This is a genomic window from Kocuria sp. CPCC 205231, assembly GCF_040980965.1.
Classification (GTDB): Bacteria; Actinomycetota; Actinomycetes; order Actinomycetales; family Micrococcaceae; genus Kocuria; species Kocuria rosea.
Window position 1 is genome coordinate 1 of sequence record NZ_JAVKPP010000008.1, and the last position, 55,468, is coordinate 55,468.

Here is a 55,468-nt window from a genome sequence, read left to right on the forward strand (position 1 = left end):
TACGAGCCGTGGACCTACGACTACGAGACCCTCACCAACGCCCCCGCCGGCACCGACTTCCCCGTCGCCCGCCCCAAGTCCCTGATCACGGGGAAGGACACCAAGATCGAGTGGTCCGCCAACTGGGACGACAACCTCGGCGGCGTCACCGAGGCCGGCCACCTGGACCCGATCGTGGAGAAGGTGCGCCGCGAGTCCGAGGACAGGATCAAGTTCGAGTTCGAGCAGACGTTCGCGTTCTACCTCCCGCGCATCTGCGAGCACTGCCTGAACCCGTCCTGCATGGCCTCCTGTCCCTCCGGCGCGATCTACAAGCGCACCGAGGACGGGATCGTGCTGGTGGACCAGGACCGCTGCCGCGGCTGGCGGCAGTGCGTCACCGGCTGCCCGTACAAGAAGATCTACTACAACCACAAGTCCGGCAAGGCCGAGAAGTGCACGTTCTGCTATCCCCGGATCGAGGTGGGAATCCCCACGGTCTGCGCGGAGACGTGCGTCGGCCGGCTGCGCTACATCGGCATCTTCCTGTACGACGCGGACCGGGTCACCGAGGCCGCCGCGACCCCGGACGAACAAGACCTCTACGAGGCCCAGCTGGACCTGATGCTCGACCCGCACGACCCGGGGGTGGTCGCCGCGGCCCGCGCCGAGGGCATCCCCGAGGACTGGCTCGACGCCGCGCGCCGGTCCCCCGTCTACACCCTGGCCAAGGAGCTGCGGGTGGCGCTGCCGCTGCACCCGGAGTACCGGACGATGCCGATGGTCTGGTACGTCCCGCCGCTGTCCCCGGTGGTGGACCTGCTCAAGGACCAGGGGCACGACGGCGAGGACGCGGGCAACCTGTTCGGCGCCATCGACTCGCTGCGCATCCCGGTGGAGTACCTCGCCGAGCTGTTCACGGCCGGGGACACGCAGATCGTCACGGACGTGCTGCGCAAGCTCGCGGCCATGCGCTCCTACATGCGGGACATCGCCCTCGGGGACGCCCCGGACGAGTCGATCGCCGAGGGCGTCGGGATGACCGGCTCCGAGATCCAGAAGATGTACCGGCTCATGGCCATCGCCAAGTACGACGAGCGCTACGTCATCCCCTCCGCCCATCTGGAGGACGCCCACAACCTCGAGGAGATCGGCTGCTCCCTCGACGTGGACGGCGGGCCCGGGATGGGCCAGACCGGCGTCTTCGGCGAGGCCTCCGGGCGCCCCACGCCCGTGGCCGTGGAGAACTTCAACGCCCTGCGGGCGCGACAGACCGGCGAGTCCGCCACCTCGGAGCAGCAGATGGCCGGGCGCGTGAACCTGCTCAACTGGGACGGCCGAGGGGCGCCCGCGGGGCTGTTCCCGCCGCGCTCCGAGGACGGGGACCGGCCGTGAGCCTGCTGGAGAGGCTGCTGGGCAAGGCCGGCAGGGGAACTCTCGACCCCGGGCGCTGCACGGACCGGCACCCGCGGCGCAGCGCGGTGGCCCGGCAGGCCGCCGCCGTGCTGCTCGGCTATCCCGACCACGAGCTCCTGGTCATGCTGCCCGTCCTGCGGGAAGCCCTCGAGGAGGTGGGCGCGCCCGTGCCCGAGGACCTCCTCGACTGGCTGCGCGCCCGCCCGCTCGACCGGGTGCAGGCCGACTACGTCCAGGAGTTCGACCTCTCCCGGCGGCACAGCCTGCACCTGACCTACTGGACCGACGGGGACACCCGGCGGCGGGGCGAGGCGCTCGCCGCCTTCAAGGAGGTCTACCGCTCCCACGGCGCGCAGCTGGACGGGGCCGAGCTGCCGGACTTCCTGCCGCTCGTGCTCGAGTTCGCCGCGAAGGTCTCCCCTGAGGACGGCTACGAGCTGCTCCAGCGCTACCGGCCGTCCCTCGAGCTGCTGCGGCTGGCGCTGCGCGACGACGGCCTGCCGTACCACGGCGTCGTCGCCCTCGTGTGCTTCACCCTGCCCGGGGTCTCCCCGGAGGACCGGGACGCCGCCCTGCGGATGGCCGGCTACGGTCCGCCCACGGAGTCCGTGGGCCTCGACCCGTACGACCCCCGGCTGCTGCCCGTCACCGAAAGGAACAGCGCATGACCGCCACCGCCGCGAGCCTGCTCGCGCCCGGGACCTCCCTCCCCCTCGAGGCGGCGGCCCCGGCCGCCGCCTCCGTGGGGGTCGGCGACATCCTGCTCTGGGGCGTGCTGCCCTACGTCGTGCTGGCGGTCGTGATCGGCGGCACCGTCTGGCGGTACCGGTACGACCAGTTCGGGTGGACCACCCGGTCCTCGCAGCTCTACGAGTCCCGCATCCTGCGCATCGCCTCCCCGCTGTTCCACTTCGGCATCCTCGCCGTGCTCGCGGGCCACGTCATGGGTCTGATCATCCCGAAGACCTGGACCGAGGCCGTGGGGGTCACCGAGGGGATGTACCACTTCCTGGCCCTGAGCATCGGGCTCGTGGCCGGCGTGGGCACGCTGCTCGGGATCATCATGCTCATCTGGCGCCGGCGCACCACCGGACCCGTGTTCATGGCGACCACCAAGAACGACAAGTTCATGTACGTCATGCTCGTGGCCGCGCTGCTCACGGGGCTGGGCACCACCCTCATCTCGGTGTTCGACCACTCCGTGCCCGACTACCGCCAGACGGTCTCCCCGTGGTTCCGCTCGATCTGGATCCTGCAGCCGGACGTCGCCGCGATGACGGCCGCCGGGATCTCCTTCAAGGTGCACGCCCTGTGGGCCATGGGGCTCTTCGCCGTCTGGCCGTTCACCCGCCTGGTGCACGCGTTCACCGCCCCCGTGCACTACCTGTTCCGGCCGTACATCGTCTACCGCTCCCGGGACCACCGGTCCACAGGGTCCGTGCCGGTGCGCCGCGGCTGGGACCCCGTCGGGACCCAGGACCGGGACAGGAGCGCCCACCGCAACCGCGCCGGCACCCGCCGCTGACCAGCCCCATCTGCGAGGACCGCCATGTCATCTTCGTCGTCGTCCGCCGCCTCCCCGGGCACCGCGGCCCCGGACCTGCGCTCCGGCCAGCTGCGGAACCTGCTCCTCGCCACGCTGGCGTCCACCGCGGGCTTCTGGGCCTGGACCATCGTGGGCCCGCTGTCCAGGCGCTACGCGGAGCAGATGGAGCTCAGCTCCTCGCAGACCGCGCTGCTCGTGGCGATGCCGATCTTCGTCGGCTCCATCGCCCGGGTGCCCGTCGGCGCCCTGACGGACCGCTTCGGCGGGCGGGTGATGTTCACGGCGATCCTCGCCCTGACCGCCCCGCTGGTGCTGCTCACCGCCCTCGTGGGCCAGCTGGGCAGCTTCGGGCTCCTGCTGGTCGTCGCGTTCTTCCTCGGCATCGCCGGCACGGTCTTCGCCATCGGCATCCCGTTCTGCTCCGCGTGGTACGAGTCCCACCGCAAGGGCTTCGCCACCGGCGTGTTCGGCGCGGGCATGGCCGGCACCGCGGTCTCCGCGTTCGTCACCCCGCGCCTGGTCGCGGGCATCGGGTACCTGGGCGCCCACGCGGTCATCGCCGCGATCGTCGCGGCCATGGCCGTGGTCTGCTGGCTCGGGCTGCGCGAGTCCCCGGTCCGCGCCGGCGCCGTGCCGCAGCCGGTGCTGCCCCGGATCAGGCACGCCTTCACCCTGCGGGTGACCTGGCAGCTGTGCTTCCTCTACGGCGTGGTCTTCGGCGCGTTCGTGGCGTTCTCCAACTACCTGCCCACCTACCTGAACACCGTCTACGGCTTCGACGCCACCGCGGCCGGGACCCGCACCGCCGGCTTCGCCCTCGCCGCGGTGGTCGCCCGCCCGGTCGGCGGGATCCTCGCCGACCGCCTCGGCCCGAAGATCGTCACGATCACCTCGCTCGTCGGCACGGCGGTCCTCGCGATGGTCGTGGCGCTGCAGCCGATCCAGGAGGTGGCCTACGGCGCCACGTTCCTGGCCATGGCGGTGTTCCTCGGCCTGGGCACCGGCGGCGTGTTCGGGTGGGTGGGACGCGCCGCCCCGGCGAAGGACGTGGGCACGATCGGCGGCATCATCGCGGCCGCCGGCGGCCTGGGCGGCTACTTCCCGCCGCTCGTGATGGGCGCCACCTACGACGCCGAGAACAACAGCTACTTCGTGGGGCTGACCCTGCTGGCCGTGTTCGCGGTGGCCGCCCTGGTGCTCACCTTCACCGTGCGCAACGGGGGCAAGGACGACGAGCGGGCCCGGACCTGACCGCCGTCCGGGCGCCGGACGCGCGGCCCGGACCGCAGCCGGCGGTCAGCTCGGGAGCGGGGCGGCCCGGCGGAGGAGCACGTCCCGGCGCAGGCTCACTCGTCGGGGGAGCGCCGCACCCCCGACAGCGGGGTGCGCCACACCTCCGGGTCCGCGACCGGGAACCGGCGGCCGGTCACGAGGGACGGCACGACCCGGACGAAGATGCCCTTGCGCCCCGCCTGCCACGGGAACAGCGGGAGGTCGAGGGTGTCCGTGAGCTCCTGGACCTGCTGGATGCGCTCGGCGCGGCCCTTGACCACCACGCTCCACGCCTTCCCGGCGGGCTCGTCGTACCCGTCGATCTCCACCGCCACGGGGACGTCGGTGAGGGCACCGGCGACCTTCGTCCCCTCGGCCGAGCGGAAGACGAGGGTCCCGTGGTCCACCACGAAGTTGATCGGGAAGATGTCCGGGTGGTCCTCCACCCACACGGCGAGGCGGCCGACGCCCGCGTCCCGGAGCAGGTCCCAGCAGCTGTTGACCGCCAGCTCCTCCACGTGGTTGCCGTGCGTGTCCGTCATCGTGTCCTCCGTCGTCGTCGTCCGGCCCTCGGGCCGTGTCCTGGTCCTGCCCCGGTCGTTCTCCCGGGGCCTGCACGGCCGGTCACTCGAAGTCGGCGAGCCAGAGGTCCGGGCCGAACACCTCGTACTGGATGTCCCGGGGCGGGACACCGCGGGCGACGAGCGCGCTGCGCACGGCCTGCATGAAGGGGAGCGGCCCGCACAGGTAGTACTGCGCGTCGTGCGGCAGCTCCACGGCGCGCAGGTCCATGAACCCCTCGTACTCGTTCTCGGCGCGCTCGCCGGCCGCCCGCGGCTGCTCGAACCAGGCCTTCAGGGAGCCGTCCTCCAGGGCGGCGAGGTCCTCCTCGATCTGCCCGCGCAGCGCGAACGTCTCCGGGGAGGCGTCCGCGTGCAGGAACTGCACGGTGCGCTGGGAGCCGTCCTTCACCAGGTGCGAGAGCATGCCCGCCATCGGCGTGACGCCGATGCCCGCGCTGGCCAGCACCAGCGGCCGGTCCGAGTACTCCAGGACCACGTCGCCGGAGGGCACCGAGAGCACCACCTCGTCCCCCACCTGCACCGTCTCGTGCAGGAGGGTGGACATCTCGCCGGCCGGCGTGCCGTTGCCGCGCACCCGCTTCACCGCGAAGCGCCGGTGCTGTCCGTCGTCGGCGCGGGTCAGGCTGTACTGCCGGGGCTGCAGCACGCCGTCGGGCATCTCCATCCTGAGGGTCACGTACTGGCCGGGCAGGGACCGCTTCACCTCCCGCTCGTCGACGCGCTCCACCACGAAGGTCGTGACGTCCTCGGTCTCCGGGATCTTCTCGACCACCCGCCAGGTCCGCCAGACGGTCTCGGGGGAGAGCCGGACCGCCTCGTAGAGGCCGCGCTCCTGGTTGATGAGCACGTTGGCCATCAGCCAGTAGACCTCGTCCCAGGCCGCGGCGACCTCCGGGGTCACGGCGTCGCCCAGGACGTCCACGATGGCCCACATGAGGTTGTCGTGCACGATCTGGTACTGGTCCGGGTGCAGCCCCAGGGACACGTGCTTGTGCGCGATGCGGGACAGCAGGTGGTCCGGGAGCTCGGTCGGCTTGTTCACCAGGTAGCCGGCGAAGGCGGCCACGGACCCGGCCAGCGCCTGCTGCTGCCGGCCGTCCGCCTGGTTGCCGCGGTTGAACAGCCCGTCCAGCAGCTCGGGGTGCTCGCCGAACATGTGCGCGTAGAAGCGCCGGGCGATCTCCTGGATGTTCTCCCCGACCACGGGCAGCGTGGCCTTGACGACGGGGTACGAGGTGTCTGACAGCACGGTGGCTCCTTCCGAGTGCCGGCGGCGTCGACGGCGCTCTGGTCGCGTTCCGTCAAGCTAGCACCGCGCCCCGGTACGGGACCAGACATGACGCGGCGGTGCGCGGCACGGGGGTGGGCCAGAATGGGAGGGACGCACCATCCGGGAGAGCCGAAGGGGACCGAACCGACATGACCGAGCAGCAGCAGAGCCTCACGCACGTCCGGGCGGACGGGTCCGCGCACATGGTGGACGTCTCCGACAAGGCCGTGACCACCCGCGAGGCCACCGCGACGGCCACGCTGCGCACCCGCCCCGACGTCGTCGAGCAGGTCTTCGCCGCGGACCTCCCCAAGGGGGACGCCCTGCCGGTGGCCCGGGTGGCCGGCATCATGGCGGCCAAGCGGACCCCGGAGCTCGTCCCGCTGTGCCACCCGCTGCCGATCAGCAAGGTGACCGTGGACTTCGAGCGGCTGGCGGACGGCGTGCGGATCACCGCGACGGTGCGCACGCGCGGGGTGACCGGCGTGGAGATGGAGGCGCTGACCGCGGCCTCGGTGGCCGCCCTGACCCTCTACGACATGATCAAGGCCGTGGACAAGCTGGCCGAGATCGACCGGGTCAGGGTGCTCGCGAAGTCCGGCGGCAAGTCCGGGGACTGGGCGCGGACCGACGGGGACGCCGCATGAGGAGCGCCGCCGTCATCGTCGCCTCCACCCGCGCCGCCGCCGGGGTCTACCAGGACCGGAGCGGGCGGATCGCCGCCGACTGGTTCGGCTCCCACGGCTTCGAGGTCGAAGGTCCGTTCGTGGTGGCCGACGGCGAGGACGTGCGCGCCGAGCTGGAGCGGCTGCTCGTGACCCGGGCCCCCGCGGACCGCCCCCGGGTGGTCGTCACCAGCGGCGGGACCGGCCTCGGCCCGGACGACCTCACCCCCGAGATGACCCGGCCCTTCCTCGACCGCGAGCTGCCCGGCATCATGGAGGCACTGTGGGCGGAGGGCCGGAGGACCACCCCCCTGGCGGTGCTCAGCCGCGGGCACGCCGGGGTCAGCGGCGCCACCTTCGTGGTCAACCTCCCCGGCTCCACCGGCGGGGTCTGGGACGGGCTGAAGGTCCTCGAGCCGATCCTCGACCACGTCTGCGACCAGCTCGAGGGCCACCGCGACCGCGGGCACGACGGCCCCCGCCACGACCCCCGACCGCACGAGGAGACCGACCGATGAGCACACCAGGACCGATCCAGGCGGAGACCGCCGTGGTCGGCGCCTTCGTCACCGAGGAGCCCCTGGACCACGCCCGGGCCGTCGAGGCCGTGCAGGACGAGCGCACCGGCGCCGTGGTCTCCTTCAGCGGTGTCATCCGCGACCACGACGGCGGCCGCCCCGTCACCAGCCTCGACTACACCTGCCACCCCGGCGCGGACCGGGCCGTCCAGGACGTGGCCCGCCGGGTCGCCGAGGAGTTCCCCGGGGTGCGGATCTGGGCCGCCCACCGGGTCGGCCACCTGCGCGTGGGGGACTCCGCCCTGGAGGCCGCCGTGGCCGCCGCCCACCGCAAGCTCGCCTTCGCCGCCTGCGACGCGCTCGTGGACCGGATCAAGACCGAGGTGCCCATCTGGAAGGAGCAGCGGTTCGCGGACGGCTCCACCGAGTGGGTCGGACTGGACGCCTGAGCGCCGTGGACCTCTCCCCGCTCGTCGAGCCGGCCGCGGAGCTCACCGACGCCGAGCTGCGCCGCTACGCCCGCCACCTGACCGTCCCCGAGATCGGCGAGGAGGGCCAGCGGCGGCTCAAGAACGCCCGGGTGCTGTGCGTGGGCGCGGGCGGCCTCGGCTCCCCGGCCCTGCTCTACCTCGCCGCCGCGGGCGTCGGGACCCTCGGTGTCGTCGACGACGACGACGTGGACGCCTCCAACCTGCAGCGCCAGGTGATCCACGGCGAGGGGACCCTCGGGGCGCCCAAGACCGCCTCGGCCGCCGCGCGGATCGCCGACCTCAACCCGCTGGTGCGCGTCGTGGAGCACCGCGAGCGGCTCACCGCGGAGAGTGCGGAGGAGGTCCTCGCCGGGTACGACCTCGTCCTGGACGGCACGGACAACTTCGAGACCCGCTACCTCGTCTCCGACGCGTGCGAGCTGGCCGGTGTCCCGCACGTGTGGGGCTCGATCCTGCGCTTCGACGGCCAGTACTCGGTGTTCTGGGGCGCGCACGGGCCCACCTACCGCGACCTCTACCCCGTGCCCCCGGCGCCGGGCACGGTGCCGAACTGCGCCGAGGCCGGGGTGCTCGGCGTGCTGCCGGGACTGCTGGGCACCGCCATGGCGGTCGAGGCCGTCAAGCTGGTCACCGGGATCGGCACCACGATGCTCGGCCGGGTCGCCACCTACGACGCCCTCTCGGCGCGCTGGTGGGAGATCCCGCTGGCGCCGACGCCGGGCCGCGCGCCCGTGACCACCCTGACGGCGGCCGGCGGGGCCGCCCCCGCCTGCCCGGCGCCCGGCCCGCAGCCGGGAGGCGTCCCCACCGTGACGGCCCCCGAGCTCGCGGAGCTGCTGGCGGCCCGGGAGCGCGGCGCCGCGGACTTCGAGCTCGTCGACGTCCGGGAGCCCTACGAGGCCCGGCTCGCGGCGATCCCCGGGGCACGGCTGCTCCCGCTGGACCAGTTCGAGTCCGGGGAGGCCCTCGCCCGGATCGCCCCGGGCCGCCGGGTGCTGCTGCACTGCAAGGCCGGGGCGCGCTCCGAACGGGCCCTGCACCTCCTGCGCGCCGCGGGCCGCACCGACGTCGCGCACCTCGAGGGCGGGGTGCTGGCGTGGATCGAGCAGGTGGACCCGTCCCAGCAGGCCTACTGACCCGGTCCGCCGAGGCCCGCTCGCGGGTCCTCGCCGGAGCGCTGCGGAGGGGGGCGCGAGCGGGCCCGGCGGGCAGGACGTAGGCTGATCGTCTCCCTGCCGCCGACCGATGGACACCGCATGCCCCCGCCGCACCCCCGACCCGCCGCCGGCCCCGGACGCGCCGAGGAGGCCGCGGCGGCCCTGCGCGCCGGCACCCCGGGCGCCCTGGACCAGGCCCTGGGCGTGGCCCGGGCGCTCGGCGAGGAGCTCCCCCTGCCCGGCGCCGGCCGCACCGGACAGCTGTGGCGGCGGCTCGCCGAGCTCGCCCGGCTTGACCTGTCCCTCGCCCGCGTGGTCGAGCCGCACCTGGACGCCCTCGCGATCCTGCACCAGGCGGGACTCGAGGAGCTCGCCGGTCCGCCCGCCGCCTGGGGCGTCTGGGCCGCCGAGGCCCCCGGTCACGAGCTCGTGGCCCGCCACGGGACCGGCGGGTGGGAGCTCACGGGCACCAAGGCGTGGTGCTCGCTCGCCGCGCACCTCGACCGGGCCGTGGTCACCGCGAGCACCGGCGGAGGCCGCCGCCGGGCCTTCGCCGTGGACCTCGCCCACCCCGGGGTCGTCCCCGGGAGCACCGAGGACTGGCGGCCGGCCGGGCTGCGGGACGTGCCGACCGGCGCCGTGCGGTGCACGGCGGTGCCGGCCGTGCCGGTCGGCGAGGACGGGTGGTACCTGGAGCGCCCCGGCTTCGCCTGGGGCGGGATCGGCGTGGCCGCGTGCTGGTACGGCGGCGCGGCCGGGGTGGCCGACGTCCTGTGGGGAGACGCCGTGCGGCGCCGGGCCCCGGACGTGCGGCCGCTGGACCAGGTGGGGCACGCGGCGCTCGGCGTCGTCGACACCCTCCTGCACTCCGCCCGCACGGCCCTGCGCTCGGCGGCGGAGCAGGTCGACGCCGGCCGGGCCGGCGGGGAGCGCGGCGCGGTCCTGGCCCTGCGCACCCGCCGCGTCGTCGCCCGGTCGGCGGAGGCCGTGACCGCGGAGGTCTCGGCCGCCACCGGGCCGGGCCCGCTCACCGGCGCGCCCGAGCACGTCCGCCGGGTGAGCGCCCTGCAGGTGTACGTCCGGCAGGAGCACGCGCAGCGGGACGCCGCGGCACTGGGCCGGGCCCTGCTCGAGGGCGCGGCGGGGGACCGCCCGTGGTGACGTTCGACCACCGGGACCCCGGCACCCCCGAGGCGGTGTGGGCGCGGGCGCCGCGCCTGCACGCCGCGCGCCCGCTCGAGCTCGACGGGATCGACCGCCTCGTGGTCCTCGCCGCCCACCCGGACGACGAGAGCCTCGGCGCGGGCGGCCTGATCTCCCTCGCGGCCCGGGCGGGCGCCCGGGTGCGGGTGGTCGTGGCGACCCTGGGCGAGCAGTCGCACCCGCGCTCGCCGACCCGGACCCCCGCCGACCTCGCCCGGGTGCGCCGGGCCGAGGCCGCCGCCGCCACGGACCGGCTCGCCGACGGCGTGGTCCCCGAGCTCCTGGGGCTGCCCGACGGGGCCCTGGCATCGGCGGGGGAGGCGCTGCGCGCCCCCGTGGCCGAGGCCGCGGCGTGGGCCGCCGCGGGGCGGCGTGGCGTGCTGGCCGCCCCGTGGGGCGACGACGGGCACGTCGACCACGAGGTGCTGGGCCGGGCCGCCCGGGCGGCCGCCTCCGTCCACGGCGTCGAGTGTCTCGAGTACCCCGTCTGGCTGTGGCACTGGGGCGGGCCCGAGGACCTGCCCCCGCACGGGATCCGGGTCCTCGCCCTGGACGCCCCCGCGTGCGCGGCCAAGGAGCAGGCCCTGGCCGCGCACGCCTCGCAGGTCCTGCCGCTGTCCCCGGCCCCGGGCGACGAGGCCCTCCTGGGCCCCCACGTGCTGGCCCGGTTCCGCCGCCCGGCCGAGCACTTCTTCGTGCTCCCGCCCGCAGGGCAGGCCCCGGACGCCGCCGCCGTGTTCGACGACGTCCACCGCGGCGCCGAGGACCCCTGGGACGTCGACTCATCCTGGTACGAGCGGCGCAAGCGCGCCGTGACCCTCGCCGCGCTGCCGCGCCCCCGGTACCGCCGGGTCCTGGAGGCGGGGTGCTCCCTCGGCGCCCTCACCGCCGAGCTCGCGGACCGGGCGGAGTCCGTGCTGGCCGTGGACGCGAGCGGGGTGGCGGTCGAGCGCGCCCGGCAGCGGCTGGCGGAGCTCCCCGGCGTGCAGGTGGAGCAGCGCAGGCTGCCCGGGCAGTGGCCGCCCGGGCGGTTCGACCTCGTGGTGGTCTCCGAGACCGGCTACTTCCTCGACGCCGCGCAGCTGGGCGGGCTCCTCGACCGCGTGGCCGGGTCCCTCGAGCCGGACGGCCACCTCCTGCTGTGCCACTGGCGCCACCCGATCGAGGGCTGGCCCCTCGACGGGGCCGACGTGCACGCCGCCGTGCACGCGGACGCCCGCTTCGGGCCCCTGCTGCGCCACACGGAGCGCGACTTCCTGCTGGAGGTCTTCGAGCCCGTGGGGCCGCGGACCGCCGGCGCGGGCACGTGCTGACCGGGGTGGAGCGGGTGGTCGTGGTGGTGCCGGTCCGGAACGAGGAGCGGCTGCTCGGCCGGTGCCTGGCCACGGTGCAGCACGCCGCCGCCCGGGCGCGGGCGGCCCGGCCCCCGGTGCGGGTGGACGTCGTCGTGGCCCTGGACCGCTGCACCGACGGCAGCGCCCGGATCGCGGCGGCGGCGGGGGTGGACGTCGTCGCCGGGTCCTGGGGCACCGCGGGGGCGGCCCGGGCCGCCGCGGTGGCCGCCGCGGGAGCCGCCGGGGCGCGCACCTGGATCGTGTCGACCGACGCCGACAGCGCGGTGCCCGCGCACTGGCTCACCGGCCACCTGGACGCCGCCGGGCGCGGGGCGGAGCTGCTCCTGGGCACCGTGGAGCCCGACCCCGGGGACCTGGCCGCGGGTCTCCTGGCGCGCTGGCACGCCCGGCACCGGCTGGAGGAGGGGCACCCCCACGTGCACGCGGCGAACCTGGGCGTGCGCGCCGACGTGTACGCCGCGTGCGGCGGCTTCCCGCCCCTGCCGCACGGCGAGGACGTCGTGCTGGCGGAGGCGGCGCGGGCGCGCGGGCACCGGGTGCTCGCCACGGACCGGGTGCGGGTGCTGACCTCGGGCCGGAGCACCGGCCGGGTCGACCGGGGCTTCGCCGGCTATCTGCGGGCGCTGGCGGGGGAGCCGCAGGGCCTCGGCGCGGGGCCGGGCTGAGCGCACGGGCCCGGGGCCCGGCTACGCGGGGAGCGGACAGCCCTGGCCAGGGACCGGCCCCGTCTGCCTACGGTGGGGCCGTACCGTTGCCGACGAGAGGAACCACCCGTGTCCGAGAACAGCCTGTCCGCCAGCCGCGTCATCGACGCCCCCGCCGACGCCATCTTCGACGTCCTCAGCCTGCCCTCGCGCCACCGGCAGATCGACGGCTCCGGCACGGTCGTCTCCGGCGACGACCAGCGCATCCAGAAGGTCGGCCAGGTGTTCGTGATGAACATGAACGGCGAGCACATGGGCGGCGACTACGTCATGGAGAACACCGTCTCCGGCTACGACGAGAACAAGCTCCTCGCCTGGAAGCCCAAGCCGCAGGGCGCCGAGCTGGAGGGCTGGGAGTGGATCTGGGAGCTCGAGCCCCAGGGCCCCGGCGCCACGCTGGTCACCGAGACCTACTCGTGGGAGCACGCGACCCCGGAGGCCAAGAAGGCCGTGTCCTTCCCGCTCTTCGAGGAGGGCGCCCTGGAGCACTCCCTCGAGCGGCTCGCGGCGGCCGTCTCCGAGAAGTGAGCACCTGAGCCGCCGAGACGGGACGGAGCCCGGTCACCCGTGGTGACCGGGCTCCGCCGTGCCCGCGGTCACCGCCGGCGGGCGGCGCGGACGGAGGCCGCCGCGGGATCGACCCACAGGATCTCCCACTGGTGGCCGTCGGGGTCCCGGAAGCAGCGCGAGCGCAGGAAGCCGTAGTCCTGGGCGTCGCCCTCGGTCCCGCCGGCGCGGACGGCGCGGTCGACGATGACGTCGATCTCGTCCGGGGAGTCGACGCTGAGCGCGTTGACCACGGAGGCGTCGGCCGGGGTGCCGGGGGTCCCGGGCCCCACCAGGCGCAGGTGGCGGTCCTCGCTCAGGACCATGACGTGCTCGTCCTCGCGGATCTCGACGGTCCCGGCGCCGGTGCCCTCGAACGCCGGGTGCAGCCGCCAGCCGAGACAGGAGTAGAACCGTTTCGATCGCTCCAGGTCCGAGACGGGAAGGGTGATGAAGTCTGTCGGTGCCATGGTGCTCCCCTTCGTGGTGCGGCGGGACCCGCCCTCAGCATGGCCCCGGACCGGCGGGGCCGCAACGGTGTGACGGGATCCTCGCCCGCATGTCAGGACGGCATCGGAACGGCATCGGAACCGCATCGGTGCGGAGCCGGAATGGGTGCGGGCGCCCCGGGGTTGGAACGGGCATGCGAGTCATCGGAGTCGAGACGTTCGGAGGGCCCGAGGTCCTCGCCGTCCACGAGGTGCCGGACCCCCACCCCGGCCCCCGAGAGGTCCGGATCCGGGTCAGGGCGGCCGCCGTCAGCCCCACGGACACCCTGCTGCGCGCGGGCGGTCAGCCCGTGGAGCACCTGCGGCCGCCGTACGTGCCGGGGATGGACGCGGCCGGGGTCGTCGACGAGGTGGGGGAGGGCAGCGCCTGGCGCGTGGGGGAGGCTGTCATGGCCATCGCCCTGCCGCGCGGGGAGCACGGGGGCGCCTACGCGGAGCTCCTGGTCGCCCCCGACGACTCGATCGCCCGCCTCCCGGCGGACACGGACTTCGCCACGGCCGCCACGCTGCCCATGAACGGGCTCACGGCCCTGCAGGTCCTCGAGGTGCTGGACCTCCAGCCCGAGCAGACCCTGGCCGTCACCGGGGCCGCCGGGACCCTCGGCAACTACGTGGTGGAGCTCGCCAAGCACGAGGGCCTCACCGTGATCGCGGACGCCGCGGAGCAGGATCTGGAGCTCGTCGACAGCCTCGGCGCCGACCACGTGGTGGCGCGCGGGGACGACGTCGCCGAGCGGGTCCGGGAGTTCTTCCCCGACGGGGTCGACGCCCTCGTGGACGCCGCCGTGCTGAACGAGAAGGCGGCCCCTGCCGTCCGGGACGGCGGAGGGTTCGCGACCGTGCGGCACTGGACGGGGGACCCGGGTCGGGGGATCACCGTGCACCGGATCAGCGTGCCCCAGGAGTACCACTCGGGCGCGAAGCTGGACCGGCTGCGCCGGTACGTGGAGGAGGGGGTGCTCTCCCTGCGCGTGGCCGCCGTCCTGCCCGCCGCGGACGCCGCCGAGGCGCACCGCCGGCTCGAGGCCGGGGGCGTGCGGGGGCGGCTCGTCCTCGAGTTCTGACCCGCCCCGGTCCCGGAAGCGGTCCTAGAAGTGCGAGCGGTACTGGTGGTCGATGCCGGCCTGGTCCACCTTCCGGTGGAAGCGCATCCCGGCCAGGCCGCCGAGGACCGCCGCGAGCAGCGGGATCAGGACGGCGACCACCAGGGCGATGATGCCGCCCGTGGTCAGGGCGCCCTCGCCGATGGGGATGCGGGGGAAGCTGTTGAGCTCGCGCAGCACGTTGAACTGCTCGCCCGCCACCGCGCCCAGGACCGCCAGGACGATCGCGATGAGGACCGCCCACACCCACACGGCGACCCCCTGCTTGGCGCCGTCGAACCGGGCCATCCGCCCGGCCACGTAGCCCCCGGCGAAGTAGGCGACGAAGAGGACCAGGGCCAGGGCGATGCCGCTGACGAGGCCCACGGTGCCGGCGTCCTGCGCCACCTGCTCCGCGATCTCGCCCGGGTCCGAGCTGGTCGCCACCCCCACGCCCGCGCCGATCGCACCGAGCAGGGCGGTGAGCAGCACGGCGATGCCCGTGGCGGTCATCCAGCCGAAGAACGCGGAGCCGAACTTCACGCCCCCGAACTCCCGCTTCTCCGCGGCGACCACCTCCTGCCGCCGCCCCCGCGGGGTGGAGGCGCCCGGCCGGTCCTTCCCGGGCTCCCGGGGATCCTCCGGGACGGTCGATCCTGACGGGTCCTGGTGTGCCATGACGCTCTCCTCGTCTCCGACCATCAGCTTGCTCAAGAGCTTCCTCTCCTCGGTCGCGGTCCGCAACGGCTCCGGCCGGGGGGTGTGCGCCGCGTCACCGCCGGGAATAGGCTGGTGCCCCCGGGCCGTCCCGCACGGCGGTCCGCGCTCTGCACGGAGGGAAGGCGACGACCATGGAGCACGCTCCCGACTTCGAACCCCGCACGGCCGTGGTGACCGGCTCCGATTCCGGCATCGGGCGTGCGACCGCCGTGGCGCTCGCGGCGGCCGGCATGGACGTGGGGATCACCTGGCACCGGGACGAGGAGGGCGCCGAGCGGACGGCGGAGGAGGTCCGGTCCTACGACCGCCGGGCCGTGGTGGCGCGGCTGGACACCACGGAGCTGGAGCGCTGCGGCGCCGTCGTCGACGGCCTCGTGGAGGGCCTGGGCGGCCTGGACGTGTTCGTGCACAACTCGGGCACGGGGGCGAACGTCCCGTTCCTGGAGACGTCCCTGGGCACGTGGCGCAAGGTGCTCGCCACCGATCTCGACGGCGCGTTCGTGTGCCTCCAGGCGGCGGCGCGGCATCTGGTGGCCGCCGGGCGGGGCGGGCGGCTGATCGCCGTCACGAGCGTCCACGAGCACGTGCCCCGGGTCGGCTCGAGCGCCTACGACGCCGCCAAGCACGGCCTCGGAGGACTCGTGAAGACCATCGCGCTCGAGCTGGGGGAGCACGGGATCACCGCGAACTCGGTGGCCCCGGGGGAGATCGCCACCCCCATGACGGGGCAGGAGGACGAGAACCCGAGGGCCGCCCACCGTCCCGGCGTGCCGCTGGGCCGGCCCGGGGACGCCCGCGAGGTCGCCGCGGTCATCGCGTTCCTCGCGTCCCCGGCCTCCGCCTACGTCACCGGGGCGTCCTGGGTCGTCGACGGCGGCATGGTGCAGATGGGACCGCAGGCGGGCTCGCACCTGACGAGCGACGAGTGGCGGAAGGGGTAGCCGCTCCCGCACGCACGCGGCCCCGGTCCCTCCGCGGGAGCGGAGCAGTGCCCGCCGGAGGGGCCCTCAGCGGTCGAAGTGGGTGGTGGCCGGGCCCTGTCCGACGGTCGCGACCAGCTCCGCGGCCAGGTCGCGCAGCTTGACGTTGCGGTGGCTGGAGGCGGACCGGAGGATGTCGAAGGCCTGCTCCTGGGTGCAGCGGTTCTGGCCCATGACGATGCCCACGGCGAGATCGATGGTGGTGCGCGAGGCCATGGCCGCCTTCAGGTCCGCCTCGGCGTCCCGGTGCTTCTCCATCCGCACGGCCAGGCGCAGCGCGCTGGAGGCGGAGGCCACCTCGCGCTGGATGACCTCGATCGTCGCCCGGTCGAACTTGTGCGGACGGTCGGCGTAGACGTCCAGGGCCGCCGAGGCCTCGCCGGCGAGGTCCAGGGGCACCCCCAGGGCGGAGAGGATGCCGTGGGCGGCGGCGGCCCGGCCGTACTCGGGCCACCGGGGATCGGAACGGGTGTCCGGGACGTGGACCAGCCGGTTCTCGCGGGACGCCGTGAGGCACGGCCCGTCGCCGTAGTGGTACTGGATCTCGTCCAGGGCCTCGGCCGCGGGGCTCGAGGAGGCCACGGTGGAGGACCGCTTCGGCCGGAGCAGGGTGACCGCGCACCACACCTCGTCCCCGTCGGTGGACAGGGCCTGGGCGATGCGGCCCGAGAGGGCGTCGAGGAAGGACGCGATGTCCTCGCTCTCGAGCAGCAGCTCGTGCGGGGACGCCCCCGCCGGGCCGCCCGTCTGGTGCTCCGTCATGGTTCTCCTCCGGTGCTCGCGGCAGGCACGCGGTCCCGGTTGCCCGGGGGCCGTGCCGTCGCGGTGTCTCCGACGTGTCAGGGTCCATCATGCCGTGTTCCCGGGCCGTCGGTCCCGGCCCCGGGCCGACCGGGACGGGAGACGGGGCCGGGCGGGCTTAGAGTGGGGGCCGCAACCTCCGCCTGCGTCCGCTCCGGCACGCACCGACCCGAGAACTGAGGCCCTGGTGAGCGTTCCGTCCGCCGCCGTCGCGTCCCGCACCGGACGCTCGACGGCGCTGACCGGCCTGGTGTGGCTGCTGCTGGCGGGCGTGCTGGTGCGGTCCGTGTGGCTGGTCCTCGACAGCAGCATCGACCTGGACGTCTACCGGCTCGGCGGGATGGCCGTGGTGGACCGGCACGGCTTCGACGACGAGCTCTACGGCCCCGGGCTCAGCCCGGACGGCGACGGCGGGCTGCCGTTCACCTACCCCCCGTTCGCGGCGCTGCTGTTCGTGCCGCTCGCCTTCCTCCCCGAACGGCTCACCGAGCTCGCCCTGGGTCTCGCCTCGATGGGCGTCGCCGCGGTCCTCTCGGCCGTGCTCCTGCGCCGGGCGGCCGCCCACGGCCGGCCGCTGCCCCTGCAGGCCCTGCTGGGCCCCGCCACCGCCGTGGCCGCCGGCACCGCCGTGCTGCTGTGGTCGGGGCCGTGGATGCGCAACGTGGGTCTCGGGCAGATCAACGCGCTGCTCATGGCCCTGGTGCTCTACGACCTGCTGCGCACCCGCGACGACACCCTGCTGGGCCGGATCCCGCGCGGGTTCTGGATCGGCCTGGCCGCCGGCATCAAGCTGACCCCCCTCGCGTTCGGGCTGGTGTTCCTCGTGCGCGGACAGCTGCGGCCGATCCTCACGATGGGCCTCACCTTCGCCGCGACCGTGCTGATCGGTTTCCTGGCGCTGCCGCGGGACGCGGTCGTGTTCTGGACCGAGGCCGTGCTCAGCGACGAGCGCGTCGGCGACACCGCGTACGTCGACAACACCTCGCTGCAGGGGGTGCTCCTCCACCTCGGCGTCCCCGGGGAGCCGGAGCCCCTGCTGCGCGGGGTCCTGCTCCTCGCCGCGGTCGTGGGCGTCGCCCTGCTGATCCGGGTCCTCGCCGCCCGGGGGATGATCCTCTCCGTGGTGGCGGTCAACGCCCTCCTCATGCTCTACCTGTCCCCGGTCACCTGGTCCCACCACCACGTGTGGTGGGGGCTCGTGTGCACGGCGCTGTGGGTCGAGGCGTGGCCGGCGTTCCTCCGGGACGGTCCGCGCCGGCTCGCCCTGGTGCTGGGCGGGGTCGCGCTGGTGGGCCTGTACGTCGGGCCGATCCGCTGGGACGCGTGGCTGAGGCCGGTGGGGGTCCCCGGGCCGGCGATCGACGCCGTGGCCGCGCTGCCCTATCTCGCCCTGTTCCTGCTCCTGGGCCTGTGGGTGGTCACCGGGCTGCGGGCCGGGGCCCGGGAGAACCGCGGGGCCGGTCGTGGCTGAGCCCGGCGGCTGGACCGGCTACGACCGCGGCAGCCGGGGCTACCGCCGGGTGCTGCTGGCGCTGCTGTGCGCCGGCGTGGCGACGTTCGCCCAGCTCTACTCCGTGCAGGGCGTGCTGCCCCTCCTGGCCGCGGACCTCGGGATCGACGCCGCGCGGGCCTCCCTGGGCGTCTCCGCCGCGACCTTCGGCCTCGCCGTGGGCGTCCTGCCGTGGTCCGTGGTCTCCGACCGGTGGGGCCGGCTGCGGACCATGGTCATGGCCGTCGTCTCCGCCACGGTCCTGGGGCTCGTCATGCCCTTGGCGCCGAGCTTCGAGGCCGTGGTGGCGCTGCGCTTCGCGGAGGGCATCGCCCTGGGCGGGATCCCCGCCGTGGCCATGGCCTACCTCGCGGAGGAGCTCGACCGCCGGCACGCCGCCGTGGCCGCCGGCACCTACGTGGCGGGCACCAGCCTGGGCGGCCTCGCCGGGCGCATCATCGCCGCACCCGTGGGCGACGCGTTCGGCTGGCGGACCGGCACGATCACCGTGAGCGTGCTCGCCGCGCTCGCCGCCGTGGTCTTCGTCCTCATCGCCCCGCGCCAGCGCGGGTTCGTGCGCCAGACCGTCCGGCTCACCGGGCCGGCCGGGCTGCTCGGGCGGCTGGGGGCGAATCTGGCGGACCGCGGTCTGCTGGTGCTCTACCTGCAGGGCTTTCTGCTCATGGGCGGGTTCGTGGCGATCTACAACTACCTGGGCTTCCACCTCGGCGAGGAGCCGTTCGGGGTGTCCCAGACCGTGGTGAGCCTCCTGTTCCTCGCCTACCTCTCGGGCACCTGGTCCTCCGGGACGGCCGGCCGGATCGCGGCGGCCCACGGGCGCCGGGTGGTCCTCGCGAGCAGCGGGACCGTGATGCTCGCCGGGCTGCTGGCCACGCTGGTCCCGTCGATCCCCGTGATCGTCGTGGGGCTGCTGCTGTTCACCGCGGGCTTCTTCGCCGCGCACGCCGTGGCGTCCGGGTGGGTCCCGGTGCGCTCCCGCACCGGCAAGGCGCAGGCCTCGTCCCTCTACACGCTCTTCTACTACGCGGGCTCGTCCGTGCTGGGCACGGCCGGCGGGGTCTTCTACACGGTCACCGGCTGGGCCGGGGCCGTCGGCTTCGTGGCGGCCCTCGTGGTCCTCGCCGTGCTGCTGGTGCTCCTGGTCCTCCGGGAGCCCGAGCCGGCCTGAGCGCTCCGCGCCGGCGGAGCCGGGCTCAGTCCTCCGTGCCGCCCCACCGCAGGGGGAGCACCTCGAAGGAGCTCGCGAGCGGCACCCCGAGCCGCTCGCCCACGGCGGCGGCGTTGCCCCTCAGGAAGGCGTCCGGGTCGAAGTCGGTCCAGCCCAGGCCCTCGAGGTAGGCGCCGTGCGCGCGCAGGGACTCCACGCCGGCGTCGAAGGTCTCCGTGACGTCCGCCGCGTGCCGGGAGTCGGGCGAGGCCGCCGCCCACACCGCCAGCACGTCGGGCCACGGCTGCAGGCCCGCCTCGACCTGCTCCGGGAAGACCCACCGGTTGCCGGCGTCCCGCACGGCGTCCAGGGTGGCCCGGCCCGTGGCGATGTGGTCGGCCTGGTTCAGGTTGGTGGCGCCGTCCCAGGTGTCGCGGAAGTTGTTGGTGATGACCACGTCCGGGCGGTGCCGGCGGACCACCTCCGCGATCCGGCGCCGCAGCGCCACCCCGTACTCGAGCACCCCGTCCGGCAGGTGCAGGAACTCCACCTGCTCCACGCCCACGACCCGGCAGGACTCCCGCTGCTCCGCCTCCCGCAGCGGACCGCACTGCTGCGGCTCGAGGCCGTCGATGCCGGCCTCGCCGCTGGTGACGAGGCAGTACACCACGTCCTTGCCCTGTCCGGTCCAGCGGGCCACGGCCGCGGCGGCGCCGAACTCCATGTCGTCCGGGTGCGCCACCACCACCAGGGCGCGCTGCCAGTTCTCGTCGACGTGCGTGAGCGGGGTCTCGGTCATGGTCCCCATCATGGCCCCGCCGCCGGGGACCGGCAACGGCGGCTCGCCCGGCGTCGACGGTCCGGCAGGCCGCCCCGGCCCCCGGGCGAGCGCTGCGCCGCTCAGCGGCCGGCGGCGGCGGGCACCAGCGGCAGCGCCTCCGTCGGGGCCTCCGCCGGGGACGTCTGCTCCCCGGCCGGGAACTGCTCCGCCACGCCGCCGGCGCCGTGGTCCCGCTCCGCGTCCCTGTCCGCCTCCGCGCTCTCGTCCGTGGGTCGGGCGCGGTCCCGGACGGCGCCCACGAGCTGCCACAGCGCGTAGCCGAACAGCGCCGCGGCGACCAGCACGATCCCGCTGCGCTTCTGCTCCGCGTCCAGGAGGGTGGCGGCGTAGCCGGCCCAGGGCACGTGGTACTTCACCAGGCCGCGCAGCTGGGTGGCGGTGACCGGCTCCGCGTCCGGGGCGGCGTTGGCGTCGCCCTGCGTCGTGAAGCTGCGCCGCCCCTCTCCGTCCACCGCGACGCCCACGATCCGGTGGGTCACGAGGGTCGGGTCGTCCGGACGGGGCATGAACGTCACGACGTCCCCGGTGCTCAGTCCCGCGGCGTCGTCCTCGCCCTCGAGCGGGGCGACCACGACCTGGCTGCCGGTCGGGACGGTCGGCTCCATCGAGCCGGAGAGCACCGTCAGGGGCACCCAGCCGAGCGCGAGCGGGAGGACGACGACGGCGAGCAGCAGCGCGGCCACCGCGGCCAGGGCGAGCACGAGCAGCGGGTGGAGGGTCTTGCGGAGCACGGTGGTCATGACGGGAGTCCTTCACAGTTGATGTTGTGGCTTGCGCCGGCCGTCCTGACCGTCCACGCATAGGCGCTGTCCACGTGGGGGATGGCTCCGCCCGTGAGCACGGCTCGGACGAGGACGTCGTAATCCTGATTCTTCTCGTGGCCCGCGACACTCCGGAGCTCGTCGGCGGACAGCCGGATCTCCCGTGCGGAGCCGTCGGTCAGCCGCTTCACCGGCGTGGGTGCCACGGTGCTGCCCCTCGGGCGGACCAGGAGGTGCCACTCCGCCACGGCCGGAGCGCCGGTCCAGGACCACCGGAGCTGTGCGGCGCTGGTGTCCGCACCGCAGCGCGCCGCATCCTGGGCCGTCGGGCGGTCGGGCGCGGTCACGGGGGGCTGCTCCACGGGAGACGCCTCCACGGTGAACGGCGCCGTCCAGGAGCGGGTCGTCGACCAGGTGCCGGCCCCGAGGGTGCTGGCCTCCACCACGGTGACGACCTGCAGCACCTGCCCGTCGAGCGCACGGAGCGCGTCCTCGGCGACGGCGTCGGTCGAGACGGTCAGGCACAGCCCGGCAGGCCGGTCGTGCTCCAGGGACGCCCGCGTCCCGCCGTCGACGCGGGCCGGGGCGGATCCTCCGGGTGCGGTGGCGGTCCACTCGGCCGGCGCCGCGCCGTCGTCGCAGGCCGCGCCGGTGCGGTACGCGAAGCGCATGCCCGCCGGCGCGGCCACGGACCGCCCGGCGGAGTCCACCAGGGAGACCTGCACCGGCCGGTACCGGACGTCGAAGCCGGACGTGCTGGTCAGGGTCGCGGCGCCTCCGGCGCCCTCGACCGCGGTGATCTCGAAGCCGATCCGGCCCGTGGCCATGGTGGGCACCTCGGCGAGGGCGGTGGCGGACCAGCGGGCGTGGGTCCCACCGTTCGGGGTCGTGAGCACGATGACGGCGAGCAGGACGAGGACGCCGAGCACGTAGGCCGTGGGAGTGCGGTACTGGCTCATGGGAGCTCCTGGGGGAGGGGGGTCAGTGCTGGGTGAGGGCGACCGTGAGCGGGCCCGGCGTGACGGTCGTACCCTGGGCGGCGGGGTCCGGGGACACCTCGTAGGAGACGGTGACGTCGTAGACCGCGCCGTCGTGGGCCGAGGTCACCGTCCAGGAGGACGGCCCGGGCTGCGGCGGCGCGCCGGAGACCGGCACCAGCTCGACGCGGGGGACGACCGCGCCGCCGGCCGGCACGCCGGGATCGACCGTGAGGGTCGCGGCGATGTTCGCGCCCTCGACGTCGAGGACCGCGCGGGTCGTGACGACGACCGTGTCGCCGGGGGCCAGTGCGGACAGGGCGTCCGCCGCTCCGGTGAGGTCGGTGGTTCCGCGCCGGAGGGCACCGGTCGTGGGATCGACGTCGGTGCGGTGGAGGGTCGCCCGCGCGGGCTCCAGCGCCACGTCGAGGGCGCCGGTGCTGACGGCCTGCGTCTCGAGCGGTGCCGTGTCGGACCAGCGGGCGGCCGTTCCGAGGCTGTTGCCCAGCAGGGTCAGCGCCAGGAGCGCGGCCGCGGCGGCGGCGAGGGCGCGGCCGGCGGTCGAGGGGCGGGAGCGGGAAGTGCGCGTCATGGGGGCCTCTGGGGGTGAGACGGAGCGAGACGGGGTGCGAGGGGCAGTGCGCCCCGGTGCGGCGTCGTCGCCGCACCGGGGCCGTCCGGGGCCGGTCAGATGCTCTGGTCGAGCACCAGGTTGAAGCCCTTCAGGGACTGGGCCGGGACGTTCTGCCCCTCCTGGTCCTTGACGCTGTCGGCCTTCCAGGTGAAGGCCGCGGTCACGTCGACCGTCTGGCCGTCGTTGGCCTCGGTGACCTTGTAGAGCCCGTCATCGTTGCTTTCGGAGAGCCCGGTGACCTCGAGGTCGTAGCCGACGTACGTGCCGAGGACGGACTCGAGGTTCGCCGGCAGGTCCAGGGCCAGGGTGCCCTCGAGGGTGTCGCCCTCGGCCTGGATGGTCGGGGAGACCTTGAGGTTGACGGTGTCGCCGGGAACGACCTGGTACGTGTTGATGTCGATGGGGTCGTCGTTGCCGTCGGTCCAGGTGGCGCCCTCGGCCAGGGCGAGGCTCAGCTCGCCGGTGGCGACCGTGGCGTCGGAGGCGATGGCCTCCGAGTCCGACCACTTGGCGAAGGTCCCGCCGCCGGCGGCGAGGAGGCCGACGGCCACGGCGCCGGCCAGGACGGCCTTGCCGGCGCGCCGGTTCCGGCCGGCCTTCGCGGTGGACTCGGACAGGGGGGTCTGCGCTGCAGTGTTCATGGTTCCGCCTTCGAGCGAGAGAGGGGTGAGAGGAGAGGCCGCGCGGGATCGGTGCGCGTGTGGTGCCGGGCATCCGGTGGGGTGTCGGCGGAGGCGGCGTGCACCCGGTCCCCCCGGATCACGGGGGACGGGGTGCCCGCTGCGACGGCCGCGCCTCGGCGCGCCGGCCCGTGGAACCGCAGTGGATCGCCCGGGGGATCCGCCGGCAGCCCTGCCGCCGAATTCCCTTGACACGTCAACTCTAGACAAAAGTCTATGAATAAGAACAGAACATGCCTGTCCCCACTTCGCCCGACGTTACTGCTCGGTAATGCCGCCGCTTCGGCCCCCGCGGGCCGCGCCCATAGGATGCCGGGGGAGGGCTCCCACCCGGTGGAGCCGGGACCGGAGGACCGCCATGACCCGAGCTTCCCAGCGGCGCCGCGTGCACCGGTACACCGCCGACGGCGGCGGGACCGGACGCGCGGACACCCTGGCCGGTGAGGAGCCCCTGGAGATCCGGCTCGACGGCAGGCCGTTCACCGTCACGATGCGCACCCCGGGTCACGACTTCGACCTCGTGGCCGGGTTCCTCGTCTCCGAGGGCGTGGTGCGCGCGCCGGCCGAGATCGTGCAGATGGACTACCGCAGCGGCGTCGGCCCGGACGGGCAGCGGACCTACAACGTGGTGGAGGTGCGGCTCGCGCCGGGGGTCGCCCTGCCGGACACCTCCATGGAGCGGCACGTCTACACGTCGTCGTCGTGCGGGGTCTGCGGCACGGCGTCCATCGAGGCCGTCACCAAGGTCTCCTCGTTCGACCCCGCCGCGGACCGGACCGGGGTCCCCGTGCCCGCGCTGCTCGCCCTGCCGGACCGGCTGCGCACCGGGCAGAAGCTGTTCGCCACGACCGGCGGCGTCCACGCCGCGGGGCTCTTCCGCTTCCCGGACGGCCCCGACGGCGACGGTGCCGGCGAGCCCGAGCTGCTGTGCGTGCGCGAGGACGTGGGGCGGCACAACGCCGTGGACAAGGTGGTGGGCTGGGCCCTGCGCGAGAATCTCCTGCCTCTGGGCTCCACCGTGCTCCAGGTCTCGGGCCGCGCCTCGTTCGAGCTGGTGCAGAAGGCGTACATGGCCGGCGTCCCGGCGCTCGCGGCCGTCTCGGCGCCCTCGGCACTCGCCGTGGACCTCGCGGAGCAGACGGGGGTCACCCTGCTCGGCTTCAGCCGCGGCACCTCCTTCAACGCCTATGCGCACCGGGAGCGCCTGGTCCCCTGAGCGGGCGGGGGAGCGCCCCGCCGCTGGCTACGATGGGGTCATGAAGCCCTTCCTGCTGCTCGCCACCCGCGCCGAGGACGACGTCGCGGACGAGGAGTACGAGACCATCTGCCGCTACAGCGGCCTGCAGGAGAGCCACCTCCACCGGGTCCGGCTGGAGGCCGGGCCCATGCCGCCGATCGACCTCGAGCGCTACTCCGGGGTCGTCATCGGCGGGTCCCCGTTCAACTCCTCCGACCCGCCGCAGCAGAAGTCGGAGGTGCAGCGGCGGGCCGAGTCCGAGATGCGGGACCTGCTCGACGAGGTGGTCGCCCGGGACTTCCCGTTCCTCGGCGCCTGCTACGGCGTCGGCACCCTCGGTACGCACCAGGGCGGGATCGTGGACCGCACCCGCGGCGAGGAGATCGGCGTCATCGAGGTCACCCTGACCGAGGAGGGGCTGCGGGACCCGCTGCTCCGGGAGTTCCCGCCGGCGTTCCACGGGTTCGTGGGGCACAAGGAGGGCACGCGCACCCTGGCGCCCGCAGCCGTCCTGCTCGCGACCGGCGCGGACTGCCCCGTCCAGATGTTCCGGATCAAGCAGAACCTCTACGCGACCCAGTTCCATCCCGAGCTCGACGCCCCCGCCCTGCTCCGCCGGATCGAGGCGTACAAGGAGCACGGGTACTTCCCGCCGGCCGAGGCCGAGGACGTCAAGGACCGGATCCGCACGGGGCCGCCCGTGACCGAGCCCGAGAAGATCCTCGCCGCCTTCGTGGACCGCTACGCCCGCTGACGCGTCGCGGACGGGCCCGTCCCGTCCCGTCCTCGCCGCACGACGCGGAGCGACTTCTCCGAGATCTGAGAGAGCGCTCTCTTGACGGTGTGAGCCACGGCACATACAGTCGAGGCACAGCAGAGAGAGCGCTCTCTCGAGAGCAGCTCCTCTCCAGCCCTTCACACAAGAAGTGACCGTGGGACACACGCGACTCAAGCGAACGACAGCCCTGGCGGGTGCGGCGGCACTGGCAGCCGTCGCCACGGGGTGCGACGGGGGCGGAGGCGAGCCGGCCAGCGCCGACAACCCCGTCGAGCTCACCGTCACCACCTTCGGGACCTTCGGCTACGACGACCTCTACGGCGAGTACGAGGAGCTGAACCCGGGCGTGACCATCAAGGCCACGAACATCGACCGCGGCTCGAACGCGCGCACGGACGCCTTCACCAAGATCGCCGCCGGGTCCGGGCTCAGCGACGTCACCGCCATCGAGGAGGGCTGGCTCGGCTCGATCATGGAGGTCTCCGACCAGTTCGTGGACCTCAACGAGCACGGCGCGGCCGACATCAAGGACAACTGGGTGCCGTGGAAGTTCGAGCAGGGGACCGACCCGGAGGGCCGCGTCATCGGGTACGGCACCGACATCGGTCCCCAGGGCCTCTGCTACAACGGAAAGCTCTTCGAGGAGGCCGGTCTGCCCAGCGACCGCGAGGAGGTCGCGGAGCTCTTCGGCGGCGACGACGCCACCTGGGAGACCTACTTCGAGCTCGGCCGCGAGTACCAGGAGACCACGGGCAAGGCCTGGTACGACCAGTCCGGCTTCGTGTGGAACTCGATGGTCAACCAGCTCGACGAGGGCTACTACACCGCCGACGGCGAGCTGAACGTGGAGGGCAACGAGCAGCTGCGCGAGCGCTTCGACCTGCTCGCCGCGGGCACGCTGGACGGCCTCTCCGCCAACCAGACCCAGTTCGACTGGGGCAACGGCCAGGCCTTCGTGGACGGCTCCTTCGCGACCTTCGTCTGCCCCGGCTGGATGCTCGGCACCATCGAGGGCCAGCTCGAGTCCGCCGGCGGCGGCGAGGGCAGCGGGTGGGACTTCGCCGACGTCTTCCCGGGCGGCGCCTCCAACTGGGGCGGCGCGTTCCTCTCCGTCCCGGAGACCTCCGAGCACCCGGAGGAGGCGGCGAAGCTCGCGGCCTGGCTCACCGCGCCCGAGCAGCAGGTCAAGCAGTCGGCCAAGGCGAACAACTTCCCCAGCACCATCGAGGCCCAGGAGAAGCTGGTCGAGGACGCCGAACCGAACCCAGTGTTCAACGACGCACCCACCGGGGTGATCCTCGCGTCCCGCGCCGAGGGGGTCGTCGCCCAGTTCAAGGGCCCGCACGACTCCGTGATCCAGGAGAACGTCTTCCTGCCGCCGCTGAAGCGCCTCGACGCCGGGACCGCCACGGCCGACGAGGCCTGGGACGAGGCCCTCGCGCTTCTCGACGACCTGGTCGTCAACAACTAGCAGGACCCGGCCACGGGGCCTCCGGAATCCGCCGGAGGCCCCCTCACGGAAGCGCGAGACCCTCATGACCACGACAGCCCACCGCCCCGCCGCCGCGGCGCCCGCCGCGCCGGCGCCGAGTCCGCCCAGGCCGACCCGCAGACAGCGGCTCATCGTCCTGGACCTGAAAGCCTCCCCCTACCTGTACATCGCGCCCTTCTTCGTCCTCTTCGGAGTGGTGGGGCTCTTCCCGCTCGGGTACACGTTCTTCGTCTCGCTCTTCGACTGGCACCTGCTCACCGGCCGGGGCGAGTTCGTGGGGCTGGGCAACTTCACCGAGGTGCTGCGGGACCGGTTCTTCTGGAACTCGCTGTTCAACACGGTGAGCATCTTCCTGCTCTCGAGCATCCCGCAGCTGGCGGCCGCGGTGCTGATCGCGGCGGTCCTGGACCAGAACCTGCGCGCCAGGACGCTGTGGCAGATGAGCGTGCTGCTGCCCTACGTGGTCACCCCGGTGGCCGTGGCCATGATCTTCACGAACATGTTCGGCGAGCAGTACGGGCTCATCAACAACATCCTCGGCAGCTTCGGGGTCGACCCGATCCTGTGGAAGAACGAGACGCTGCCCAGCCACATCGCCATCGCCGCCATGGTCAACTGGCGCTGGACCGGCTACAACGCGCTGATCCTGCTCGCGGCGATGCAGGCGGTGCCCCGTGACCTGTACGACGCCGGCGCGATCGACGGCGCGGGCCCTCTCCGCCGGTTCTTCAGCATCACCCTGCCGAGCATCCGTCCCACGATGGTGTTCGTGGTCATCACGACCACCATCGGCGGCCTCCAGATCTTCACGGAGCCGAGGCTCTTCGACCCCGTGGCCGCGGGCGGCACGCAGCGCCAGTTCCAGACCACGGTCCTCTACCTCTGGGAGATGGCCTTCCAGCGGCAGAACTTCGGCAAGGCCGCGACCATCGCCTGGCTGCTCTTCCTCCTCATCCTGCTCTTCGGCCTGGTCAACTACCTGGTCTCGCGCCGCATCGCGACGGCGTCCGACGGGGGGAGGCCGCCGCGCAGGACCGGGCGCGGGGCCGGTCGGCGGCGGAGGCCGCGTGCGGTGGACGCCGTCGTCCCCGACGCGGCGGCGAACACCGGCACCGGCGCGCCACGGGCGGCCGCAGCACCGACGACCACGAGGAGGACACGATGACCGTCACCGGCGCACCCACGAGGACCAGGACGCGGCGGCCGCGGGCGGTGCCCGTGCGCCGGCGGATCTTCGGGGACGGGCACCGCCCCGGCTTCCTCACCTACGGCCTGCTCTCCGCGTTCTTCCTGGCCAGCGCCTATCCGCTGTGGTGGTCGGTGATCATCGGCAGCCGCTCCAACGAGGCCCTCGGCCGCACCTGGCCGCCGCTGCTGCCGGGCGGCAACTTCTGGACGAACGTGGGCGAGGTCTTCGACACCATCCCCTTCTGGCTGGCCCTCGGCAACAGCGTGCTCATCTCGGGGATCATCACCGTCTCGGTGGTCACGTTCTCCACCCTCGCCGGGTACGCGTTCGCCAAGCTGCGGTTCAAGGGGCGCGACGGCCTCATGGTCGCGGTCGTCGCGACCATGGCCATCCCCACGCAGCTCGGCATCATCCCGCTGTTCATGCTCATGCGCGAGCTCGGCTGGACCGGCGAGATCGGGGCGGTCGTCGTGCCCACCCTCGTCACGGCGTTCGGCGTGTTCTTCATGCGCCAGTACCTCGTGGACGTCATCCCCGACGAGCTCATCGAGTCGGCCCGGATGGACGGGGCGTCGATGATCTCCACCTTCTGGCACGTCGCGCTCCCCGAGGCCCGCCCGGCCATGGCCATCCTCGGCCTGTTCACCTTCATGACGGCGTGGACCGACTTCCTGTGGCCGCTGCTCGTCCTCGACGCGAGCAACCCCACCCTGCAGACGGCGCTGAGCCAGCTGCAGTCGGCCCGCTACGTGGACTACTCGATCGTCCTCGCCGGCGCCGTCATGGCCACGCTTCCCCTCCTGGCGCTCTTCGCCGTCGCGGGCAGACAACTCATTTCCGGAATCATGCAAGGAGCAGTGAAGGGCTAATGCCGAACAACGCAGAAGACGCAGCCGTGCACCACCGCAGCTGGCCCGAGGGCTTCCTCTGGGGCTCGGCCACCGCCGCGGCCCAGGTGGAGGGCGCCGGGCACGAGGGCGGCAAGGAGGACTCCGTCTGGGACGCCTTCGCCCGTCTGCCGGGCGCCGTGGCCAACGGCGACACCCTGGAGGACGCCGTGCAGCACTACCACCGGATGCCCGAGGACGTGCGGATCATGAAGGAGCTCGGGCTCGGCTCCTACCGCTTCTCCACGAGCTGGGCGCGGGTGCGTCCCGGTGACCGGGCCCCGAACCCCGAGGGCCTGGACTTCTACTCCCGCCTGGTCGACGAGCTGCTCGAGGCCGGCATCCTGCCCTGGCTGACCCTGTACCACTGGGACCTGCCGCAGGCGCTCGAGGAGAAGGGCGGGTGGGCCCACCGGGACACCGCGCACCGTTTCCTCGAGTACGCCGACGACGTGCACTCGGTGCTCGGCGACCGGGTGCGGCACTGGACCACGTTCAACGAGCCCTTCTGCTCGTCGCTGCTCGGCTACGCGGCCGGGGTCCACGCGCCCGGCCGGCAGGACCCCCGGGCCGCCGTCGCCGCCGTGCACCACCAGCACCTGGCCCACGGCCTCGCGGTCGAGCACCTGCGGTCCCGCGGTGCCGAGCACCTGGGCATCACCCTCAACCTCAGCAACTCGATCCCCCGAGACCCCTCGGACCCGGTGGACCTCGACGCCGCCCGGCGGTTCGACTCCCTGCAGAACCGCCTCTTCCTGGACCCCATCCTGCGCGGCGCGTACCCCGAGGACACCCTCGCGGACCTGGACCGGTTCGGCCTCCGCGATCTCGTCCGGGACGGTGACCTCGCGACCATCGGGGCGCCCCTCGACTTCCTCGGCGTGAACCACTACCACGACGACCTCATCAGCGGGCACCCGGAGTCCTCCGGCGGCGACGGCCACTCCGGCGGCGCCAGCCGCCCCACGTCCTCATGCTGGATCGGCTCCGAGGACATCGCGTTCCCGAGCCGCGGCCTGCCGCGCACGGCGATGGACTGGGAGGTGAACCCGGACGGGCTGCGGAAGCTCCTGGTGCGCCTGGGCGAGGAGTACCCCGCGCTCCCGCCCCTGTACGTCACCGAGAACGGCGCCGCCTACGACGACGTCGTCAGCGACGACGGCGCCGTCCACGACACGGAGCGCACCGAGTTCGTCCTCGGCCACATCGCGGCCGTGGGGGAGGCCATCGACCAGGGCGCGGACGTCCGCGGCTACTTCGTGTGGTCGCTGCTGGACAACTTCGAGTGGTCGTGGGGCTACGGCAAGCGCTTCGGCGTGGTCCGGGTGGACTACGGGACGTTCGAGCGCACGGTCAAGGACAGCGGTCGCGCCTACGCCGGGGTCATCGCCGCCGCCGCGGACCGCACGCCGGTGGCCCCGTCCACGGGCGCCTAGCATTGATGCCAGCCCACCCGCCGAGAGCACCGGAGATGATCATGACGCAGCGCGCAGGCGGCTCCCGACCCGTGCCGACGCTCGAGATGGTGGCCGCGCTGGCCGGGGTCTCGCGGGCGACCGTGTCCCGGGTGGTGAACGACTCGCCCAGCGTCGACCCCGAGCTGGCGCAGTCGGTGCGGAAGGCCATCGAGGCCCTCGACTACACCCCGAACCGGGCGGCGCGTTCGCTGGCGAAGCGACGGGCCAACTCGGTCGCCCTGATCATCCCGGAGTCCACGTCCAAGGTGTTCGCGGACCCGTTCTTCACGACCGTGGTCCAGGGCATCGCGATGTACCTGACGGACACCGACTTCACCCTGAACATGGTCATCGCGTCCGAGGCGAAGCCCGAGAAGACCCGCAGCTTCCTGCTCGGCGGCAACGTGGACGGTGCCCTGGTGGTCTCGCACCACAGCGGCGACCACTCGTGGACCCACCTCTCTGGGTCGCTGCCCATGGTGTTCGCGGGTCGCCCGCTCGTCGGCGCCGAGGACGCCTACTACGTGGAGGTCGAGAACGAGGCCGCCGCCTGCAGCGCCACCCGGCTGCTCACCGCGAGCGGGCGGCGGAGCATCGCGACCATCGCCGGGCCGCAGGACATGCCCCCGGGCATCGACCGGCTGGCGGGCTGGCGGACCGCGGTGCGGGAGGCCGGGCTGGACGACCAGCTGGTGGAGGTGGGCGACTTCACGCTCGCCTCGGGGGCCCGGGCCATGCAGCGGCTGCTGGGCCGCGGCCGGCCGGTCGACGCCGTGTTCGCCGCGAACGACCAGATGGCGGCCGGGGCGTACACCGTGATCCAGGGCCGCGGCCTGCGCATCCCGGAGGACATCGCCGTGGTGGGCTTCGACGACGACTCCTTCGCGACGTCGGTGACCCCCGCGCTGACCACGGTGAACCACCCGATCGTCGAGCTCGGCCGGAAGATGGCCGAGACCCTCGTCGACATGATCGAGGGCCGGCCGACGGACCGGGTGACCATCATGTCGACCTCGCTCGTGCTCCGGGACTCCGTCTAGTCCTTCCCGCCCCGAGCCGGGCGACGCCCCGGCGCCGTCGTCGGCGTTCCCGGATCCTCCCCGAAAGGCCACCATGCCCCCTCCAGCCCTCCCCGCCCCGGTGGCGGGCGACGACCCCGCGACGGCGACCGGCCGTCCCGTGCACTGGGGCGTCGTCGCCACCGGGTCGATCGCCGGCCGCGTGGTCGAGGACCTGGCGCTGCTCGACGACGCCGTGCTCTCGGCCGTCAGCTCCCGCTCCCGGTCCTCCGCCGAGGCGTTCGCCGAGCGCTTCGGCGCGGCCCGGAGCCACCACGACCACGACGGCACCACCGGCTGGGAGCGCCTCGTCGCGGACCCCGCCGTGGAGGTCGTCTACGTCGCCACGCCCCACGCCCAGCACCACGCGGTGGCCCGCGCGGCCCTCGAGGCCGGCAAGCACGTGCTCTGCGAGAAGCCGCTGACCATGAACGCCCGGGAGGCGGGGGAGCTGCGGGAGCTCGCCCGGGCGCGCGGGCTGTTCCTCATGGAGGCGGTGTGGACGCGCTTCCTGCCGAGCTTCGGGCGCGCCCTCGACATCGTCCGTTCCGGCGAGATCGGCCGGGTCCGCTGGCTCCAGGCGGACCTCGGCGCCCCGGTGCCGTACGACCCCGGGTCCCGGCTCTGGGATCCCGCGGCGGGCGGAGGGGCCCTGCTGGACCTCGCCGTGTACCCGCTCACCTGGGCGCTCGCGGCGCTCGGCGCACCGGACGGCCTCACGGCCCACGGCGTCCTCCACGAGAACGGCGTGGACCTGCACAACGGTCTGACCCTCACGTGGGCGGACGGGGCGCACGCCCACCTCACCACGTCCATCGAGACGGACTGCCCGGGCACGGTCACCATCAGCGGGACGGACGGCTGGCTGCGCACCGGGGCGCCCCTCTACCACCCCAGTGAGCTCGTGGTCCGGTCCGGGGGAGCCGCGCCGCGGACCGAGCGCTTCCGGGCCGCCGGGCACGGCTTCGCCCACGAGCTGCGGGAGGTGACCCGGTGCCTCCAGGCCGGCCTGACCGAGAGCCCGCGCATGCCGCTCGCGGACACCGTGCTGGTGCTGGAGCTGCTCGACGACGCGCGCCGGCAGATGGGCCTGCGCTACCGCAGCGACCTGCCCTGACCGGCGGGCGCCACGACGGGGCGCCCCCGAACTGTCGCGTGTCCGGAAGGGACCGGCTGCGGATACCGTGGGAGGCATGACCACGCGCGCCGCCCCCTGGAGGCAGGGATCCCTCGACGACGACCCCTCGGGCTCCGGGCCCCGGCTCCTGCCGTACCACCGGCTCGGCCACGCCGACCCCGACCACCGGTGGTGGAAGCCGCTCGTGGAGCTGCTGCTCTTCGGCGCCTTCTACGGGGTGCTGGCCGTCGTGTTCGGCATCGTGTGGGCCGTGGGGCTCGTGGCCGTGCGCGGCGAGGAGGCCCTGGACGAGGTCTTCCTCGGGGGCACGGAGCTGGACATGATGGACCCGGCGATCTTCTTCATGCTGTTCTTCTCCCTGGTCCTCATGATCCCGGCGCTCCTCGCGGCCCGGGCCATCACGGGCCCCCGGCCCCTCGGGCTGCTGCTGTCGGTGACGGGACGGCTGCGCTGGGGCCTCCTCGGCCGGTGCCTCCTCGTGGCCCTGGCGGTCTACGCGGTGGGCCAGGCGGCCGCCCTCCTCGTGGAGTACGCGCTGCTCGGCTCGCTGACCGCCCCGCAGCCGGTGGAGGGCTTCTGGTGGCTGATCGCCATGATCGTGCTGGTGGTCCCGCTGCAGTGCGCGGCGGAGGAGCTCGTCTTCCGGGGCTACCTGCTGCAGACCGTGGGACGGTGGCTGCGCCGGCCCGTGTTCGCGATCCTGCTGCCGGTGCCCCTGTTCACGTTCGGGCACCTGTACGACGCCTGGGGGCTGCTGGCGGTCGCGGTCATGGCGGTCGTCGCCGGCTGGCTGACCTGGCGCACCGGCGGGCTCGAGGCGGCGATCGCCCTGCACGTGGTCAACAACGTGATCGCCACCCTCTTCGGCGCGCTCGGCCTGGCCGACCCGGACGCCGAGGAGTCGTCCTGGGTGGCCCTCGCCCTCTCGGCGGGCCTGCAGCTGCTCTTCGCGTGGCTCGTGGTCCGCGGTGCGCGCCGGCGCGGCGTGGAGGTCACCCGGACCGTGCACCCGCCGCGGCCGGCCCTCCTCCTCGCGGCCGGCCCCGGACCCGGTGGGGAGGGCCGTGGGCCCGGAGCCTGGGTGTGCCCCGGTCCGCCCGCCTGTCCCGGCCACTGGGCGGGACAGGCGCCCGGACGCGCGCCCCAGCACCTTTCGTAGACTGACGGCATGGAACCCCGCACCGCAGTCGACCCCCGGTCCGCCGTCGAGGACCTCGGCCGCTACGTGATGGAGTCGCCGAGCTCCTTCCACGCCGCGCACGCCGCCGCCGCCCGGCTGGAGGAGGCGGGCTTCGTCCGCCTCGACGAGACGGAGGACTGGGCCCGGACCGGCGTCCGCGGGCGGCGCTACGTGCTCCGCGACGGGGCTGTCATCGCGTGGGCCACCCCGGCGGAGGTCCCGCCCGCGGCGGGGTTCCGGATCCTCGGCGCGCACACCGACTCGCCGGGCTTCAAGCTCAAGCCGAGGCCCACCACCACGGCCCACACCTGGCACCAGGCCGGGGTCGAGACCTACGGCGGGGCGCTGCTGAACTCGTGGCTGGACCGCGAGCTGCGCCTGGCGGGCCGGCTCGTGGTCCGCGGGACGGACGGCGCCCCGGTGGAGCACCTGACCGCCACCGGCCCCGTGGCCCGCATCCCGCAGCTCGCCATCCACCTGGACCGCGAGGCCAACAAGGGCCTGCAGCTCGACCGCCAGCAGCACGTGCAGCCGATCTGGGGAGTGGGACAGCCGGAGGACGCGGACGTCCTCGCGCTGCTGGCCGAACACGCGGACGGCGGGCCCGTGGACCCGGCCCGCATCGTCGGCTACGACGTGGTGCTGGCGGACGCCCAGCCCCCCGCCGTGTTCGGGCAGGGCGGGACGCTGTTCGCCTCCGGGCGGCTGGACAACCTGTCCTCCGTGCACGCCGGGCTGAGCGCGCTCGCCCGCGAGGCCGAGGCGGTCGAGCAGGGCCGGCACATCGCGGTGCTCGCCGCGTTCGACCACGAGGAGATCGGCTCCCGCACCCGCTCCGGCGCCGCGGGACCGTTCCTCGAGGACGTGCTGGTGCGCATCGGTGAGGGCCTGGGCCGCTCCGCCGCCGAGCACCGGCGCTCCCTGGCCGGGTCCGTGTGCCTGTCCGCCGACGCCGGGCACCTGGTGCACCCCAACTACCAGGGCCACCACGACCCCGTGAACCGGCCGGTGCCGGGGGCGGGGCCGCTGCTGAAGATCAACGCGGACCAGCACTACGCCACGGACGCCGTGGGCGCCGGGATCTGGGCCGAGGCCTGCGCGCGCGCCGGTGTGGGCTACCAGGAGTTCGTCTCCAACAACCGGGTGCCGTGCGGGTCCACCATCGGGCCCATCACCGCGGCCCGGCTGGGGGTGCGCACGATCGACGTCGGCATCGGCCTGCTGTCGATGCACTCCGCCCGGGAGCTGTGCCACGTGGACGACGTCGCCGCCCTCGGGGCGGTCGCGGGGGCCTTCTACACCGCCTGACCCGCCGCGCCGCCGTTCGAGGGGCGCCGTCTGCTCGACCTGCTGCGCGGGGGGTCGCCACTGAACGGTGCGAGTCGGTCGTTCCGTTCGGTGGCGACCCCTCGGCGCGGACGGTCCGCTGCCGGCGAGGGGCGGCTCAGCCGGGGATCGACGCCGTGCCGACCGCGACCCGCTCGGCCGGGAACTGCGGCATCGCGATGTCGGCCATCCGGGCGAGCACCCGCACGACCTGGCAGGAGTAGCCGAACTCGTTGTCGTACCAGACGTAGAGCACCAGCGAGCTCCCGTTGACGATCGTCGCGAGACCGTCGACGACGCCCGCGCGGCGGGAGCCCACGAAGTCGGTGGACACGATCTCGGGGGAGTCGGTGTAGTCGATCTGCTTGCGCAGGGACGAGTTCAGCGAGATGTCCTTCAGGTACTGGTTGACCGCGTCCTCGGACTCCGGGGCCTGCTCGAGCTGCAGGTTGAGGATGGCCATGGACACGTCCGGGGTGGGGACGCGGATCGCGTTGCCCGTCAGCTTGCCGGCCATCTCCGGCAGGGCCTTGGCCACGGCCTTCGCGGCGCCGGTCTCGGTGATGACCATGTTGAGGGCGGCGGAGCGGCCCCGGCGGTCGCCCTTGTGCCAGTTGTCGATGAGGTTCTGGTCGTTGGTGTAGGAGTGGACCGTCTCCACGTGGCCCTGCGCGATGCCGTACTTGTCGTGCAGGACCTTCACGACCGGGGTGATCGCGTTGGTGGTGCAGGACGCGGCGGACAGGATGGTGTCCTCCGCGGTGATGACGTCGTCGTTGACCCCGCACACGATGTTCTTCAGGTCGCCCTTGCCCGGTGCGGTGAGCAGCACCTTGGCCACGCCCTTGGCCTGCAGGTGCTTCGAGAGCCCGGCCTCGTCGCGCCACACGCCCGTGTTGTCCACGACGATCGCGTTGTCGATCCCGTAGGCGGTGTAGTCGATCTCGGTGGGGTCGTTCGCGTAGATGAACTTGATGGCCACCCCGTTGGCCGTGATGACGTCGTTCTCCTCGTCGACGTGGATGGTCCCGTCGAACTTCCCGTGCACCGAGTCGCGGCGCAGGAGGGAGGCGCGCTTGACCAGGTCGTTGCCCGGCTTCTTGCGCACCACGACGGCGCGCAGGTTCAGGCCGGTGCCGTCGTTGCGGTTGATGAGGATGCGGGCGAGCAGGCGGCCGATGCGGCCGAACCCGTAGAGCACCACGTCCTGGGACTCCGGGGAGTTCTGGGCCCTGCGGTCCACCACGGGGGCGAGCTCCTCGCGCAGGAACGACTCGAGGTCCTGGTCCGACTCCTGGGCGAGCCGGTTGAGCTTGCCGAGGTCCACCGCGCAGGTGCCGAGGTTCAGCCCGGACATGGCCTCGAGCAGGCGGGTCGTGTCCTCGAGGGGCAGCTCCTCGCCGTCGATCCGGCGGGCGAAGCGGTGCGCCTTGATGATCTGGGTGACGGACTTGTGCACCAGGGAGCGGCCGTAGACCGTCGGCACGACCTTGTTCTCACGGTGCAGGCGTCCGACCAGGGGGACGATGCCCTCGGCGAGCGACTCGCGGTCGGCCCAGCTTTCAGGAGTGCTCAAGAATGACTCTCTTCCTCGGCCGGGGACGTCATCGTGTCCGGCCGTGACGTGCCGCGCCTCGTTGCGCGGTCGGGTGCGCGCCGCTGCGGTTCGCGCAGGACGCCGCCCTCCATTCTAGGGGCACCGGGGGCGGGAAGGGCTCCCGTTACGGGCCCGGCGGGCCGGTCCGGTGCCGGGGGCGGCGGGGCCGGCGGGTGCTACCGTGAGAGCATGCTGACGGTCATCGGTGAGGCGCTCGTGGACGTGGTCTCGAAGCGCGGCCAGGAGCCCCGCGCGCACGCCGGGGGAAGCCCCATGAACGTGGCCGTGGGCCTGGCCCGGCTCGGCCACGAGGTCCAGTTCCTCGGCCGCTACGGCGAGGACGAGTACGGCACGCAGGTCGAGGCGCACCTGCGGGACAACGGCGTGCTCCTGCCCTTCGACGCCGACACGCGGCCCACCTCCGTGGCCGAGGCCGTCATCGGGGAGGACGGCGCCGCGACCTACGACTTCCAGCTCGACTGGTCCCTGGACCTCTCGGACGAGCAGCTGGCCGAGCTGCTCCGGGACACCTCCCTGCTGCACGTCGGGTCGATCGGGGCGATGCTCGAGCCCGGCGCCTCGAAGGTCCTGCACGCCGTGGAGCAGGCCCACCGCTCGGCCCTGATCTCCTACGACCCCAACTGCCGGCCGTCCATCATCCCGGACTCCTCGGACGCCCGGGCCCGGGCCGAGCAGCTCGTGGCCCTCGCCGACGTAGTGAAGGCCTCGGACGAGGACCTCCTGTGGCTGTACCCCCACCGCAGCGTCGAGGAGAGCGCGGGCGCCTGGCTCAAGGCCGGCGCGGAGCTCGTCGTCGTCACCCGCGGGCCCCTGGGGCCCTGGGCCCGCACCCGCGCCACCGGGCCGCGCGGGGTGGAGGTGCCCGCCGCCCGCACCACGGTCGTGGACACCGTGGGGGCCGGGGACTCCTTCATGGCCGCGCTGCTCGGCTGGCTCACCGACCACGGCTACACGGGCGCGCCGGCCCGCGAGCGGATCGACAACCTGGACGAGCAGCAGGTCGGCGAGCTGCTGCGCTACGCCGCCGCGGCGGCCGGCGTCACGGTCTCCCGCGCCGGCGCGGACCTGCCCCGCAAGGACGAGCTGCCCGCGCCCTGACCCGTCCCGCCCCGACCCCCACCCGGTCCCGTCCCGAAGGAGAGCCCGTGCCCGAGCGCGACCCGTACGCCGACCTGCCCGACCTGCCGAGCTTCACCCTCACCTCCGAGGACATCTCCGACGGCGGCCCGCTCGCCCCGGCCCAGCTCTCGGGCATCATGGGCGCCGGCGGCCAGGACGTGTCCCCGCAGCTGAGCTGGTCCGGGGCCCCGGAGGGCACGAAGAGCTACGTGGTCACGGTCTTCGACCCGGACGCCCCCACCCCCAGCGGCTTCTGGCACTGGTGCCTGTCCAACATCCCCGCCGACGTCACCTCCCTCGCGCGCGGCGCGGCGTCCGACCCTCCGGCCGGGGCGGTCAAGCACCGCAACGACGGCGGCACCGACGAGTACGTGGGCGCCGCCCCGCCCCCCGGCCACGGGCCGCACCGCTACATCGTGTGCGTGACCGCGGTGGGCGAGGAGCAGATCGACGTCGACGAGAGCGCCAGCCCCGCCGTCGTCAACTTCCAGCTCTTCAGCTCCGGGATCGCCCGCGCCTGCCTCACCGGGACGCACGAGGCCTAGGTGGCAGAACACCAGTGAGCCCTGATCCGGAGGTCCCCGGGACGGCGCCGATCCGGATGATCGCCAGCGACCTCGACGGCACCGTCCTGGGGCACGACTTCCGCTTCCGCCCGCGCACCGTCGACGCGATCCGCGCCGCCCAGGACAGCGGCATCCACGTGGTGTTCGTGACGGGCCGGCCCATGCGCTGGCTCGACCCGCTGCGCGAGCAGCTCGGCCACGAGGGCGTGGTCATCTGCTCGAACGGGGCGGTGGTCTACGACCTCAGCGCCGACCTGGTCGTGGAGTCGAGCCTGTTCCCGGCCCGGGACGCCTTCGCGGTCATGGACGAGGTCGCGGCCCGGCACCCCGGCACGCTGTTCGCGGCGGAGACCCTCGAGGGGGTCTTCACGGACCACGGGTGGGCCAGGACCGACCGGATGGAGGTCGGCGCCCCCCTGGTCGGGGCGCTGCGGGACCGGCTGCCGGAGGACCAGGGGCTGGTGAAGTTCCTGGCCAAGCTGGACACCGCCGAGCCGCAGGAGTACTTCCGGGCGCTCGCCGAGCTCGTGGCCGGCCGGCTGTCCGTGACGCACTCCGTGGCGGCGGCCCCGCTCGTGGAGATGGGGCAGAAGGGGCTCACCAAGGCGCGCACCCTCGAGCAGTACGCGGCCGAGCGCGGCATCCGCCCGCACGAGGTGATGGCCTTCGGCGACATGCCCAACGACCTCGAGATGCTCACGTGGGCCGCCCACGGCTACGCCATGGCGAGCGGGCACCCCGCGGTCGCGCGGGCCGTGGGCCGCACGGCCCCGCCGTTCGAGGAGGACGGGGTGGCCCAGGTGATCGAGGCCCTGCTGCGCGGCGGCCGACCTGGCGCGTCATGGGCGGGACAATCCGCTACCACGGGGTAACAATAGGGGGGTGACCCCTCCAGCGCACCGGCGCGACGCCCCCGCAGCCCTGGCCCACCGCGGTTTCTGCCGGGACGGTGCCGAGAACACCCTCGACGCCTTCCGGGCGGCCCGGGACCTCGGCTACGAGTGGATCGAGACGGACGTCAACACGACGGCCGACGGGGTGGTCCTGTCCTTCCACGACGAGACCCTCGACCGCGTCACCGGCGGCAGCGGGAAGGTCTCCGCCCTGACCTGGGCGCAGATCAGGGCCGAGCGCGTCGCCGGCGTCGGGCGCATCCCCCGCTTCGCCGACCTGCTGACGGAGCTCCCCGAGCTGAAGTTCAACGTGGACGTCAAGGACGAGGCGTCCGTGGCGGCCCTGCCGGCGCTGCTCCACGAGCTCGGCGCCGTGGACCGGGTGCGGGTGACCTCCTTCTCCGAGAGCCGCCGGCGCCGCACGCTGCGGCGGATCCGCGAGCTGGACGGCCGGACCGTGCCCACGTCCTCCGGCAAGGAGGGGATGCGCCTGCTGCTCGTGTGCTCGTGGCTGGGCGGGCCCACCTGGCGTCTCGCGCGGCGGGCGGCCGCCCGGTGGATCGAGCCGTTCGACACCGTGCAGATCCCCCGCCGGTACCGGGTGCGGGGCGGGGCCGAGGTCCAGCTCGTGACCCCCCGCTTCCTGGACTTCGCCCACCGGCACGGCATCGACGTGCACGTGTGGACCGTCAACGAGACGGCCGAGATGGCGGAGCTGCTCGAGCTCGGGGTCGACGGGATCGTCACCGACCGGGCCGACCTGCTCGCCTCCCTCCTGGCGCAGCGTGGACAGTGGCCGCCCTCCGGCGTGTGAGCCGTGGCACGACGGCGCGGCCCGTGGCAGGGTGGGAGCCATGACCGACACCGCCACGACCGGCACCGCGCAGCACGTCCTGACCGAGGTCCGCAACGGCACCGGGCACATCGTGCTCAACCGGCCCCGTCAGCTCAACGCCCTCACCGCACAGATGTACCGGGACCTCAAGGCCGCGCTCGACGCGTGGCGGGACGACGACGCCGTGCGCCACGTGCTCGTCACCTCGGCCTCCCCGCGGGCGTGGTGCGCCGGCGGCGACATCCGGGAGGTCCGCGACGCCGTGCTCGCCGGGCGGACGGAGGAGGCCACGGGGGTGTTCGCCGTCGAGTACGCCCTCGACTGCCTGATCGCGGACTACCCCAAGCCCTACGTGGCGCTCATGAACGGGATCTGCATGGGCGGCGGCATGGGCATCTCCGTGCACGGTTCCCACCGCGTGGTGGGTCCCTCCACGGTCATGGCGATGCCCGAGACGAAGATCGGCTTCTTCACCGACATCGGCGCCTCCTGGTTCCTGCCGCGCGTCTCCCGGCCGGACCACCGCGGCGAACCGGGCCTGGCCGTGGGCCGCTGGCTCGCCCTCGGCGGGCAGCGGCTCGGCGGCGCGGACGCCGTCGCCCTCGGGCTGGCCGACGTCCTCGTGGCGGACGAGGACTTCGAGGCCCTCGCCGGGGCCGTGGTGGAGGAGGGCCCGGAGGACGCCCTCTCCCGCTTCGCGCGCGAGCCCGAGCCGTCCTCCGTGGTGGCGCGGTGGGAGGAGATCGAGGAGCGCTACGGCGCCCCGACCCTCGAGCAGATCGTCGCCGCCGCGCCGGAGGACCTCGCGGGGATGAGCCCCTCCTCGCTGGTGCGCACCTTCGAGCTGCTGGAGCGCGGCGCGGCCGACGACAGCGTGCGCTCCTGCCTCGAGCGGGAGCTGCGCCTCGCCGCGGACACGATCGCCCGCCCCGACTTCGCCGAGGGCGTGCGGGCGGTCCTCGTGGACAAGGACAACCGGCCGGCCTGGGAGCACGCCTCCGTCACGGACGTCGACGTCGCGGCCGTCCGGGCCGTGCTCGACGAGAAGCTGCCGCTGCCCCGCTGACCGGCCGGCACCGGCCCGGCGCGCTCAGCGGCGGGACGGGTGCTTCCCGTTGTCGCTGACCACCGGCCGGGGAGGACCCCACCGGTCACCGGCCGGGGTGGGGCGGTCCACGAACCGGCGGTAGCCGAGGTACAGCACCACGGCCAGCGCCACGGTGACCACGGCGAACGAGGCGACGGTGTCCTGCGAGACCAGGCTGCGGACCACGCTGTGCAGCAGCGTGAACAGACCGCCGAGCAGCACGCCGTGGGCGAGCACCGGCCGGCGCCGCTCCACCGCCAGGCTCGCCCCCAGCAGCACGACGGACGCGACCAGGGCGATCACGCCGACGTCGCGGCTGTACCGCATGTGCTCGACCTCCCACGCCCCCCGTTCGCGCTCGTAGGCCGCCCACTGCTGCTGCTCCTCCGGGGCGAGCTCGCGGGTCTCCCGCGCCATCGCGACCGCCGGGGGCGGCGCGGGCTCCTCCGGGCCGGGGTGGACCGTGGCGACGCCGAGACCCACGGACAGGGCCAGCAGCAGCCCCAGGAAGAACGTGTAGACCGTCCGCATGACCCTGCCGTCCGTGCGGTCCTCGGCGCTGTCCTGCGTGCGGTCCTTCATGCGGCGTGCTCCGTCTCCCCCGCCGGTGCGGGACGTCCGTCCAGGGCGCCCGGGTCCGCGGCCGGCCGGCCGCCGGGGCGTGCTCACATTGTGGGGCGGGCCTGCTCCGTTGTCCACGTCCGTCACCTGGCCCGCGGGCCTTCCACCGTGTTCCCCGCCTGCCTACGCTGGAGTCCTCCGCGGCGGCCCACGGGACCCGGGGGCGCGAACGGAGCCGGGCGAGCACCGGAGGGCGGTGGGCCGCGCGCCCGCCGGAGAGGCGGTGGGGACCATGGTGGTCTTCGAGAACAGGGTCGAGGCCGGGCGGCAGCTGGGGAAGCGGCTGAGGTCCCTGCGCGGGCAGGACGTGGTGGTGCTGGGGCTGCCCCGCGGCGGGGTGCCCGTGGCCCACGAGGTGGCCCGCATCCTGGACGCGCCGCTGGACGTCATCGTGGTGCGGAAACTGGGGGTCCCCTCCCAGCCCGAGCTGGCCATGGGCGCCATCGGGGAGGAGGGCGCCCGCGTGCTCGACGAGCGGACCCTCCAGTACTTCGGGGTGACGGACGCGCAGCTCGAGCAGATCGAGGCGCGGGAGCGGGCCGTGCTCGAGGCGCGGACGGCGCGCTTCCGGGAGGGCCGGGAGCGGGTCGATCTCACCGGGCGGACCGCCCTGGTCGTCGACGACGGCATCGCCACCGGCTCCACGGCCCGCGTGGCCTGCCGGATCGCCCGCCAGCTGGGCGCCGCGCGCGTGGTGCTGGCCGTCCCGGTGGCCCCGCAGGAGGCCCTGGGCCGGGTGGTGGAGGCGGACGAGGTGATCTGCCTCGCGACCCCGCCGTACTTCACGGCCGTCGGCTACCACTACCGGGACTTCTCCGCCACCGAGGACGACGAGGTGGTGGCCCTGCTGGACGCCGCCCGGCGCCGCCACCAGCCGGAGCTGCCCGCGCCGCCCCGGGCGGGGCCGGCCGCGCACGGCTATCCGGTCGACGCCGACGTGCGCATCCCGGCCGGGAGGGAGCAGCTCGAGGCGCACCTGCACCTGCCGGCGCCCGGCGCCGGGGTGGTGGTCTTCGCCCACGGCAGCGGCAGCAGCCGGCGCAGCCCGCGGAACCAGTACGTGGCCTCCGTCCTGCAGCAGGCGGGGCTCGGCACGCTGCTGCTCGACCTGCTCACCCCCGGGGAGGAGACGGACCGCGGCAACGTCTTCGACATCGGCCTGCTCGCCGAGCGGCTGCTCCTGGCCACGGCGTGGCTGCGCGAGCAGCCCGGTTCCGCGGCGTCCCCGGTCGGGTACTTCGGGGCGAGCACCGGCGCCGGCGCCGCCCTGTGGGCCGCGGCCGAGCCCGGCGCGTCCATCGCGGCCGTGGTCTCCCGCGGCGGCCGGCCGGACCTCGCGGACGAGCGGCTGCGCTCGGTGCAGGCACCCACCCTGCTGATCGTCGGCAGCGAGGACTCCGAGGTGCTCGGCCTCAACCGGTGGGCGCAGGAGTCGATGCGCTGCCCCACCCGGCTGGCCGTGGTGGAGGGCGCCACGCACCTCTTCGAGGAGCCCGGCACGCTCGCCGAGGCCGCCGCGCTGGCCCGGGACTGGTTCCTGCGCCACCTCTCCCCGGCCGGGGAGCACGGCGACGGGACGTCCCGGTGAGCCCGCTCGGGCGCGGCCCCTCCCGGGAGGCCGGGGTCCTCGCGGAGATCCGCTCCCTCGCCCAGCCGCTGGAGACGGCGCAGGACCTCGACCCGCTCGTGGAGCGCTGCGCCGGCGCCCGGTTCGTGTGCGTGGGGGAGGCGTCCCACGGCACGCACGAGTACTACCGGTGGCGGGCCCTGCTCAGCCGCCGGCTCATCGAGGAGCACGGCTTCACCTGGATCGGGGTCGAGGGGGACTGGCCGGACTGCTGGCGGATCGACCGGTGGGTGCGCGGCGAGGCGGACCAGGACCTCGACGCCCACGGCGTCCTCGCGGGCTTCGAGCGCTGGCCCACGTGGATGTGGGCGAACGAGGAGGTCGCCGAGTTCCTCGACTGGCTCCGGGAGGAGAACGCCCGCCGGGCCGGCCACGAGCAGGTCGGCTTCTACGGCCTGGACGTCTACTCGCTGTGGGACTCGCTGCGGGAGATCATCGGCTGGCTCGGGACGAGCGCCCCCGAGGCGCTGCCCGCCGCGCTGCAGGCGTGGCAGTGCTTCGTCCCCTTCCACGAGGACCCGCACCGCTACGCGTGGCGGACGCGGATCGTGCCCGAGAGCTGCGAGGCCGACGTCGTCGCCCTCCTCGCCGAGGTGCGCCGGCGCACCATGGACCGGACGGCCGGGGACCCCGCCGCGTTCGACGCCGCCCTCAACGCCATGGTGGCGGTCGACGCCGAGCGCTACTACCGGACCATGGTGCGCGGCGACCGGCAGTCCTGGAACGTGCGGGACGAGCACATGGCGGACACCGCGGACCTGCTCTCCCGCCACCACGGGCCCGGTGCCAAGGGCCTGGTGTGGGAGCACAACTCCCACGTGGGGGACGCCCGGGCCACCGACATGTTCGACGCCGGGCTGGTCAACGTGGGTCAGCTGCTGCGCGAGCGCCACCCCGCGCACGAGGTGGTGCTGGTCGGCCTCGCCTCCTGGACCGGCACGGTGGTCGCGGCGGAGGCGTGGGGCGCGGCCGAGGAGGTGCTCGCCGTCCCGCAGGCTCGTGCCGGCAGCCACGAGGACCTCCTGCACCGGGCGCTGGAGGAGGACGCGGTGCTCGTCTTCGGCCGCGACCGCTCCGGGCCCTGGCTCTCCGGGAGGTTCGGCCACCGGGCCGTCGGGGTGGTGTACCACCCGTGGCGCGAGGCCGGCAACTACGTCCCCACCCGCATGGGGGAGCGCTACGACGCGCTGCTGTGGTTCGGGACGACCGCCGCCCTGCGGCCCCTGCACCACGAGGCCCCGCCCGAGGAGCCCGAGCTGGAGACCGAGCCGACGGGCTTCTAGAGGCGTCCCGGCGGAGCGGCTCAGACGCCGCTCTGCTCCCGGTGCGCCTCCTCGGGCGCGCCCGCCGGGGGACGGTCCTGGAAGAAGCGCCGGTGGCCGAGGACCAGCACCACCGCCAGGCCCACGCTCACGGCGACGAACGTCATGGTGGTCTCGCTGGAGGCGAAGCTGCGGCCGATGGCGTAGATCAGGGTGAACAGCCCGCCCAGCATCACCCCGTTGGTCAGCACCCTGTTGCGCTTCTCCAGCACGAGGCTGAGACCGAGCAGCACCACGGAGGCGCCCAGGGCCACGACCGCCACGTCGCGGCTGTAGCTCTGCTGCTCCTCCTGCCACTGCCGCCACTGCCGGTCGTTCTCCTCCATCTCCGCGCGCTGCTCCTCGGTCGGAGCGCCCCCCTCGGGCACGAACTCCATCCCCGCGGTCGACTCCGGCATCTCCGGCCCCGGATAGAACGTCTGGATCCCCAGGCCCACGAACAGGGCCAGCAGGGCCCCCAGGAAGAACGTGTAGACGATCTTCATCACGTTGTTGTCCACCGCGGACACCCCGCTCTCTCCCGGTCCCCGGGGTGGCCGCCGGACGGCGACAGAACCCGTGGGGATGCCCCGATTATCGCCCTGTCGCAGCTGCGAATCCAGTGTCCCCGGGGGCCGGTGGAGCGGGCCCCCGTCATCATGCGTCCCGGACCCCGCGGCCCTTACGCGCCCGGTCGGCGGTGTCTACGCTTGAAGGGTCGAGGCGGACCGCACCGGTCCCGCCGGCCGTCCGGGACGACGTCCCGGACGGCCGCGGCACCGGTGCCACGGGAAGGAGTCAGGTCATGGCCGGATTGATGCGCAGGGAGGGGCTGGAGATGCTCGAGCCCCTCCGACGCCTCCTGGAGGGGGACGTCGAGGCCTCCTGGCCCCGTGTGGAGGAGTACCGGGACGGCGACACCGTGGTGATCCGGGCGGAGCTGCCCGGCATCGACCCCGAGCAGGACGTGGAGCTCACGGTGGCCGACGACGTGCTCCACCTGCGGGCCGAGCGCAGGGAGCGGACCGAGCACAAGGACAAGGGCGGTTACCGCTCGGAGTTCCGCTACGGCTCGTTCTCCCGCGCCCTGCCGCTGCCCGCCGGGTGCCGGGACGAGGACATCAGCGCCGCGTACCGCGACGGCGTGCTGGAGGTGCGCGTGCCCGTCGCCGGGCACGTCGAGCCGCCCGCGACCCGGAAGATCCAGGTCACCCGCGGCTGAGGACGCCGCGCGCCGCCCGTGCGACGGCAGGCGGGACGGGGCGGTGCCGCCCGTCGGCCGTCATGCGGGCCCCGGGACCGGGGATCCGTTGTGACGGACCTCACCGGGTCCTATCGTGGAGACAGGCGGACCGGCCGGCCCGCCGGGAACAAGGGGGAACACCATGGGCGAGCCGTCGTCCGGAGGCCGGATCGTCGTGGGAGTCGACGGGTCCGGGTCGTCCAAGGCCGCGCTCCGGGAGGGAGTGCGGCTCGCCGAGGCCCTGGGCGCACCGCTCGAGGCCGTCATGTGCTGGGAGGACCCGCTGCTCTACGAGAGCTACCGCGTGGTGGACCCCGAGGAGTTCCGCCGCGGCAGCGAGCAGCTGTTCGAGAGCACCCTCGAGGAGGTGTTCGGGGAGCAGCGCCCGGCGAACCTGACCACCCGGCTCCTGCGCGGCCAGCCCGCCGCCCGGCTCATCGAGGAGAGCGAGGAGGCCCGGATGCTCGTGGTGGGCCGGCGGGGAACGGGCGGGGTGCTGGGGATGATCCTCGGCTCCGTCTCCTCGGCCCTCGTCTCCCACGCCAAGTGCCCCGTCCTCGTGGTGCGGCACTGAGCGGTCCGCCAGGTTCCTGGCGGCCGGAGCGCGCCCCGGGCACGGACCGCGGGCGCCGGAACGAAGGAGCTCGGCCATGGAGACACCGTCACAGCAGCGGATCCTCGTCGGCATCGACGGATCGGACTCCTCGAAGGAGGCCCTCCGGGCGGGGGACAGGATCGCCCGCGCCCTGGGCGTCCCGCTGACCGCCCTCATGTTCTGGGAGGGGCCGCCCCTCTACGAGGGCTGGGAGACCGTCGACCCGGACCGGCCGCCGGCCGGCAGCGTGGAGCTGCTCCGCTCGACGGTCGCCGACGTGTTCGGCGCGGACCCCCCGGAGCACGTGCGCGCCGAGCTGCTCCACGGACGGGCCGCGGCCCGCCTGGTCGAGGAGAGCGAGAACGCCCTGATGCTGGTGCTCGGGCGCCGCGGCCACGGAGGCCTGCGGGGCTCGGCCCTGGGCTCCGTCTCCAACGCGTGCATCGACCACGCCCACTGCCCGGTGCTGGTCGTCCGGCACTGACCGGCCGGCGCCGGACCACCCGGCGCGGGCCACGCGGCACCGAAAGGCCGGCTCCCGGCAGCCGGCCCGGACAAGGAGGTTCGGTCATGAACGCACCGACGGACCAGCGGATCCTCGTGGGGATCGACGGCTCGGAGTCCTCGATGGAGGCCCTGCGGCTCGCCGCGAGGCTCGCGGAGGCCCTCGACGCCCCGCTCGAGGCGATCGCGTGCGCGGGGGACCCCACCGTGCTGGACGCCGAGCTCCTCGTCGACGAGGAGGCGCTGCGCGCCAACCACGAGCGGATCCTCGCGCGCACGGTCGCGGCCGTCTTCGGGGAGGACGTCCCCGGCCGCCTGACCACCACGGTGACGCACGGCCGCCCGGCAGGCCGGCTCATCACGGAGAGCGAGACCGCGCAGCTGCTCGTGCTCGGCCGGCGCGGCCGCGGCGGGCTGCTCGGCTCCTCCCTGGGCTCGGTCTCCCACGCGTGCGTCTCCTACGCCCACTGCCCGGTGCTCGTCGTCCGGCACTGAGCCGGCCGGTCACCGTTCGCCGCGGGGCCCGCGGAGGGCGCGCAGGGCGTTGAGGATGGCCAGGAGGTCCACGACCTCCTGGCTGAGGGCGCCGAAGATCGCGGGGATCGCCCCGGTGGCAGCCACGAGCATGAGCACCACGGACAGGGCGATGCCCAGCCAGATGCTCTGCAGTGCCACCTGCATGGTGCGCCGGCCGATCCGCACCGCCGTCGCGGTCCTGGCGAGGTCCTCGGTGAGGATCACGACGTCGGCGGACTCACTGGCGGCGGTCGCGCCCCGGGCGCCCATCGCGACGCCGACGTCGGCGGCGGCGAGCACGGGGGCGTCGTTGACGCCGTCGCCGACCATGAGCACCGGACGGTGCGGGGCGCTGCGGACGGTGCGGACCTTGTCCTCGGGCAGGCACTCGGGCAGCACCCGGGTGATGCCCAGCGCCGCGGCGACGTGCTCCACGGTGGCGCGGGCGTCACCGCTGAGCACGAGGATCTCCCGGACCCCGAGCGCGGTCAGCTCGGCCATCGTGGCCGCCGCGTCCTCGCGCACCTGGTCGCTCATCACCAGGGTGCCGGCGAAGCGGCCGTCCACGGCCACGTAGACGGCCAGCTCGCCCGGCCCGAGCGCCTGCTCGACCACGTCCGGGGCGGAGCGGGCCACGTGGGCGCGCTTGCCGACCACCACCCGGCGTCCCTCCACGGTGGCGGTGACCCCGTGGGTGGCCTCCTCGTGGGCCTCCTCGGCCGGGGCCGGCACGAGCCCCCGGGCGAGCGCGGCGTCCCGCACCGAGGCGGAGAGCACGTGGGAGGAGTACTGCTCGGCGGACGCCGTCAGGCGCAGCAGCTCCTCCTCCGGGAACGGGGGGCGGGCGTGGACGGCCAGCAGCTCGGGGCGGCCGTAGGTGATCGTCCCGGTCTTGTCGAAGGCCACGGTGCGCACCGCGGCGAGCCGCTCGAGGGTCCCGGCGTTCTTGATGATGACGCCGTTGCGCGCCGCCCGGCTCATCCCGCCCAGGAACGCCACGGGGGCGGCGATCAGCAGCGGGCAGGGGGTGGCCACCACGAGCACCTCCGCGAAGACCACCGGGTCCCCGTGGTACCACCACGCCAGCCCGGCCACGAGGAGGGCGAACGCGGTGAAGGGCACGGCGTAGCGGTCGGCCAGGCGCACCACCGGCGCGCGGGACTCGGCGGCCTCCCGCACCATCGCCACGATCTGGGAGTACTGGCTGTCCGCCGCGGTGGCGGTGGCCCGCAGCACCACGGCCTGCTGCTCGTTGAGGACGCCCGAGAGCACCGGGTCTCCGGCGCGGCGGGTCACGGGCAGGCTCTCCCCGGTGATGGAGGACTCGTCGAAGTCGGCCTCCGCGCCGACCAGGCGCCCGTCCACGGGGACGACCTCGGCGGGGCGGACCAGCAGCTCGTCCCCGGGGCGGACCTCCTCGACCGGGACGTCCTCGACGGACCCGTCCGGGTGCCGCCGGTGGGCCAGCACCGGGGCCCGCTCGAGCAGCGCGTTGAGCTCCTTGCGGGCCCGGTTCGCCGCGTAGTCCTCGAGGGCCTGGCCACCGGTGAGCATGAGGACCACCACGAGGGACGCCAGGTACTCGCCGACCGCCACGGTCGAGCTGATCGCCGTGACGGCCAGCAGGTCCACGCCCCAGTGCCCGGCGACGATGTCCTCGACCATGCCCCACGCCACCCGGGCGGCCACGACCAGGGCCCACCCGGAGCCCAGCCACTGCGCCGGCCCCGGCTGCCCGGCGACCAGCAGCCCCACGACCACGGCGCCCACGGCCAGGGTCACGGCCACGAGCGGATAGCGCCGCGGGAACCCGAGCAGCCGCCCCGCGCGGCCGGGCTCGACGTCCAGGTCGGGGCGTGCGCCCACCGAGAGGCTCATGCGTCCATTGTGCTCCCGGGCCCGGCCGCGAGGCGCCGCTCGGTCTCGGCGATCCGCCGCGCGGTGCGCAGGAAGCTGTCCGGGTTCAGGGAGATCGAGTCGATCCCCTCCCGCACCAGGAACTCGGCGAAGTCGGGGTGGTTGCTGGGCCCCTGGCCGCAGATGCCGATGGGGATGCCCGCGGCGTGGGCCTTGCGGATCGCCTCGCTGATCATCCGGGTCACGGCCTCGTCCCGCTCGTCGAACAGCGCCCGCAGGGCCTCCGCGTCCCGGTCCACCCCCAGGACGAGCTGCGTGAGGTCGTTGGAGCCGATGGAGAAGCCGTCGAACCGAGTGGCGAACTGCTCGGCCAGGACCACGTTGGAGGGGATCTCGCACATCATGTACACCTTCAGGCCGTGCCGCCCGCGCTCGAGGCCGTGCTCGGCCATCGTGGCCAGGACCCGGTCCGCCTCGCCCACGGTGCGGCAGAAGGGGACCATGACCACCACGTTGTCGAAGCCGATGCGCTCGCGCACCCGCCGCAGCGCCCGGCACTCGAGGGCGAAGCCCTCGCGGTACCGGGGGTCGTAGTAGCGGGAGGCCCCCCGGAAGCCGAGCATCGGGTTCTCCTCGGGCTCCTCGAAGGCCGCCCCGCCCACGAGGTGGGCGTACTCGTTGGACTTGAAGTCGCTGAGCCGCACGATCACCGGCCGGGGGTGGTACGGGGCGGCGAGCTTCGCCAGGCCCAGCGCCAGCGTCTGCACGAAGTACTCCTGGCCGTCCGGGAAGCCCGCCGTCAGCTCCGCGATCCGCCGGCGGTCCGCCTCGTCCCGGACCCGCTCCGGGTGCACGAGGGCCATGGGGTGGACCTCGACGATGTTGTTGACGACGAACTCCATCCGGGCCAGACCCACCCCGTCGGCCGGCAGCCGCCACCAGCGGAAGGCCGCGGCGGGGCTCGCCACGTTGACCATGATCGCGGTGCGCGACTCCGGCAGCTCCCCGAGGACGACCTCCTCGACGTCGAACGGGAGGGTGCCCTCGTAGACCGTGCCCCGGTCGCCCGCCGCGCAGGAGACCGTCAGCTCCTGGCCCTCCGGGATCGTCCGCGAGGCGTCCCCGGTCCCGACGACGGCGGGCAGGCCCAGCTCCCGGCTGACGATCGCCGCGTGGCTGGTGGTCCCGCCGTGGTCGGTGACGATCGCGGCGGCGCGCTTCATCACCGGGACCCAGTCCGGGTCCGTCATCTCGGTGACGAGCACCGACCCGTCCCGGAAGGACTCGATGTCCGCCGCGGTGCGGACCACGCAGGCCGGGCCGGTGGCCACGGCGTCCCCGACCGCGGCGCCCACCGCGAGCACGCGCCCCTCGCCCCGGAGGTGGTGGATCGTGAAGCGGGTCCCGCTGCGACCGGCCTGGACGGTCTCCGGCCTGGCCTGCAGGAGGAACAGCTCTCCCGTCAGCCCGTCCTTCGCCCACTCCAGGTCCATGGGGCGGCCGTAGTGGTCCTCGACGAGCACGGCCCAGCGGCCGAGCCGCAGGACGTCGTCGTCGCCGAGCACCCACGCCTGCCGCTCCGCGGGGGAGGTCTGCACGAGCCGGGTGGCGGCGGCCCCGGCAGGGGCGTCGTCGTCGTGGACGAGCTTGTGCAGCTTGGCCCCCCGGGTCCGCTCCACGATCGGGGCCTCCGCCACGTCGAGGAGGGGCTTGAACACGAGGTACTTGTCCGGGTCCACGGTGCCCTGCACGACCGTCTCGCCCAGGCCCCACGTCGCGCTGACCACGGCCACGCGCGGGAAGCCGCTCTCGGTGTCGATCGAGAACATCACCCCGGAGCAGCCGAGGTCCGCCCGGACCATCTCCTGCACGCCGACGGACAGGGCGACGGCGAGGTGGTCGAACCCCTTGAGCTCCCGGTAGGTGATGGCCCGGTCCGTGAACAGGGACGCGTAGCACCGCCGGCACGCCTCCAGCAGCTCGTCCTCGCCGACCACGTTGAGGAACGTCTCCTGCTGGCCGGCGAAGCTCGCGTCCGGGAGGTCCTCGGCGGTCGCGCTGCTGCGCACGGCCACGGACAGCCCGGCGCGGCCCGTGCGCGCGGAGAGCTCCCGGTAGAACTGCCGGATCTGCCGTGCCGTCCCCGCGGGGAACTCGCCGCGCAGGAACAGCTCGCGCACGGCGGCGCCGGTCTCCCGCAGCGTGGCACGGCCCGCGCGGTGGTCCTCGAGCCGGTCCCGGAGGGCGGGCCCGATCCCGTTGGCCTCCACGTAGGACCGGTACGCGTCCGCGGTGGTCGCGAAGCCCCCCGGCACGCGCACCCCCCGCGAGGCCAGCTCCCGGACCATCTCCCCGAGGGAGGCGTTCTTGCCGCCCACCCGGGGGACGTCCGCGATCCCGAGCTCCTCGAACCAGTGGACCTCGGGGGCGGCCACGTCAGCTCCTCCGGCTCAGCAGGTCCGCGCAGGCCTCGTCGCACCGCTCGCACGCCTCGGCCACGAGGGCGCAGTGCTCGTAGACCTCGGCGTGCCGCCGGCACACGTCCCGGCACGCCCGGGCCGCGGCCCCGCACGCCTCGAGCAGCGGCACCAGCACGGCCCGGCCGTCCCCGGGCTCCGGGAAGCCGAGGCGGGCCAGCACCTGGGCGGTGGCCGAGCCGATCACCGCGCAGTCCTGCTCGGCGCGCAGGCAGTCGCGGAGGTCCGCGACGGCGTCCTCCTCCACGCAGGCGTCGGCGCCGATCCGGCAGATCTGGGCGGCCTCGAGGCACGCCTCGATGCACCGGACCTCCGCCGCCCGCTCCTCGCGCGCGAGCTCGGGGGCGGCGGGGTGCGCCATCAGGGCGCGGCTGATCGTGCTCACGGGGTGTCCTCCCTCTGGTGGGACGGTACGGGCCGGTTCAGCCCGCGAGGCGGGACCGCGGGGCGGCTCCGCTCCGTGCCCCCCGGCGCGCGGGCTCGGGGGCCCCGGGGCGGCGGCGGGCGTTCGCCCACCCGGCGAGCCGGGTCACGGTGCCGTGGCCGGGGAGCTCGGCGGGGAGGACGAAGTCGACGGCGGGCGTGCCGCGCACCGCGTCCTCGTGCTCCGCGGCCCAGCGCAGCAGGTCCACGGCGACCGGTTCGACGTGGTGGGCGGTGGTGAGGTCCACGACCACGGCGATGTCCGGGGCGAGGGTGCGGGCACGGCGGACGAGGGGGCACAGAGCCCGGTGGTTGAGCTCGGTGACGCACCCGCTGACGACGAGCCGGATGTGCCGGCCGTCGAGGTCGACCTGGACGAGAACGGACGGTTTGTGGTGCATGGTCTCTCCCCTGCAGCTCGTGGTGCGCGGCCGGCTGCTCGGCCCTCCCGCACTCCACGCTAGGGGAAAGGAGACCTGGGTCACCAAGAAAGGTGGCCCCTCACCGGCACATTTCGTCTACCGACGAGTAGAGGGGTGTTCGGCGCAGCTCAGCCCAGGGGGGAGGGCAGCCGCGTGGTGTCGGGGGCGAGCGGGTCGCTGCCCACCGTCCCCCGCACGCGGGCCAGGAACGACATGAGGTGGTAGACCACGAGCGTGGCCGCCGTGCCGAGGGCGATGCCCGCGAACTGCAGCCCGGAGGCCTCCCACGTGTAGTCGGCGATCCCGATGATCATGGCCACCGCGGCGGTGGTGAGGTTGACCGGGTTCGAGAAGTCCACGCGGTTCTGCACCCAGATCCGCACGCCGAGCATGCCGATCATCCCGTACAGCACCGTGGCGGCGCCGCCCAGGACCCCTGCGGGGACCGTGGCCACCGCGGCGCCGAAGACCGGGAAGACGCTCAGCAGGATCGCCACCACGGCTGCGACCCAGTAGGCCGCCGTCGAGTAGACGCGCGTGGCCGCCATGACGCCGATGTTCTCGGCGTAGGTCGTGGTGCCCGAGCCGCCGCCCGAGCCGGCGATCATGGTGGCGAGCCCGTCGGACATGATCGCCCGCCCCATGTACGGGTCGAGGTCGTCGCCGGTCATGAGCGCCACGGACTTCACGTGCCCGATGTTCTCGGCGACCAGCACGAGGATGACGGGGACGAACAGGCCCATCAGGGGCAGGTGGAACTCGGGGGTCTGGAACGGGGGCAGCCCGAAGAGGCCCTGCTGCTGCCAGGCGGTGTCGATCCGGCTGAAGTCCACCTCGTCGCGCAGCACCGCGGTGACGTAGCCGATGGCCACGCCCAGCAGGATCGACAGGCGCCCGGGCAGGCCGCGGAAGAGCACCGAGACGAGGATGATGGAGGACAGCGTCACCAGTGCGGTGACGGGGGCCTCCATGAAGTTGTCCTTCGCGGACGGCGCCAGGTTGAACCCGATGAGCGCCACGATGGTGCCCGTGACCAGCGGCGGCATGAGCTTCTGGAGCCAGGCGGTGCCCGCGAACTGCACCACCAGGCCGATGAGGAACAGCGCCGCGCCGGCCATGAGGACCCCGCCCAGCGCGCCGCCGGGACCGTACTGGTTCATCGAGGCGGTGATGGGGGCGATGAAGGCGAAGGACGAGCCGAGGTAGGAGGGGACCCGGCCGGCGGTGACCACCAGGAACAGGATCGTGCCCACGCCGGAGAAGAACAGCGTGGTGGACGGCGGGAAGCCCGTGATCAGCGGCACCAGGAACGTGGCGCCGAACATGGCGACCACGTGCTGCGCGCCGATGGTGACCGTCCGGGGCCAGGTGAGCCGCTCGCGCGGCCTGACGACCTCCCCGGCAGTGACGGTGCGGCCGTCGCCGTGGAGGCGCCAGCCCAGGCCGAGGCGGGTGGCGATGGTGCGTCCGGGCACGGGGGAACTCATGCGGGTCTCCTCGACGGCGGGGTGGGAGCCCGGATCCGGGCCTCCACCACTGTACTCGGTGCTCCGCCGGGCGGAGCGGGGGGCCGGACCCGGCGCTGTCGGAGGCCGTCCATATGATCAGCACGGTGATGGAAACTATGATGGTGGGCGATCACCCCCCGCGTCCGGACAGGAGTCGACACATGCGTCAGCCACAGCCACGAGGGCCGCTCGGCGAGGACCTCCTCGCGGTGCTCCGGGAGGAGCCCGGCACCCCCGGGGCCGAGGCCCGGGCCGGGGCGCTGCCGGCGGCCGCCCGCGCCGCCGTGTCCCGCGCGGACGGCGTGCTCGCCGACGACGACGTCCAGCTCAGCCTGTTCGTCCTGCACGCCCTGCACTACCAGGGCGTCGACGGGGTCGACGACCGCTGGGAGAGCGACCCCGAGCTGCTGCGCGCGCGGGAGGTCCTCTCCGGCGCGCTCGAGGCCGAGCTGCGCGCGGAGCTGCCCGCCGACACCGTGCCCGGCACGCCGCAGGCGGTCGCCGACGCCCTGTTCGCCATCGCCGCCGACGACGACGGGCCGAGCCTCGCGCGCCACCTCTCCGGCCGGGCGGACGCCGAGCAGGCCCGGGAGTTCCTGCAGCTGAAGTCCGTCTACCAGCTCATGGAGGGCGACCCGCACACCTGGGGCATCCCCCGGCTGAGCGGCCGGGCGAAGGCCGGACTGATCGAGATCCAGGTCGACGAGTACGGCGGCGGCGACGCCGCGCGCATGCACTCGGCCCTGTTCGCGGCCGGGATGCGCGAGGCCGGCCTCGACGACTCCTACGGCAGCGCCGTGGACCGGGTGCCCGCCGAGTGGCTCGCCGGGGTCAACACCGTCACGATGTTCGGTCTGCACCGCCGGCTGCGCGGCGCGGTGGTGGGGCACCTGGCGATGTACGAGATGACGTCGTCGGTGCCCTCCAAGTTCCTGGCGCGCGGCTTCCACCGCCTGGGACTGCCCGCCGCGGCGGCGTTCTACGACGAGCACGTCGAGGCCGACGCCGCCCACGAGCAGATCGCGGCCCGGGACATGGCCGGCGGCCTCGTGGTCGACGAGCCCGCCGTCGCGGCGGACGTCTTCTTCGGCGCGCGCTGCGTCCTGCACCTGGACGCGCTCGCCGCCCGCCACGCGCTCGCGCGGTGGGAGGCGGGGGAGTCCGCG

56 protein-coding genes (1 of these 56 cut by a window edge) are annotated in these 55,468 nt (G+C 74.2%); 38 read left to right on the forward strand and 18 right to left on the reverse strand.

All coding sequences use genetic code 11. The annotated features are described in order from the left end of the window. The 4 genes from narH to RF640_RS09895 all read left to right on the forward strand — a co-directional run. Positions 1–1,374, forward strand: a 1,374-nt coding sequence (narH, locus tag RF640_RS09880) for a nitrate reductase subunit beta (protein ID WP_368827673.1), incomplete at its 5' end; no start/stop codon positions are given. Further along, positions 1,371–2,063 carry a nitrate reductase molybdenum cofactor assembly chaperone gene (narJ, locus tag RF640_RS09885; protein WP_368827675.1) on the forward strand — a complete coding sequence of 231 codons (693 nt, stop codon included), beginning with the start codon at positions 1,371–1,373 and terminating at the stop codon, positions 2,061–2,063. The genes narH and narJ, both read left to right, overlap by 4 nt. Continuing rightward, positions 2,060–2,920 carry a respiratory nitrate reductase subunit gamma gene (gene narI / locus RF640_RS09890; RefSeq protein ID WP_017832127.1) on the forward strand — a complete coding sequence of 287 codons (861 nt, stop codon included), beginning with the start codon at positions 2,060–2,062 and terminating at the stop codon, positions 2,918–2,920. The genes narJ and narI overlap by 4 nt, the downstream gene beginning before the upstream one ends. Before the next feature lie 24 nt (positions 2,921–2,944). Then, on the forward strand, positions 2,945–4,192 hold the full coding sequence (locus RF640_RS09895) for an MFS transporter (protein WP_017832126.1): 1,248 nt from the start codon (positions 2,945–2,947) through the stop codon (positions 4,190–4,192). A 95-nt stretch (positions 4,193–4,287) separates the two neighbouring features. Here RF640_RS09895 and RF640_RS09900 read toward each other — a convergent pair whose 3' ends face one another. Further along, a complete protein-coding gene (locus tag RF640_RS09900) occupies positions 4,288–4,755 on the reverse strand; it encodes a pyridoxamine 5'-phosphate oxidase family protein (RefSeq protein ID WP_017832125.1) in 468 nt (155 codons plus the stop codon). 82 nt (positions 4,756–4,837) lie between these two features. Then, a complete protein-coding gene (locus tag RF640_RS09905; RefSeq protein WP_035925871.1) occupies positions 4,838–6,046 on the reverse strand; it encodes a globin domain-containing protein in 1,209 nt (402 codons plus the stop codon). A 170-nt stretch (positions 6,047–6,216) separates the two neighbouring features. On the opposite strand from RF640_RS09905, the gene moaC reads away from it, so the two are divergent. The 8 genes from moaC (at position 6,217) to RF640_RS09945 (ending at position 12,688) form a co-directional block, all read left to right on the forward strand. Further along, on the forward strand, positions 6,217–6,714 hold the full coding sequence (gene moaC / locus RF640_RS09910; RefSeq protein ID WP_017832123.1) for a cyclic pyranopterin monophosphate synthase MoaC: 498 nt from the start codon (positions 6,217–6,219) through the stop codon (positions 6,712–6,714). Continuing rightward, positions 6,711–7,250, forward strand: a complete 540-nt coding sequence (locus tag RF640_RS09915) for a MogA/MoaB family molybdenum cofactor biosynthesis protein (RefSeq protein ID WP_035925874.1) — start codon at positions 6,711–6,713, stop codon at positions 7,248–7,250. The genes moaC and RF640_RS09915 overlap by 4 nt, the downstream gene beginning before the upstream one ends. Then, positions 7,247–7,699, forward strand: coding sequence for a molybdenum cofactor biosynthesis protein MoaE (locus tag RF640_RS09920; protein ID WP_035925876.1), 453 nt, complete (start codon positions 7,247–7,249; stop codon positions 7,697–7,699). Before RF640_RS09915 ends, RF640_RS09920 begins: the two co-directional genes overlap by 4 nt. Positions 7,700–7,704: 5 nt before the next feature. After that, positions 7,705–8,877: a molybdopterin-synthase adenylyltransferase MoeB gene (gene moeB, locus RF640_RS09925; RefSeq protein WP_368827679.1), complete on the forward strand. Its 1,173-nt coding sequence runs from the start codon at positions 7,705–7,707 to the stop codon at positions 8,875–8,877. Between the two features lie 120 nt (positions 8,878–8,997). After that, complete coding sequence (locus tag RF640_RS09930) at positions 8,998–10,059, forward strand: acyl-CoA dehydrogenase family protein (RefSeq protein WP_368827681.1); 1,062 nt, start codon at positions 8,998–9,000, stop codon at positions 10,057–10,059. Beyond that, positions 10,056–11,414 carry a PIG-L family deacetylase gene (locus tag RF640_RS09935; RefSeq protein ID WP_368827683.1) on the forward strand — a complete coding sequence of 453 codons (1,359 nt, stop codon included), beginning with the start codon at positions 10,056–10,058 and terminating at the stop codon, positions 11,412–11,414. Before RF640_RS09930 ends, RF640_RS09935 begins: the two co-directional genes overlap by 4 nt. Further along, positions 11,408–12,121: a glycosyltransferase gene (locus tag RF640_RS09940; protein ID WP_368827685.1), complete on the forward strand. Its 714-nt coding sequence runs from the start codon at positions 11,408–11,410 to the stop codon at positions 12,119–12,121. The genes RF640_RS09935 and RF640_RS09940 overlap by 7 nt, the downstream gene beginning before the upstream one ends. A 108-nt stretch (positions 12,122–12,229) precedes the next feature. After that, positions 12,230–12,688 carry an SRPBCC family protein gene (locus tag RF640_RS09945; protein WP_017832116.1) on the forward strand — a complete coding sequence of 153 codons (459 nt, stop codon included), beginning with the start codon at positions 12,230–12,232 and terminating at the stop codon, positions 12,686–12,688. A 68-nt stretch (positions 12,689–12,756) separates the two neighbouring features. Here the strand turns inward: RF640_RS09945 and RF640_RS09950 are convergent, their stop codons facing one another. Next, a complete protein-coding gene (locus RF640_RS09950; RefSeq protein WP_035925887.1) occupies positions 12,757–13,176 on the reverse strand; it encodes a VOC family protein in 420 nt (139 codons plus the stop codon). Between the two features lie 173 nt (positions 13,177–13,349). Here RF640_RS09950 and RF640_RS09955 point away from each other — a divergent pair, with 173 nt between their 5' ends. Beyond that, the gene (locus RF640_RS09955) at positions 13,350–14,279 is read left to right on the forward strand and encodes an NADP-dependent oxidoreductase (protein WP_368827687.1); all 930 of its coding nucleotides are present in this window, start codon (positions 13,350–13,352) and stop codon (positions 14,277–14,279) included. Positions 14,280–14,303: 24 nt separating this feature from the next. Here the strand turns inward: RF640_RS09955 and RF640_RS09960 are convergent, their stop codons facing one another. Further along, a complete protein-coding gene (locus RF640_RS09960) occupies positions 14,304–14,975 on the reverse strand; it encodes a hypothetical protein (protein ID WP_237740403.1) in 672 nt (223 codons plus the stop codon). 173 nt (positions 14,976–15,148) lie between these two features. Here RF640_RS09960 and RF640_RS09965 point away from each other — a divergent pair, with 173 nt between their 5' ends. Continuing rightward, positions 15,149–15,958: an SDR family oxidoreductase gene (locus RF640_RS09965; RefSeq protein WP_017832112.1), complete on the forward strand. Its 810-nt coding sequence runs from the start codon at positions 15,149–15,151 to the stop codon at positions 15,956–15,958. 66 nt (positions 15,959–16,024) lie between these two features. Here RF640_RS09965 and RF640_RS09970 read toward each other — a convergent pair whose 3' ends face one another. Beyond that, entirely contained in the window at positions 16,025–16,759 is a 735-nt protein-coding gene (locus tag RF640_RS09970; protein WP_017832111.1) for a GAF and ANTAR domain-containing protein, read from the reverse strand. A gap of 226 nt (positions 16,760–16,985) precedes the next feature. Between RF640_RS09970 and RF640_RS09975 the strand changes: the two genes are divergently transcribed. Both RF640_RS09975 and RF640_RS09980 read left to right on the forward strand, forming a co-directional pair. After that, entirely contained in the window at positions 16,986–18,269 is a 1,284-nt protein-coding gene (locus RF640_RS09975; RefSeq protein ID WP_172604882.1) for a glycosyltransferase 87 family protein, read from the forward strand. After that, a complete protein-coding gene (locus RF640_RS09980) occupies positions 18,262–19,476 on the forward strand; it encodes an MFS transporter (protein WP_017832109.1) in 1,215 nt (404 codons plus the stop codon). The genes RF640_RS09975 and RF640_RS09980 overlap by 8 nt, the downstream gene beginning before the upstream one ends. A 25-nt stretch (positions 19,477–19,501) precedes the next feature. Here the strand turns inward: RF640_RS09980 and RF640_RS09985 are convergent, their stop codons facing one another. The 5 genes from RF640_RS09985 to RF640_RS10005 form a co-directional block, all read right to left on the reverse strand. Further along, complete coding sequence (locus RF640_RS09985; protein WP_017832108.1) at positions 19,502–20,254, reverse strand: PIG-L deacetylase family protein; 753 nt, start codon at positions 20,252–20,254, stop codon at positions 19,502–19,504. Between the two features lie 101 nt (positions 20,255–20,355). Further along, complete coding sequence (locus tag RF640_RS09990) at positions 20,356–21,036, reverse strand: signal peptidase I (protein ID WP_109268615.1); 681 nt, start codon at positions 21,034–21,036, stop codon at positions 20,356–20,358. After that, positions 21,033–22,016 (reverse strand): hypothetical protein, encoded by a 984-nt coding sequence (locus RF640_RS09995; RefSeq protein WP_368827691.1) that lies wholly within the window; start codon positions 22,014–22,016, stop codon positions 21,033–21,035. Before RF640_RS09995 ends, RF640_RS09990 begins: the two co-directional genes overlap by 4 nt. Positions 22,017–22,038: 22 nt before the next feature. Continuing rightward, on the reverse strand, positions 22,039–22,626 hold the full coding sequence (locus RF640_RS10000) for a hypothetical protein (RefSeq protein ID WP_368827693.1): 588 nt from the start codon (positions 22,624–22,626) through the stop codon (positions 22,039–22,041). A 95-nt stretch (positions 22,627–22,721) separates the two neighbouring features. Next, a complete protein-coding gene (locus RF640_RS10005; RefSeq protein ID WP_368827695.1) occupies positions 22,722–23,309 on the reverse strand; it encodes an alternate-type signal peptide domain-containing protein in 588 nt (195 codons plus the stop codon). Positions 23,310–23,706: 397 nt separating this feature from the next. Here RF640_RS10005 and fdhD point away from each other — a divergent pair, with 397 nt between their 5' ends. The 10 genes from fdhD to RF640_RS10055 all read left to right on the forward strand — a co-directional run bounded on the left by fdhD (position 23,707) and on the right by RF640_RS10055 (position 35,072). After that, complete coding sequence (gene fdhD / locus RF640_RS10010; RefSeq protein ID WP_368827697.1) at positions 23,707–24,564, forward strand: formate dehydrogenase accessory sulfurtransferase FdhD; 858 nt, start codon at positions 23,707–23,709, stop codon at positions 24,562–24,564. Between the two features lie 40 nt (positions 24,565–24,604). Continuing rightward, positions 24,605–25,339, forward strand: a complete 735-nt coding sequence (locus RF640_RS10015) for a glutamine amidotransferase (RefSeq protein WP_368827699.1) — start codon at positions 24,605–24,607, stop codon at positions 25,337–25,339. 178 nt (positions 25,340–25,517) lie between these two features. Then, positions 25,518–26,834: an extracellular solute-binding protein gene (locus RF640_RS10020; RefSeq protein ID WP_368827701.1), complete on the forward strand. Its 1,317-nt coding sequence runs from the start codon at positions 25,518–25,520 to the stop codon at positions 26,832–26,834. 64 nt (positions 26,835–26,898) lie between these two features. Next, positions 26,899–28,020 carry a carbohydrate ABC transporter permease gene (locus RF640_RS10025; protein WP_017832100.1) on the forward strand — a complete coding sequence of 374 codons (1,122 nt, stop codon included), beginning with the start codon at positions 26,899–26,901 and terminating at the stop codon, positions 28,018–28,020. Then, on the forward strand, positions 28,017–28,913 hold the full coding sequence (locus tag RF640_RS10030; protein ID WP_368827704.1) for a carbohydrate ABC transporter permease: 897 nt from the start codon (positions 28,017–28,019) through the stop codon (positions 28,911–28,913). The genes RF640_RS10025 and RF640_RS10030 overlap by 4 nt, the downstream gene beginning before the upstream one ends. Then, positions 28,913–30,367, forward strand: a complete 1,455-nt coding sequence (locus RF640_RS10035) for a GH1 family beta-glucosidase (RefSeq protein WP_017832098.1) — start codon at positions 28,913–28,915, stop codon at positions 30,365–30,367. The genes RF640_RS10030 and RF640_RS10035 overlap by 1 nt, the downstream gene beginning before the upstream one ends. Positions 30,368–30,408: 41 nt before the next feature. Then, positions 30,409–31,428 carry a LacI family DNA-binding transcriptional regulator gene (locus RF640_RS10040; protein ID WP_368827707.1) on the forward strand — a complete coding sequence of 340 codons (1,020 nt, stop codon included), beginning with the start codon at positions 30,409–30,411 and terminating at the stop codon, positions 31,426–31,428. 73 nt (positions 31,429–31,501) lie between these two features. Further along, positions 31,502–32,563 carry a Gfo/Idh/MocA family protein gene (locus tag RF640_RS10045; RefSeq protein WP_368827709.1) on the forward strand — a complete coding sequence of 354 codons (1,062 nt, stop codon included), beginning with the start codon at positions 31,502–31,504 and terminating at the stop codon, positions 32,561–32,563. A gap of 76 nt (positions 32,564–32,639) precedes the next feature. Beyond that, a complete protein-coding gene (locus RF640_RS10050; RefSeq protein WP_368827711.1) occupies positions 32,640–33,743 on the forward strand; it encodes a lysostaphin resistance A-like protein in 1,104 nt (367 codons plus the stop codon). Positions 33,744–33,752: 9 nt separating this feature from the next. Then, positions 33,753–35,072: a M18 family aminopeptidase gene (locus RF640_RS10055; protein ID WP_017832094.1), complete on the forward strand. Its 1,320-nt coding sequence runs from the start codon at positions 33,753–33,755 to the stop codon at positions 35,070–35,072. A gap of 136 nt (positions 35,073–35,208) precedes the next feature. On the opposite strand, the gene RF640_RS10060 is transcribed toward RF640_RS10055, so the two are convergent. Then, a complete protein-coding gene (locus RF640_RS10060; protein WP_126346537.1) occupies positions 35,209–36,666 on the reverse strand; it encodes a glyceraldehyde-3-phosphate dehydrogenase in 1,458 nt (485 codons plus the stop codon). A 210-nt stretch (positions 36,667–36,876) separates the two neighbouring features. On the opposite strand from RF640_RS10060, the gene RF640_RS10065 reads away from it, so the two are divergent. From RF640_RS10065 to RF640_RS10085, 5 genes are read left to right on the forward strand one after another with little or no spacing between them, the layout of a single operon-like run. After that, the gene (locus RF640_RS10065; protein ID WP_035925929.1) at positions 36,877–37,806 is read left to right on the forward strand and encodes a carbohydrate kinase; all 930 of its coding nucleotides are present in this window, start codon (positions 36,877–36,879) and stop codon (positions 37,804–37,806) included. A gap of 47 nt (positions 37,807–37,853) precedes the next feature. Then, positions 37,854–38,372, forward strand: coding sequence for a YbhB/YbcL family Raf kinase inhibitor-like protein (locus RF640_RS10070; RefSeq protein ID WP_035925930.1), 519 nt, complete (start codon positions 37,854–37,856; stop codon positions 38,370–38,372). A gap of 14 nt (positions 38,373–38,386) precedes the next feature. Beyond that, on the forward strand, positions 38,387–39,265 hold the full coding sequence (locus RF640_RS10075; RefSeq protein WP_229587237.1) for an HAD family hydrolase: 879 nt from the start codon (positions 38,387–38,389) through the stop codon (positions 39,263–39,265). A gap of 10 nt (positions 39,266–39,275) precedes the next feature. Further along, on the forward strand, positions 39,276–40,100 hold the full coding sequence (locus tag RF640_RS10080) for a glycerophosphodiester phosphodiesterase family protein (protein WP_035925932.1): 825 nt from the start codon (positions 39,276–39,278) through the stop codon (positions 40,098–40,100). Between the two features lie 40 nt (positions 40,101–40,140). After that, positions 40,141–41,187 carry an enoyl-CoA hydratase/isomerase family protein gene (locus RF640_RS10085; RefSeq protein ID WP_035925933.1) on the forward strand — a complete coding sequence of 349 codons (1,047 nt, stop codon included), beginning with the start codon at positions 40,141–40,143 and terminating at the stop codon, positions 41,185–41,187. Positions 41,188–41,211: 24 nt separating this feature from the next. On the opposite strand, the gene RF640_RS10090 is transcribed toward RF640_RS10085, so the two are convergent. Next, a complete protein-coding gene (locus RF640_RS10090; RefSeq protein ID WP_115162283.1) occupies positions 41,212–41,790 on the reverse strand; it encodes a hypothetical protein in 579 nt (192 codons plus the stop codon). Positions 41,791–42,061: 271 nt separating this feature from the next. Between RF640_RS10090 and RF640_RS10095 the strand changes: the two genes are divergently transcribed. Together RF640_RS10095 and RF640_RS10100 are read left to right on the forward strand one after the other, a co-directional pair. Beyond that, positions 42,062–43,417, forward strand: a complete 1,356-nt coding sequence (locus RF640_RS10095) for a phosphoribosyltransferase (protein WP_031282285.1) — start codon at positions 42,062–42,064, stop codon at positions 43,415–43,417. Beyond that, the gene (locus RF640_RS10100) at positions 43,414–44,739 is read left to right on the forward strand and encodes an erythromycin esterase family protein (RefSeq protein ID WP_144836465.1); all 1,326 of its coding nucleotides are present in this window, start codon (positions 43,414–43,416) and stop codon (positions 44,737–44,739) included. Before RF640_RS10095 ends, RF640_RS10100 begins: the two co-directional genes overlap by 4 nt. A gap of 20 nt (positions 44,740–44,759) precedes the next feature. Here RF640_RS10100 and RF640_RS10105 read toward each other — a convergent pair whose 3' ends face one another. Beyond that, positions 44,760–45,278 (reverse strand): hypothetical protein, encoded by a 519-nt coding sequence (locus RF640_RS10105; protein ID WP_147284769.1) that lies wholly within the window; start codon positions 45,276–45,278, stop codon positions 44,760–44,762. Between the two features lie 284 nt (positions 45,279–45,562). On the opposite strand from RF640_RS10105, the gene RF640_RS10110 reads away from it, so the two are divergent. The 4 genes from RF640_RS10110 to RF640_RS10125 all read left to right on the forward strand — a co-directional run bounded on the left by RF640_RS10110 (position 45,563) and on the right by RF640_RS10125 (position 47,594). Then, complete coding sequence (locus tag RF640_RS10110; protein ID WP_031282283.1) at positions 45,563–45,979, forward strand: Hsp20/alpha crystallin family protein; 417 nt, start codon at positions 45,563–45,565, stop codon at positions 45,977–45,979. 163 nt (positions 45,980–46,142) lie between these two features. After that, complete coding sequence (locus tag RF640_RS10115) at positions 46,143–46,574, forward strand: universal stress protein (protein ID WP_035925940.1); 432 nt, start codon at positions 46,143–46,145, stop codon at positions 46,572–46,574. A 76-nt stretch (positions 46,575–46,650) separates the two neighbouring features. Then, on the forward strand, positions 46,651–47,079 hold the full coding sequence (locus tag RF640_RS10120) for a universal stress protein (RefSeq protein WP_017832081.1): 429 nt from the start codon (positions 46,651–46,653) through the stop codon (positions 47,077–47,079). An 86-nt stretch (positions 47,080–47,165) separates the two neighbouring features. Further along, the gene (locus RF640_RS10125) at positions 47,166–47,594 is read left to right on the forward strand and encodes a universal stress protein (protein ID WP_017832080.1); all 429 of its coding nucleotides are present in this window, start codon (positions 47,166–47,168) and stop codon (positions 47,592–47,594) included. 9 nt (positions 47,595–47,603) lie between these two features. Here RF640_RS10125 and RF640_RS10130 read toward each other — a convergent pair whose 3' ends face one another. The 5 genes from RF640_RS10130 to RF640_RS10150 form a co-directional block, all read right to left on the reverse strand. After that, a complete protein-coding gene (locus RF640_RS10130) occupies positions 47,604–49,493 on the reverse strand; it encodes a heavy metal translocating P-type ATPase (protein ID WP_284562734.1) in 1,890 nt (629 codons plus the stop codon). Next, the gene (gene ppsA / locus RF640_RS10135) at positions 49,490–51,907 is read right to left on the reverse strand and encodes a phosphoenolpyruvate synthase (RefSeq protein ID WP_368827717.1); all 2,418 of its coding nucleotides are present in this window, start codon (positions 51,905–51,907) and stop codon (positions 49,490–49,492) included. The genes RF640_RS10130 and ppsA overlap by 4 nt, the downstream gene beginning before the upstream one ends. Position 51,908: 1 nt before the next feature. Continuing rightward, entirely contained in the window at positions 51,909–52,334 is a 426-nt protein-coding gene (locus RF640_RS10140; protein WP_109222240.1) for a four-helix bundle copper-binding protein, read from the reverse strand. A gap of 37 nt (positions 52,335–52,371) precedes the next feature. After that, positions 52,372–52,773, reverse strand: a complete 402-nt coding sequence (locus RF640_RS10145) for a hypothetical protein (RefSeq protein WP_017832076.1) — start codon at positions 52,771–52,773, stop codon at positions 52,372–52,374. Positions 52,774–52,922: 149 nt separating this feature from the next. Beyond that, positions 52,923–54,281, reverse strand: a complete 1,359-nt coding sequence (locus RF640_RS10150) for a uracil-xanthine permease family protein (protein ID WP_017832075.1) — start codon at positions 54,279–54,281, stop codon at positions 52,923–52,925. Positions 54,282–54,463: 182 nt separating this feature from the next. On the opposite strand from RF640_RS10150, the gene RF640_RS10155 reads away from it, so the two are divergent. After that, positions 54,464–55,468: the 5' portion of an iron-containing redox enzyme family protein gene (locus RF640_RS10155; RefSeq protein WP_172604878.1), read on the forward strand. It continues 57 nt past the right edge of the window; only the first 1,005 of its 1,062 coding nucleotides appear in the window; the start codon lies at positions 54,464–54,466; its stop codon lies beyond the right edge, outside the window.

Coding starts and splice junctions, on each gene's coding strand:
- narI (WP_017832127.1), top strand. CDS start 2,060: ATGACCGCCACCGCCGCGAGCCTGCTCGCGCCCGGGACCTCCCTCCCC.
- RF640_RS09895 (WP_017832126.1), top strand. CDS start 2,945: ATGTCATCTTCGTCGTCGTCCGCCGCCTCCCCGGGCACCGCGGCCCCG.
- RF640_RS09900 (WP_017832125.1), bottom strand. CDS start 4,755: ATGACGGACACGCACGGCAACCACGTGGAGGAGCTGGCGGTCAACAGC.
- moaC (WP_017832123.1), top strand. CDS start 6,217: ATGACCGAGCAGCAGCAGAGCCTCACGCACGTCCGGGCGGACGGGTCC.
- RF640_RS09915 (WP_035925874.1), top strand. CDS start 6,711: ATGAGGAGCGCCGCCGTCATCGTCGCCTCCACCCGCGCCGCCGCCGGG.
- RF640_RS09920 (WP_035925876.1), top strand. CDS start 7,247: ATGAGCACACCAGGACCGATCCAGGCGGAGACCGCCGTGGTCGGCGCC.
- RF640_RS09930 (WP_368827681.1), top strand. CDS start 8,998: ATGCCCCCGCCGCACCCCCGACCCGCCGCCGGCCCCGGACGCGCCGAG.
- RF640_RS09950 (WP_035925887.1), bottom strand. CDS start 13,176: ATGGCACCGACAGACTTCATCACCCTTCCCGTCTCGGACCTGGAGCGA.
- RF640_RS09955 (WP_368827687.1), top strand. CDS start 13,350: ATGCGAGTCATCGGAGTCGAGACGTTCGGAGGGCCCGAGGTCCTCGCC.
- RF640_RS09960 (WP_237740403.1), bottom strand. CDS start 14,975: ATGGCACACCAGGACCCGTCAGGATCGACCGTCCCGGAGGATCCCCGG.
- RF640_RS09965 (WP_017832112.1), top strand. CDS start 15,149: ATGGAGCACGCTCCCGACTTCGAACCCCGCACGGCCGTGGTGACCGGC.
- RF640_RS09970 (WP_017832111.1), bottom strand. CDS start 16,759: ATGACGGAGCACCAGACGGGCGGCCCGGCGGGGGCGTCCCCGCACGAG.
- RF640_RS09985 (WP_017832108.1), bottom strand. CDS start 20,254: ATGACCGAGACCCCGCTCACGCACGTCGACGAGAACTGGCAGCGCGCC.
- RF640_RS09990 (WP_109268615.1), bottom strand. CDS start 21,036: ATGACCACCGTGCTCCGCAAGACCCTCCACCCGCTGCTCGTGCTCGCC.
- RF640_RS09995 (WP_368827691.1), bottom strand. CDS start 22,016: ATGAGCCAGTACCGCACTCCCACGGCCTACGTGCTCGGCGTCCTCGTC.
- RF640_RS10000 (WP_368827693.1), bottom strand. CDS start 22,626: ATGACGCGCACTTCCCGCTCCCGCCCCTCGACCGCCGGCCGCGCCCTC.
- RF640_RS10005 (WP_368827695.1), bottom strand. CDS start 23,309: ATGAACACTGCAGCGCAGACCCCCCTGTCCGAGTCCACCGCGAAGGCC.
- fdhD (WP_368827697.1), top strand. CDS start 23,707: ATGACCCGAGCTTCCCAGCGGCGCCGCGTGCACCGGTACACCGCCGAC.
- RF640_RS10015 (WP_368827699.1), top strand. CDS start 24,605: ATGAAGCCCTTCCTGCTGCTCGCCACCCGCGCCGAGGACGACGTCGCG.
- RF640_RS10025 (WP_017832100.1), top strand. CDS start 26,899: ATGACCACGACAGCCCACCGCCCCGCCGCCGCGGCGCCCGCCGCGCCG.
- RF640_RS10030 (WP_368827704.1), top strand. CDS start 28,017: ATGACCGTCACCGGCGCACCCACGAGGACCAGGACGCGGCGGCCGCGG.
- RF640_RS10035 (WP_017832098.1), top strand. CDS start 28,913: ATGCCGAACAACGCAGAAGACGCAGCCGTGCACCACCGCAGCTGGCCC.
- RF640_RS10040 (WP_368827707.1), top strand. CDS start 30,409: ATGACGCAGCGCGCAGGCGGCTCCCGACCCGTGCCGACGCTCGAGATG.
- RF640_RS10045 (WP_368827709.1), top strand. CDS start 31,502: ATGCCCCCTCCAGCCCTCCCCGCCCCGGTGGCGGGCGACGACCCCGCG.
- RF640_RS10050 (WP_368827711.1), top strand. CDS start 32,640: ATGACCACGCGCGCCGCCCCCTGGAGGCAGGGATCCCTCGACGACGAC.
- RF640_RS10055 (WP_017832094.1), top strand. CDS start 33,753: ATGGAACCCCGCACCGCAGTCGACCCCCGGTCCGCCGTCGAGGACCTC.
- RF640_RS10065 (WP_035925929.1), top strand. CDS start 36,877: ATGCTGACGGTCATCGGTGAGGCGCTCGTGGACGTGGTCTCGAAGCGC.
- RF640_RS10085 (WP_035925933.1), top strand. CDS start 40,141: ATGACCGACACCGCCACGACCGGCACCGCGCAGCACGTCCTGACCGAG.
- RF640_RS10090 (WP_115162283.1), bottom strand. CDS start 41,790: ATGAAGGACCGCACGCAGGACAGCGCCGAGGACCGCACGGACGGCAGG.
- RF640_RS10095 (WP_031282285.1), top strand. CDS start 42,062: ATGGTGGTCTTCGAGAACAGGGTCGAGGCCGGGCGGCAGCTGGGGAAG.
- RF640_RS10110 (WP_031282283.1), top strand. CDS start 45,563: ATGGCCGGATTGATGCGCAGGGAGGGGCTGGAGATGCTCGAGCCCCTC.
- RF640_RS10115 (WP_035925940.1), top strand. CDS start 46,143: ATGGGCGAGCCGTCGTCCGGAGGCCGGATCGTCGTGGGAGTCGACGGG.
- RF640_RS10120 (WP_017832081.1), top strand. CDS start 46,651: ATGGAGACACCGTCACAGCAGCGGATCCTCGTCGGCATCGACGGATCG.
- RF640_RS10125 (WP_017832080.1), top strand. CDS start 47,166: ATGAACGCACCGACGGACCAGCGGATCCTCGTGGGGATCGACGGCTCG.
- RF640_RS10130 (WP_284562734.1), bottom strand. CDS start 49,493: ATGAGCCTCTCGGTGGGCGCACGCCCCGACCTGGACGTCGAGCCCGGC.
- RF640_RS10145 (WP_017832076.1), bottom strand. CDS start 52,773: ATGCACCACAAACCGTCCGTTCTCGTCCAGGTCGACCTCGACGGCCGG.
- RF640_RS10150 (WP_017832075.1), bottom strand. CDS start 54,281: ATGAGTTCCCCCGTGCCCGGACGCACCATCGCCACCCGCCTCGGCCTG.